This is a genomic window from Shewanella sp. DW31, from assembly GCF_015767295.1.
Classification (GTDB): domain Bacteria; phylum Pseudomonadota; class Gammaproteobacteria; order Enterobacterales; family Shewanellaceae; genus Shewanella; species Shewanella oncorhynchi.
On the sequence record NZ_JADWMP020000032.1, the window covers coordinates 1 to 44977 of the forward strand.

Annotated in this window: 42 protein-coding genes and 1 pseudogene; 15 read left to right on the top strand and 28 right to left on the bottom strand. The window is 47.0% G+C overall.

Annotation, left to right across the window (positions count from 1 at the left end):
* Positions 1–1901 (bottom strand): InlB B-repeat-containing protein (locus GWI56_RS20085; RefSeq protein ID WP_198573872.1); only part of this gene is annotated, 1901 nt, incomplete at its 3' end.
* Between the two features lie 312 nt (positions 1902–2213).
* A pseudogene (locus GWI56_RS20090) lies at positions 2214–2585 on the bottom strand (transposase); the annotation flags it as partial.
* Positions 2586–2717: 132 nt separating this feature from the next.
* On the opposite strand from GWI56_RS20090, the gene GWI56_RS20095 reads away from it, so the two are divergent.
* Entirely contained in the window at positions 2718–2987 is a 270-nt protein-coding gene (locus GWI56_RS20095) for a Plug domain-containing protein (RefSeq protein WP_347339157.1), read from the top strand.
* Here GWI56_RS20095 and GWI56_RS20100 read toward each other — a convergent pair.
* Positions 2959–3387, bottom strand: a complete 429-nt coding sequence (locus GWI56_RS20100) for a hypothetical protein (RefSeq protein ID WP_168826872.1) — start codon at positions 3385–3387, stop codon at positions 2959–2961. The two genes, GWI56_RS20095 and GWI56_RS20100, sit on opposite strands and share 29 nt — an antisense overlap.
* Positions 3388–3768: 381 nt before the next feature.
* Here GWI56_RS20100 and mtnC point away from each other — a divergent pair, with 381 nt between their 5' ends.
* Entirely contained in the window at positions 3769–4449 is a 681-nt protein-coding gene (gene mtnC / locus GWI56_RS20105; RefSeq protein ID WP_105253037.1) for an acireductone synthase, read from the top strand.
* 89 nt (positions 4450–4538) lie between these two features.
* Here the strand turns inward: mtnC and GWI56_RS20110 are convergent, their stop codons facing one another.
* The 6 genes from GWI56_RS20110 to GWI56_RS20135 form a co-directional block, all read right to left on the bottom strand.
* A complete protein-coding gene (locus tag GWI56_RS20110; protein ID WP_198573873.1) occupies positions 4539–5630 on the bottom strand; it encodes a hypothetical protein in 1092 nt (363 codons plus the stop codon).
* 269 nt (positions 5631–5899) lie between these two features.
* Positions 5900–6286 carry a carboxymuconolactone decarboxylase family protein gene (locus GWI56_RS20115; protein WP_198573874.1) on the bottom strand — a complete coding sequence of 129 codons (387 nt, stop codon included), beginning with the start codon at positions 6284–6286 and terminating at the stop codon, positions 5900–5902.
* Between the two features lie 209 nt (positions 6287–6495).
* Positions 6496–6852 carry a MerR family transcriptional regulator gene (locus GWI56_RS20120; RefSeq protein ID WP_198573875.1) on the bottom strand — a complete coding sequence of 119 codons (357 nt, stop codon included), beginning with the start codon at positions 6850–6852 and terminating at the stop codon, positions 6496–6498.
* Positions 6853–6855: 3 nt separating this feature from the next.
* Positions 6856–7251 (bottom strand): GFA family protein, encoded by a 396-nt coding sequence (locus tag GWI56_RS20125; protein ID WP_198573876.1) that lies wholly within the window; start codon positions 7249–7251, stop codon positions 6856–6858.
* A 25-nt stretch (positions 7252–7276) separates the two neighbouring features.
* On the bottom strand, positions 7277–7855 hold the full coding sequence (locus GWI56_RS20130) for an NAD(P)H-dependent oxidoreductase (RefSeq protein WP_198573877.1): 579 nt from the start codon (positions 7853–7855) through the stop codon (positions 7277–7279).
* A gap of 67 nt (positions 7856–7922) precedes the next feature.
* Complete coding sequence (locus tag GWI56_RS20135) at positions 7923–8282, bottom strand: MerR family transcriptional regulator (protein WP_113941227.1); 360 nt, start codon at positions 8280–8282, stop codon at positions 7923–7925.
* 194 nt (positions 8283–8476) lie between these two features.
* Between GWI56_RS20135 and GWI56_RS20140 the strand changes: the two genes are divergently transcribed.
* The 3 genes from GWI56_RS20140 (at position 8477) to GWI56_RS20150 (ending at position 10116) form a co-directional block, all read left to right on the top strand.
* A complete protein-coding gene (locus tag GWI56_RS20140; RefSeq protein WP_173248526.1) occupies positions 8477–8905 on the top strand; it encodes a thioesterase family protein in 429 nt (142 codons plus the stop codon).
* Between the two features lie 69 nt (positions 8906–8974).
* Positions 8975–9241, top strand: a complete 267-nt coding sequence (locus GWI56_RS20145) for a GNAT family N-acetyltransferase (protein WP_198573878.1) — start codon at positions 8975–8977, stop codon at positions 9239–9241.
* Positions 9242–9333: 92 nt separating this feature from the next.
* Complete coding sequence (locus tag GWI56_RS20150; RefSeq protein WP_198573879.1) at positions 9334–10116, top strand: hypothetical protein; 783 nt, start codon at positions 9334–9336, stop codon at positions 10114–10116.
* A gap of 73 nt (positions 10117–10189) precedes the next feature.
* Here GWI56_RS20150 and GWI56_RS20155 read toward each other — a convergent pair whose 3' ends face one another.
* From GWI56_RS20155 to GWI56_RS20185, 7 genes are all read right to left on the bottom strand, one after another.
* Positions 10190–10738: an HPP family protein gene (locus tag GWI56_RS20155; protein WP_198573880.1), complete on the bottom strand. Its 549-nt coding sequence runs from the start codon at positions 10736–10738 to the stop codon at positions 10190–10192.
* 123 nt (positions 10739–10861) lie between these two features.
* Positions 10862–11272 carry a thioesterase family protein gene (locus GWI56_RS20160; protein WP_168826862.1) on the bottom strand — a complete coding sequence of 137 codons (411 nt, stop codon included), beginning with the start codon at positions 11270–11272 and terminating at the stop codon, positions 10862–10864.
* A gap of 125 nt (positions 11273–11397) precedes the next feature.
* A complete protein-coding gene (locus tag GWI56_RS20165) occupies positions 11398–13854 on the bottom strand; it encodes a hypothetical protein (protein ID WP_198573881.1) in 2457 nt (818 codons plus the stop codon).
* 142 nt (positions 13855–13996) lie between these two features.
* A complete protein-coding gene (locus GWI56_RS20170; protein ID WP_198573882.1) occupies positions 13997–15805 on the bottom strand; it encodes a long-chain fatty acid--CoA ligase in 1809 nt (602 codons plus the stop codon).
* 192 nt (positions 15806–15997) lie between these two features.
* Positions 15998–17314: an ABC transporter permease gene (locus GWI56_RS20175; RefSeq protein WP_198573883.1), complete on the bottom strand. Its 1317-nt coding sequence runs from the start codon at positions 17312–17314 to the stop codon at positions 15998–16000.
* Positions 17311–18174: an ABC transporter ATP-binding protein gene (locus GWI56_RS20180; RefSeq protein WP_198573884.1), complete on the bottom strand. Its 864-nt coding sequence runs from the start codon at positions 18172–18174 to the stop codon at positions 17311–17313. The genes GWI56_RS20175 and GWI56_RS20180 overlap by 4 nt, the downstream gene beginning before the upstream one ends.
* Before the next feature lie 42 nt (positions 18175–18216).
* Complete coding sequence (locus GWI56_RS20185; RefSeq protein ID WP_168826852.1) at positions 18217–18588, bottom strand: GntR family transcriptional regulator; 372 nt, start codon at positions 18586–18588, stop codon at positions 18217–18219.
* 93 nt (positions 18589–18681) lie between these two features.
* Here GWI56_RS20185 and GWI56_RS20190 point away from each other — a divergent pair, with 93 nt between their 5' ends.
* The 4 genes from GWI56_RS20190 to GWI56_RS20205 all read left to right on the top strand — a co-directional run bounded on the left by GWI56_RS20190 (position 18682) and on the right by GWI56_RS20205 (position 22618).
* Complete coding sequence (locus GWI56_RS20190) at positions 18682–20322, top strand: alpha/beta fold hydrolase (RefSeq protein WP_198573885.1); 1641 nt, start codon at positions 18682–18684, stop codon at positions 20320–20322.
* Between the two features lie 3 nt (positions 20323–20325).
* Complete coding sequence (locus GWI56_RS20195; RefSeq protein ID WP_198573886.1) at positions 20326–21060, top strand: ATP-binding cassette domain-containing protein; 735 nt, start codon at positions 20326–20328, stop codon at positions 21058–21060.
* Between the two features lie 82 nt (positions 21061–21142).
* Positions 21143–22291 carry an ABC transporter permease gene (locus GWI56_RS20200; protein WP_198573887.1) on the top strand — a complete coding sequence of 383 codons (1149 nt, stop codon included), beginning with the start codon at positions 21143–21145 and terminating at the stop codon, positions 22289–22291.
* Positions 22292–22369: 78 nt separating this feature from the next.
* Positions 22370–22618: a hypothetical protein gene (locus GWI56_RS20205; RefSeq protein ID WP_198573888.1), complete on the top strand. Its 249-nt coding sequence runs from the start codon at positions 22370–22372 to the stop codon at positions 22616–22618.
* Positions 22619–22691: 73 nt separating this feature from the next.
* Here the strand turns inward: GWI56_RS20205 and mog are convergent, their stop codons facing one another.
* The 4 genes from mog to GWI56_RS20225 form a co-directional block, all read right to left on the bottom strand.
* Entirely contained in the window at positions 22692–23225 is a 534-nt protein-coding gene (gene mog, locus GWI56_RS20210; RefSeq protein ID WP_106648670.1) for a molybdopterin adenylyltransferase, read from the bottom strand.
* A gap of 252 nt (positions 23226–23477) precedes the next feature.
* Positions 23478–24437 (bottom strand): carbohydrate kinase, encoded by a 960-nt coding sequence (locus tag GWI56_RS20215; RefSeq protein ID WP_198573889.1) that lies wholly within the window; start codon positions 24435–24437, stop codon positions 23478–23480.
* A gap of 119 nt (positions 24438–24556) precedes the next feature.
* Positions 24557–26953, bottom strand: a complete 2397-nt coding sequence (locus GWI56_RS20220; RefSeq protein WP_198573890.1) for a TonB-dependent receptor — start codon at positions 26951–26953, stop codon at positions 24557–24559.
* A 278-nt stretch (positions 26954–27231) separates the two neighbouring features.
* Positions 27232–28452 carry an MFS transporter gene (locus GWI56_RS20225; protein WP_198573891.1) on the bottom strand — a complete coding sequence of 407 codons (1221 nt, stop codon included), beginning with the start codon at positions 28450–28452 and terminating at the stop codon, positions 27232–27234.
* Between the two features lie 260 nt (positions 28453–28712).
* On the opposite strand from GWI56_RS20225, the gene gtfA reads away from it, so the two are divergent.
* Positions 28713–30191 (top strand): sucrose phosphorylase, encoded by a 1479-nt coding sequence (gene gtfA, locus GWI56_RS20230; RefSeq protein WP_198573892.1) that lies wholly within the window; start codon positions 28713–28715, stop codon positions 30189–30191.
* 114 nt (positions 30192–30305) lie between these two features.
* Here the strand turns inward: gtfA and GWI56_RS20235 are convergent, their stop codons facing one another.
* The 7 genes from GWI56_RS20235 to GWI56_RS20265 all read right to left on the bottom strand — a co-directional run bounded on the left by GWI56_RS20235 (position 30306) and on the right by GWI56_RS20265 (position 38161).
* The gene (locus tag GWI56_RS20235) at positions 30306–31337 is read right to left on the bottom strand and encodes a LacI family DNA-binding transcriptional regulator (RefSeq protein WP_198573893.1); all 1032 of its coding nucleotides are present in this window, start codon (positions 31335–31337) and stop codon (positions 30306–30308) included.
* A 92-nt stretch (positions 31338–31429) separates the two neighbouring features.
* Entirely contained in the window at positions 31430–32893 is a 1464-nt protein-coding gene (locus tag GWI56_RS20240; protein WP_198573894.1) for an MFS transporter, read from the bottom strand.
* A gap of 45 nt (positions 32894–32938) precedes the next feature.
* Entirely contained in the window at positions 32939–33403 is a 465-nt protein-coding gene (locus GWI56_RS20245; protein WP_105250911.1) for an NlpC/P60 family protein, read from the bottom strand.
* A gap of 135 nt (positions 33404–33538) precedes the next feature.
* Positions 33539–34276 carry a sulfite exporter TauE/SafE family protein gene (locus tag GWI56_RS20250; protein WP_198573895.1) on the bottom strand — a complete coding sequence of 246 codons (738 nt, stop codon included), beginning with the start codon at positions 34274–34276 and terminating at the stop codon, positions 33539–33541.
* A 134-nt stretch (positions 34277–34410) separates the two neighbouring features.
* Positions 34411–35655 carry an MFS transporter gene (locus tag GWI56_RS20255; protein WP_198573896.1) on the bottom strand — a complete coding sequence of 415 codons (1245 nt, stop codon included), beginning with the start codon at positions 35653–35655 and terminating at the stop codon, positions 34411–34413.
* Positions 35656–35762: 107 nt separating this feature from the next.
* Positions 35763–36494, bottom strand: coding sequence for a LytTR family DNA-binding domain-containing protein (locus GWI56_RS20260; protein ID WP_105250908.1), 732 nt, complete (start codon positions 36492–36494; stop codon positions 35763–35765).
* Positions 36488–38161 carry a sensor histidine kinase gene (locus tag GWI56_RS20265; RefSeq protein ID WP_347339156.1) on the bottom strand — a complete coding sequence of 558 codons (1674 nt, stop codon included), beginning with the start codon at positions 38159–38161 and terminating at the stop codon, positions 36488–36490. The genes GWI56_RS20260 and GWI56_RS20265 overlap by 7 nt, the downstream gene beginning before the upstream one ends.
* A 585-nt stretch (positions 38162–38746) precedes the next feature.
* Between GWI56_RS20265 and GWI56_RS20270 the strand changes: the two genes are divergently transcribed.
* The 5 genes from GWI56_RS20270 (at position 38747) to GWI56_RS20290 (ending at position 43799) form a co-directional block, all read left to right on the top strand.
* Positions 38747–39670, top strand: a complete 924-nt coding sequence (locus GWI56_RS20270) for a pirin family protein (protein ID WP_198573897.1) — start codon at positions 38747–38749, stop codon at positions 39668–39670.
* A gap of 298 nt (positions 39671–39968) precedes the next feature.
* On the top strand, positions 39969–41015 hold the full coding sequence (locus GWI56_RS20275; protein ID WP_198573898.1) for an ATP-binding protein: 1047 nt from the start codon (positions 39969–39971) through the stop codon (positions 41013–41015).
* The gene (locus tag GWI56_RS20280; protein WP_131524531.1) at positions 41016–41699 is read left to right on the top strand and encodes a response regulator transcription factor; all 684 of its coding nucleotides are present in this window, start codon (positions 41016–41018) and stop codon (positions 41697–41699) included.
* 32 nt (positions 41700–41731) lie between these two features.
* On the top strand, positions 41732–42433 hold the full coding sequence (locus GWI56_RS20285; RefSeq protein ID WP_105250904.1) for a TrkA family potassium uptake protein: 702 nt from the start codon (positions 41732–41734) through the stop codon (positions 42431–42433).
* A gap of 1 nt (position 42434) precedes the next feature.
* Positions 42435–43799, top strand: coding sequence for a TrkH family potassium uptake protein (locus tag GWI56_RS20290; RefSeq protein WP_131524530.1), 1365 nt, complete (start codon positions 42435–42437; stop codon positions 43797–43799).
* 408 nt (positions 43800–44207) lie between these two features.
* Here the strand turns inward: GWI56_RS20290 and GWI56_RS20295 are convergent, their stop codons facing one another.
* Complete coding sequence (locus GWI56_RS20295) at positions 44208–44588, bottom strand: DUF2511 domain-containing protein (protein WP_011845975.1); 381 nt, start codon at positions 44586–44588, stop codon at positions 44208–44210.
* Positions 44589–44977 lie beyond the last annotated feature (389 nt).

Sequence of the window (44977 nt, forward strand, 5' to 3'; positions counted from 1 at the left end):
TTCTGACTGTATTGCGCTGTCACTGTTAAAGCTGAAGTGATATTAGCAAAACTGACATCCCAACCGGTGAAGGTATAACCTTCCCGCGCTGGCACAGCTGGTGCTGTCGCCGCTTGACCATGAGTAATTTGCTGGGTCGATAACGACTGACCTTCGGCATCGACAAAGCTTACGACATACACACTCTGGCTGTATTGCGCCGTCACTGTTAAAGCTGAAGTGATATTAGCAAAACTGACATCCCAACCAGTGAAGGTATACCCTTCCCGCGTCGGCACAGCTGGCGCTATCGCCGCTTGCCCATGGATGATTTGTTGGGTCGATAATGGCTGACCATCGGCATCGACAAAGCTGACAGCATAGATATTCTGGCTATATTGCGCTTTCACTGTTATCGCCGCAGTGACCTTGGCAAAACTCACATCCCAACCACTGAAGGTAAAACCTTCCCGCACCGGTGCTGTTGGTGCTGTTGCCGCCCGACCATGAGTAATTTGCTGGGTCGATAACAACTGACCGTCGGCATCAACAAAGCTGACGACATACACATTTTGGCTGTATTGCGCTGTAACTGTTAAAGCTGAAGTGATATTAACAAAACTGGCATCCCAACCGGTGAAGGTATACCCTTCCCGCGTCGGCACAGCTGGCGCTGTTGCCGCCCGGCCATGAGTAATTTGCTGAGTTGATAATGGCTGACCATCGGCATCGACAAAGCTGACCGCATAGATATTCTGGCTATATTGCGCTTTCACTGTTATCGCCGCAGTGACCTTGACAAAACTCACATCCCAACCACTGAAGGTAAAACCTTCTCGCACCGGAGCCGCAGGCGCTGTCGCCGCTTGGCCATGAGTGATTTGCTGGGTCGATAATGGCTTGCCATCGGCATCGATAAAACTGACCTGGTAAACAGGAGCCTTCACTTGAATAGAAAATGCTGCTAATGACGCACTCAACAAACCATCACTGACACTGATTCGGATATTGGGATAGTCACCAATATGATCAAAATCTGGACTGCCGGATAGGACGCCAGTGGCTGTATCAAAGGTCGCCCAAACGGGTTTATTGGCAATTGAAAATGTTAGCCTGTCTCCCTGAGCATCGAATGCTGTTGGAGTAAAACTATACAAACTGCCTGCAAACACCATTGTTGCTGGCTGACCTGAAAGACTCGGCGCGGTATTGACTGGTTTTGGAATAATGCTAAAACCTTTTAGGTAAACCTCGGCACCCTGACTCAATTTAATGGATAATCGGCCAGTATAACCATGCAAAGAACTTAAACTGAGTCCATTAGTCCCCGGCTCAATCGTAAAATTTTCATGAAAAATTTCAGTATTATCTTTGTTCAGAGAGGTAACAGTAGCAACGAGCTGCTGATTTGCTTTGTTAACTAAGATAATATTTTTCGGGATAAATGTGGCGCTAAAATTTGTGATAATGAATTCAGTGGTGTTAAGGGTATTCGAATGACCCATTAAGCCTTGCGCATTCACTGCACAAGCACTCCAGACTCCCGAGTTGGCCACAACATACACACCTGATAGATATGGATAAAAATTACTTGCCGAGCAATAACCGTTCACTGATGCCGGACCTATGAAAAAATAACTATCAGGCAGCAGCATGATGAGTGTGCTTTCTTTGCTGATGTTATAGTCCGACAAGGTGTGGGCATCTGCCAATTGAGTTTGCTTAAAAAACAAAGCATAACTGTCCGGCGGATAACCTTCTTTATCTTCAATTTTAGCTTTGACGTTTTCAGTGGTGTCAGAACCTTCCACATCTAGCGTAATAGTTTTGCCAGCCGGCGTTTCAACAAAAATTTGCATCGCCCAGCCGGGCCATGCGGTCAGGGCAATACACAAAATAGCTAACTGCAAGAGGCGAATCATATCTGCTCCATAGCAAAGTAATAATCAGTGGTGAGTCATTCACCAGAACACAAAATCGCCGGCTGCTAATCAATCCGGCTACCTAAGCTGGGGCGGCAACATAACCCACCGAACCACCACATTCAAGCAACAAATGTCACTTGACTGCAAAAAGGCTGACAAGGTCTGCTTCAAATGGATAATGATGGGCTAAATAGTGCTATTTAACTGAAAAATGGTGATTTTTAGTCAGAGTCACCCAGCCCATTGTCTGGTTGGCTGTGTAGAAAGGTAAAGCCGATGACTAAGTTTGAAGTCAGCCACTTTGAGCGGCTGGCAGCAAGGCGCAAAGTGCCGTCGTCACTTTTACTAAGTGTTCGCAATGATTATCTGAATTCTGGGGTAAGTTGTTGCAAGGTTTCCTCTGGGCCATGAAACAACTTGCCAAACTCTGTAGTGAGCTTAAGCCAGTTGTCTTGCGGGATATTCGATTTTGTGAGTAACTTAGCACTCGATCCACTGATTAAACCGCGTTTATCTGCTCGAATAATTCGCCCTGTATCCACCAATTCGAGATAATCATTTAACGCAAACGCAATACCATTGGGTTGGTTGTAGCGTTCATTACCAGCTCTCTTTAAAAATCATAGGCAAGAGGTTTTTGGGCTGTTCCCCCTTGATAGCGGACTATATTCTCCCCTCTATTATGTTTTGCTTCCCTTTTTATCCTTCTATGCAATTGCCGAAGATGTCCATAAAAAGACCGAAGAAGCTACTAAACTATAGGTCATACAAGTTATTGGAACTAAACTCGATTTAAAACACAAAGCACTTGAAATCCCTAGGTCTATTACTGTTATTACTGATAAATATATCGAAGATACCCAAGTGTTGGAGCTGACCGATATATTAATGCAAACCCCAAACATCAGTGTAAATAATAACAATAGGCCTCTTATCGGAAATATTGGTATTCGAGGGTTTGGAAATAATACTAATTGGATTGAGCAGCCATTAAACGAAAGTGAGGCCATTGAAAACAACTTTAATGGCCTTATTTTTTGGTCTTCTCAATTTTTTAGCTCAACCTCGCCTCGAAGCGCTTAGCTCTGCGTTGGAGCAACCAAAAAAGGCTTAACACCCCAAATGAAGCGGCTAAAGTGGTCAACGTTAGAGCAAAACCTTTGAATGAAAACAGGTTTAAAGTAAAACCATCTAACACTAGTACCGCCAAGCCAAGCGGCATTTGGATAAGCACAGCGGTAAACCAATCGAAGGGAAGTTTAGGAAAGATCCTGTGGTAAGCATAAAGCACTAAACCTGCAAGCAATATCAGCAAACTCGCATCATGAGCCGCTAACAAAAGATACTCCACACTGTTATGCGAGATGTGAGGCACCGCACTCAACATGTCCAACATATAACCCGCGCTCGCGACTAATGAGAAACTGATAAAACTCAATAAAGCTAATAAGATACCAAAGCCAAGTGCGGGTAAATATTTCATGTAAGGTCTCTCTATTCGCAGGTGAAATATGCTATCTCGTCTCCCGAAAACCACAGCATGCAAGGTATAAAGGAGTAAAGAGACATTAACTACAATAGCAGCCTAAATTTCCCTTAGCTATTAAGACCATAGTCTTATGTCTACCACAAACTTATGCGCAATAAACGAGATGAAATCCAGTAACAAGTTAGTGTTTTCTCGGATAATCAGTGGATAAGCTTTTAAAATTACTAGATTAATCAAATTTCAATCTTATCGCTTAGTGATATCACCCACAACTTGCCCATGTGTTTGGGTGAAATAGACTAGCCAATTTCACCAATAACGCTTAGGATCGGAGTTGCATTTTTTAGCCAACATATTGTGGAGTATCAAAACATTATGGGTATCAGAGCCATAGTCGTAGACACAGCAGGCACCACGACAGACCTAAACTTTATCCAAGATGTACTATTCCCCTATTCTGTCAAAGCCTTGCCAGACTTTTTAGAACAGAACCAACACAATGTATTGGTTGAAAACTGTATTTGTGACACTAAAGATATCGCCCTAGAGCCTGAGGCTGACTTAGCGCGTGTAACTGAGATCCTGCAACAGTGGGTCAACGAAGACCGTAAAGCCACGCCACTTAAAACCTTACAAGGGTTAATTTGGAAGCAAGGCTATGCCCATGGCGAATTTAAGGGCCATATCTTCCCGGACTTTATTGAAGCGGTGAAACGTTTTAGCGCACAAAACCTGCGTATTTACAGCTTTTCATCCGGCTCAGTCGACGCGCAAAAACTGTTGTTCGGCCACAGTGACGGCGGCGATTTAACTGAAATGTTTAACGGCCATTTCGACACCCGTACGGGCAACAAATTAGATAAGCAGGCTTACTGCAATATCCTCAACACTATCAGCTTAAGCCCCAAACAAGTGCTGTTTGTGTCTGATGTTATTGAAGAATTAAAGGCTGCCGACGCTGCGGGCATGATGACCTGCCAAATGGTTCGCGACAGCAAGCAACGCACAGGCGAGTTCCGCAAAATCAGCAGCTTCGATGAGCTGCTGATTGAATAACGTGATGGTTGAATAACACGATAGTCAGCTCAAGCTGATTTAGCCGATAAAACGAAAGCGACCTTGTGGTCGCTTTTTTATTAATTGGCTCAATTGCCCTTCACCGCCAGCGGAAACGCGGCCGAGATACATTTTTCCACCTCAAAACGATAACCATAATCCGCATTCTTATCGGGTGTGATCAACAAAATCTCGTAATCATTTAATTCAATCACATTCGACTCGGCAGGCTTTTTACAACGCGAGCGGCCATTGGCTTCAAGTGAAAATGCGAACGTAGCTAGCCATTGCCGCACTAAGTACTGATATTGAGTTCGCACTGAGGCGTAGGCCTTTTTGCGCTCTTCCTCTTCCAGCTCGCCGTCATCATTACTATTCTCAGCCTTGCTTGATTTATCGCTTTCAGAGTCAAGAGCAGTCTGAGTTAGCTCTACAATCGGTACAGTCAACACATCGGTCGCATCCGGCAACCGTCCCGATTTAGGCTCGCGAGGAGCATGCTTAGCGGCTTCTTGGGGAGAGGTAATAAAGTTGCCAAACGAGGTTTCAATGCGCGTCTCTAAATCAATTAACAGGCTCAAGTGATACAAAACCACAGTCGCTAGCACGATACGGATCAAAAAAGTCGTTTTACGGAATGAAGTATGCGAGGTAAGCCGTAACGATTTGATACCTAAAGGTTTAAGCAAAAAGATCAATATTAAATAGATAGGAATAATCAACTGCAATGCCAGCAGCACAATCGCGCTTACCATCAAAAACCAAGCGGGCATATAGAGTAGAATCGCTAAGTTATGGGTGTAATTGAGATCGCTTGCTGACACCCCAACGACTTCGTTGACTATCGCGCCAGACCAGCCTAAAGCAAAGTTGGCAATCATCGCATAAAACAGCAACAACACAGCTTTGCCCGCCAAACTGTGCCAAACCCGCTCGAACACAGGCCAAAACTCGATGGCCATAGCGATTACGGCAATCACAGCGACCAACCCCATTAACTCGCTACTAAAAGCCAATATCAAAGCAATAAGATACAGCTTTTGTGCAAAGGATAACTTAGCCACCCCTAGGATAAGACAGCGCCAGAACTTGCCCAAACCTAAACGGATTTCACTCAGTGATGGTAAGCTGAGCTTTCGCAAGTATTGGCGAGCCGAACCAATGTAACCGATTAAATTCATTATTATTTTACATTCCATTGAAATAGTAAGACGGGCAACATTTGCCACTGTAATGTGCAAAGCACAGTGTTGGCAACTGTGCCACTCAATCTCGGTATATTGGTCACTTTGGCTATCTCTAGCCAAAGTCGAACGTTCTGTTTAGAGTCGAATGAAAGCCTTACAACACCCCATCGCCCGTTTAAATCCAACTAAAATGAACTTGAGAGAGGAAATCAAAGCGGCCTTATGGTCACTTTTGCAAATCGATAAACCTGACTCAGGACTAACTAAACGATGCTTAACTCCCGCTCAGAAAATACGGTTTTAGCGACAAACATGCCATTAAGTGCAGCAGGAAAGCCAGCATAAACCGACATTTGCAATATCACCTCAACAATTTCCTGCGGCGTACAACCCACATTCAATGCGCCATTAATATGTACGTTTAACTGTGGCTGGCAATGCCCTAGCGCCGTGAGTGCGGCAACTGTCACTAGCTCCCGCGTCTTAAGGTCGAGCCCTTCACGCTGATAAATATCCCCAAAAGGATATTCAATAATGTACTTGCCTAAGTCAGGGCAAATATCGGCAAGACTGCGGATGACTTTCTCCCCCGCCTCACCGTCGATTTCAGTCAGTTTAGCGAGGCCCTGCACATATCTTTGATTACTCATTTTTAGCTCCTGTTGGATTAAATCACAGCAAGCAGCCTAAACCTTAGAGTTAACTCTAAGTCAATGGTTCATTGATGGATGACACAGGCAAGGCGGATCAGTAAAACTGGCCCTCTGTTTTGCCCGCCGACTAGAGACACAAGCAAGCAAATAGAAAAGTAAATAATATTAGCTTTTTAGCATTTAACCACAAATGTTAGCGACTGAGCTTAGCCACTAAAATGAGTTTGGTAATAGTGAATTTTTTGCTTAAGGGCAGCCAAATGCTCCTGCTCTTGGCGAATACGCTCAGCCAATTGTGTTGCATGTTGCTCGAGCAACTGCTGTCGCTGGCCAGCGGTTGCATCGCCTTGGGCACGCAACTCGGCATAGGTCAATATCTGCTTTAACGGCATGCCCGTTTCTTTTAAGCGATTGATAAACCCAATCCATTCCGCTTCTTTCGCCGCATAATCACGATGCCCGCTGCCATTTCGAACGACAGACTGCAGTAGGCCAATTTTCTCGTAATATCTGAGCGTATGCGCCGACAGCCCTGTGAGTGCAGCAAACTGACCTATATTCATAATCTAACGATCCGCAGGATGATTAACGCCATCATTCGTGGGCACATTTTCGAGATCGAATGGGTTAACCCCTTCGAGGCAACCAATGTTGTAACCATACTCATGGGGATTGGAACGCCGCTGGTGATGGGTGTAAATACCGCAGATAGAGCAGAAGTAGTGTTTGGCAGTTTTGGTATTGAATTCATAGAGTTTCAGCACATCCTCACCCTTGAGGATCTTAATCCCCGCCAGCGGCACAGAACCAACCATTGCGCCCTTACGACGACAGATAGAGCAATCGCAACGGCGTGGATTTTCGATGCCATTAGGCAATGACAACTCCAATACCACGGCACAGCAATGGCAAGACGCTCTGTGTTTTGGCTGAATAAGAGTATTGCCCACTTGTTTAATCACACCCCACTCCTTGTTTCGCTCGATTCTATAAACCTAAATTCCCCAGCCGCTGCACCAACGCCCGCCATTGTTGCAATTGCGGCTCCTTAGCACTCATCACTGGCCCCAACATATTGGACTTAGCCCGCTTAAAACCACTAAAAACTAAGGTGGCGGTATCAAGCTGTTTCAGCGCGGGAGCGCCTTGAAACCACTTGTAATACCAAGGCGGCGTGTCCATAGTCATGATAATTCGCGAAGTTTTATGGCGCAGCAACTTAGCGGGTATCAATTTACCTTTCTCATATTGAAATGCAAACCCAGATAAAAATGTCCTATCGATTAAGCCTTTAAACTTAGCAGGAATACCGCCCCACCAAATCGGTGTGATAATCACCACATGCTCCGCCCACTGGATATTCGCTTGAAACGCTAGCAAATCGGCTTCGAGTGGCTGAGGTTGACGATAACCATAGGTCAGATTCGGGTCAAAATTCAGCTCAGCTAGTTTGACGATTCTAACTGAGTGTTTATCTGCCGCCGCTTTGGCATAGGTTTGAGCCAGATGCTCACAAAAACTCTGCGCCTTAGGATTACCACAGATCACTAAAATCTTTTTTGCCACGATGAAACGCCATAACAGTCAATGTGGCAAATAGCATAAACTCTGCCCCTAAGGGGAGAGTCAAGACCTAAGGTAACAGCTGCGATTCACAGGAGGTGAGCCCATCAATACAGGCATCTAACTGAGTGACTTTATGTTCTAACTCACTTATCTGGCGTAAAAAATCCGCTTTAATACCCAACAAAAAAGCCTGCACTGTGGCTAACTGAGCATGCTTATCGCCTTGTTCGAGTAAATCTTTTAGTTGGACAAGCTTAATACCGAGGGCTTTGGCCTCTTTGATCAGCAACAACAGCCTAATATCCGCCGCACTATAAATACGATAACGCCCCTGACGTGCGGGAGTGTCGATGAGCCCCCACGCCTCATACAAGCGAATCGCTTTTATCGACAGCCCAGTTTGCTTTGCCGCTTGTCCAATATACATAGCTCAACCTAACCCTTTAAAGACATTACTCATATCTGCATTGCTTGCCATTATCATCCACAGTATCAGCTTAGGCCAAGACTTGTCGCAGCAATCTTATGCTGCTAGTCTGGCCGCTTAAACGAGCGTTTTAACTTGGGATTTTTATCATGGGATTTAAACAACAGTTGCAAGAAGGTGTACAAGAACAGGCAATGGAAAAGTTTCTCGCACAGCACCCCATAGTCACAGAAATCCCCGTTGCATGGGGTGAAATGGATGCCCTACAACACGTAAATAATGTGGTGTATTTCCGCTATTTTGAAACGGCACGTATCGACTTTTTCAATCGCCTCTTCCCGCTAGATACTCTGTATAAATCCGGTATTGGCCCCGTAATCAGCGAAAATCAGGCTCGCTATAAACGCCCAGTGACTTTCCCCGATACTTTATTGGTAAGTGTCAGCATTAGCGATATTCACAGCGATAGATTTACCATGCATTATCAGGCATTTAGTAAACAGCAGCAGGCAGTAACCACCTTAGGCACTTCAGTCGCCGTAATGTTTAACTTTAAAACGGGCAAAAAAGCCGAGTTACCGGCAGAACTGCTGGCGATTCTCAAACAGCACGAAGTCGCTTAAGCTTTAAGCTATCCGAGCCCATAGATAAATTGCCAGCACACTTTAGGCCATACCTTGAGGGAAGCATGTATGTCAGATAACGAAAATATCGAGATAGCCATTGAACATCAACAGGATAGACAGCGTTTTATTATCCCTGTCGACGGCTATGAAGCCGTGTTGGAATACCGATTATCAGGCAAGGATATCGATTTTAGCCGCACCTTTGTCCCCAACGAACTGCGCGGTAAAGGCCTTGCCGAACGCTTAGTGCGCCACGGCTTAAAGTGGGCTAAAGGCCAAGACTTTACTATCCAAGCCAGCTGCTGGTATGTGCAGAAGTTTTTGAAAAACTAGCAGAACAGATATAGAAACATCTTTGAATGGATACTTCATTAATATTAAAATAGTCATCACATATAAGCAGAGTTATAGGATATTTATAAAAAATGGATAGTAAGGTGCTAAAGGAAAATACTGAAAAAAATAATTTCAGAGAATACATGTCAGACTCAAATACACTGCTTAGTTTTATACTTACCTTACTGGCTGTTTTAGTGCCAACATTTAGAGGCTCAGACTTCTTAAGACAGCTATTTCAACTTAACGTTGATGGATTATTACTCTATCAAGCTATCTTTGCATTTTTAGCTCTCATGTCAGCATTTTCAATTCTTTTTATCGTCAACAGACTTGTTTCCAAAGTAAAAGATCGAAAAACATGGAGAAAATATGGATATTACACATTTGTTTTTTTGATGTTGGGAGCTTTGTCCTTAAGCCTAAGAGAATTTTATGCTCCATCATCGTCGCTAAGCAGTTACTTTCTTGAAAAAGAAGAACGTATTAGCTATAGCATGGTACAAGTAGAAGCTGGATTAGAAATAGAGCTAGATTATTGTTCAAGATCTGGCTCTCAAGTGATATGTAGTCTGTTTGTAAGAAATGTTTCAGACGAAGATCTAGAAATTGGCGGAGTTAATAACACTAAAATTTATGATCAAGAAAACACTAGAGCTGAGCTAGAAAGAGTACATATAGCAAATGAGTTTATTAGATCATCAAGAAGTATTCCTTTGACAAAAAAATCAGCTACATCACTAAAGCTATTTTTCAAATATCCTACAGAATCAAATCCAGTCATGATAAAAAAGTTAAATTTCAAGTTAGATTATTCTGATGGTACAAGAATTATAGCATTTAGAAATATAGCTATAACTAGCGGTATTTAATCTGAAATATAAACATAAATAGATGAGCGCAATAACAGTTGCGCTCATCTACTTGGGATAATGTTAACTTTCGCTAAATCCAATAAACAGGGTAATGGCGCTTGGGATCGGTGGAGAGGTTATTGACCACCAGCGCGACCAGTAAGAGTAATACTGAGCCGAGGAACACTGGCATTAACGCGTAAAGAAAGCCGAGTTGATGCACGTTTTCACCGCCAATCACGGCAATCAATGCCGTTGCGCCGCCCGGAGGATGAAGAGTGCGAGTCAGGTACATGAATGCGATAGACAGGGATACCGCTAAGGCGCTCGACAGCACCACATAATCGCCACACACTTGGTACACTGCGACCCCAATTAAGGCCGATAACACACTGCCACCAATCAAGTTACGCGGCTGAGAAAACTCCGCCAGCGGTGCACCGTACACTAGCACAGCCGACGCGCCGAACGAGCCAATGACAAACATAGTGTCGACGAGGTTTTCACTCATATAATTTGCGAGACTCGCAACCAAGTAAATGCCACAGAAAGCCCCCACCCATGACCACACAATCTTTTTAAGTGGTTGTCTTGGTGGACAAATGTCCTTCGATCGCATGCGGGTAAAATAGAATCTCATGGTTAATCCGAACCGATAAAAATTAAGCAATACAGATAAGTGATCTGCATCACAGTTAACGGGTCGACAAATTAACCCTTCAGCAGCGCAATTGCAATTACGCTGACCGAAAGAGTAAGCAGACTAAGCGCTTTCACCATTCAGATTAGCGAGCATTTCGCGGATATCTTCAGGAATCGGGCGGCTTTTTTCACTGCTGTAATCGTAATGTACGAGTGTGGTTTTTACTTCGGCGGTCTTGTTACCCGCTTGCCAACAGGTTTGGGTCAGCTCGAAGCTGCTATTACCGATACGGCTGACATAGGTTTTTACTGTGACACTCTTGCCATAGTAAGTCGGCGCGATAAATGCCACGGTAAACCCCGCGACGATTAAGTTCCACTGATGTAAATCCAGCTCAGGATTAAAAATCTCAAAGATTGGCGTGCGCGCCGCTTCACACCATACGGGGATAACAGTGTTGTTGATATGACCTAGGCCGTCGGTTTCAGTAAATCTTGGATTGATTTCGAGACTGTATTCTGTGGCTGACATGCAAACTTCCTTTTTATTATTTTATGAATGGAAGAGCGTGGTGATTATCGCAATGAAACCACACCACCAAACTCATCCATTATCCTAAGCCAAACAGGTTCTAGCCACTAGCCCAAACCAGCATTTTAAAACTGGCAACTCGCCGTTTCTGGGGTTTGCTTGCCGTTAGCATCGTACTTTTTAAGGCATCCAGCCTTACCCATATCATACATTTTCTCGTATTCTAACTTGCCATTTTTATAAGACTTATACACCCCATGAGTTTTTGAGTTCTCTAAGTGATAAATCTTACGGCCCTTAGTGATATGTGAGTAATCGGCAAAACCCGGCTCTTCGGAATAGATGACACCGTTAATGTAGCGCTTGTGGATCACATGCTGCTCATCGATACGCAGCATTTCATTCGCTATCTTGCCATTCATGTCGTAACACACTTTATCAACGGCATAATTGCTATCGAGATCTTCAATACAACTCACGGCACCATTATCAAAGTACTCGCGCTGTATACCGCAGCGCGCAATGGCGTTATCCCAGAAATAAGGTTCACCGTTCCAGGTTTCGCCTTCTTGCTGGCAGTAGTTCCACAGGCTTCTTAATTGCCCATTGGGATAGAAACTGTAATGGGGGCCAGAGACACGGTTATTCACTTGGTGACCATATCGGGAGAGTGAGTAACCACCATCAGTGGAATAACTGATACTTGGGCCGTATTCCTTACCCGCTTTGTACGTTTTTAAATTTAATAAACGGCCATTGGAATCAAACTGATATTCTTTATCTACAGCGCCATTGGTGTAATAAGCCAATTTATACAAGGTGCCGCTGCTATAATATTCACGCTGTTCACCGTGTTTTATCGATGAAGAGGCTTCATTTTTGCCATTGATCACCCCTTCACAATCATCTGAGTAGGGATTTTCACGCATAATACATTCATCGTGCGAAGGCTTAAGCGTCACCGCTTCATTAAATTGATAACTCGTGAGTTCAGTCAGTTCACCGTTCTGGGGATTAAAGCGCATTTGCTGACCATCAAACTCTCCTTGGCGGTAGTTAGCGATATCCACCACGACATTCGGACTTGAATACCAAATACTCTGACCATTAAGGCGGCCTTGTTCATAATGGCGGACATTAAACATCAGATTATTTTTGTCGAATGATTTAGACTCTCCTTGACGTAAGCCATTGACATAGTTCACTTCGGTACGAGTCCCATCTTCGGCTTTAAATACCCAAGGGCCAGTGCGTTTTCCTGCAAGATAGGCGCCTTCACCTACTTGATCACGGAAATGTCCGCTCGTCACTTTATCGACCCAAGCGCCTTGCTTCACACCCTTTTGATACTGGCCTTTGCTACCATCAGCCTCAAGCCACTCGCCATCTTTTACGCCATTGAGATAAATGCCTTTTGCCACTAATCGCTTATCGCCTTCTGCACTGGAGTCATAATCGGGCTCATAGACTTCGTAGGGGCCGTCGAGCACATCCTGATTGTAATGGGCAAAACCAAAGTTATCGGCCTCATCGAACATCGACTGTGCAATCCATTTACCTTGCTTTTTACCGTCAAGATATTCGCCTTCCCAATAAATGGCTTGGTTCTCTGTCTCCATCCACTTACCGACTTTTTTGCCCTGTTTGTAGTTACCAGAGTAAACCACGTTACCATTGCGACCATCGTAGGCTGCATACGGGCCATCGAGCACACCTTGGGCATAATGACTTTCACTGGCAAGCCCTGCCCAAGTGCTTCCCATGCCCATACTCATAAAATCGTAGGATGGGCCTGTTTTAGGGATCACGGCACCACCACTTTTAAGCCAATCAAAGTCATCGGCCTCAAAGGCCACGCTCACCAATACAAAACTGCCGTCTTCTTCGCTATAACCACTGCGATCAAAGGTGGTCACTAAGCTATATTGGCGCTCAATCCCTTGGGCATCTTTATCTTTACGAGTCAGTGGATAACGTAATTTATATTCGACGGCGGTCTTCACATCGACGGGTGAACCTTCGGAATTACGATAACCCACTAAGGTCGGCTTGAGCTTAGTAGAACCATCGACAATCGCTTTAATGGCGGGATCTTCAATCGCGTCAACATCATAGGTCATACGGTATTGTTGCGGCGGAATTTGGCTTAACACTTTACGAACGCTACCCACGGTAAACGAGGTTAAGGTTGGTGCCACGTCATCGAGCACAACCTGTAGACGGGGGAGTTTTGTGAGATCATCCCCTTCAAAACCATAGCCCCGTAAATGCTGACCATCGGCATCTTTAAGCATGACAACCACTTCTTTGGTGCCACCTTTATCAAAATCGAGGTAAAAAACCGCAACCACTTCAGCAGAACCATAATCATCAAGACGCACGCCAGGCGCATCGCCATAGAGCATTTCGCCCCACACTTTATGATCTTTTTGATAGAAATTGAGCCATTGCCCGTTAGGCAAGTCCACTGGGCCATGGACGATTTTGTCGTAATCCTCAGCGTCAGCTGCAGGAATGACAGTTAAAGAAGATAACAACACCGCACTCACTGCAGCGAATAAACTACGAATCGAAAGTTCCATTTAACTACACCTTTTATACCGACGCCTCGCGCCTCATGCGCACCAGTAAACGGGGCGAATTTTAAGCGAAGAAAAGCACTTCAGGAAGTAGTAGATAAAAAAAAGGCCGCTTCCGCGGCCTTTAGCAACAACAACTTAACAATTAGTTGTTGTACATAGCATTTATTTCATGGGCGTATTTATGGTAAATCATCTTGCGGCGCAGCTTGAGCGTTGGGGTGATTAAACCCGCTTCCATCGAAAATGCTTCAGGCAACAGAGTGAACTTTTTAATCTGTTCAAAACCGGCCAACTCATGCTGTAACTGCTTTAAGCGTTGCTCAAAATGCTCAACCACATGACTATGGCGCAGCAATTCTAAAGGTGACTCATACTTCAGCCCTTTGTCCTTCGCCCACGCTTCCAGTGACTCAAACGCTGGCACAATCAAAGCGGTCACATAGTTACGCGCATCGGCAATAATCGCCACTTGCTCGATAAAAGGACAACAGCCTACGGCGCCTTCAACCCTTTGCGGCGCGATATATTTACCGTTGGAGGTCTTCATCAATTCTTTAATACGATCGGTAATAAATAAATTGCCGTTCGCATCGAAACGCCCTGCATCGCCGGTTTTTAACCAACCATCCTCAAACGCAGCGGCGGTATCTTCAGGACGATTGTAATAGCCGCGCATCACAGTCGCGCCGCGGACTAAAATCTCATCGTCCTTACCTAACTTAATTTCGGTTTCCAGCAAAGGTTGTCCATTGGAACCTGGCACTCGATTACCTAAGGTATTGCAGGTCACAGTCGCGTTAGTTTCTGTCATACCGTACCCACAAAGTACCGGAATATTAATCGCATGGAAGAAACTACCGACATTCACATCTAAGGCTGCGCCACCGCAAGGCATAAACTTCAAACGGCCACCGAGCACGGCTTGCAGCTTGCTATACACCAGCTTGTGCGCCAAACGCCATTGCAGCGACAACCACAATCCGCCCTTAGCACGACCTTGGCCTACTTCGAACTGACGTTGGCCAACGCGCATCGCCCAAGCAAACAACTTCTTACGACCGTCGGCTGATTTGGCGACTTTATCTTGTACGGCGCTATACACTTTTTCGAGGAAACGCGGCACCACACACAAGGTATGTGGACGCACGGCGCTAATCGCCTCTTTCACTCTTTGGGTATTTTGCAGATAGACGTTATGGCCGCCACGGCACAAGACGTAGAAACTCCAACTGCGCTCAAATACATGGCTCAATGGCAAAAATGCCAAAGACACATCGCCAGAATGGAAGGCCAATTTTTGATCGTGCTGGCGTATGGTAGACGCCATATTACGGTAATCCAGCATCACGCCTTTAGGATCGCCCGTCGTGCCGGAGGTATAAATTAAGGTCAGTAAATCATCGAGATTTGCAGCTTGTAAACGCTGATTAAGCTCGGCTTCTTGCTCAATGTTTAACTGAGTGTCACCCGCCAGTAGGGTATCTAGATGCCAATGCTGATTGGCCTTATCGGCAGCGAGTGTCACGCTGGCATCGAATACAATCACATGCTCTAGGCTTGGGCATAAGGCTTGCAACTCACACGCCATGGCGTATTGCTTAGCATCGTCGACAAAAATCACTTTAGCTGTGGCGTCGTTAACGATAAAGCTCGCCTGTTCGACGGTACTGGTGGGATAAATTGGCACCACAACGGCGCGAGTTTTGAGAGTGCCGACATCGGCACAAGTCCACTGCGGGCAGTTTTGCGCCAGAATAACGCAACGGTCTTGCACTTGTACGCCAAGTTCGATCAACACTTGTGCAATTTTACTGCTGATTTGGTCGAAGGCTTGCCAACTCACCTGATACCAAGGAGCGGCCATTTCAAAACCTTCCAGCGCTACTGCGTCTTTTAAAGACTCACTCTGCTGCTGTAGTAGTCGAATAACATGATATTGATCGAGAGACATAAGAGACTCACCTTTTTAGCTTACAAGTGTACCGCTTTTGCAGCATTCTACCTGAAGGCCAAATAAAAACTAAGAGTTTTTGCTCTAATGTTGTGCAAATGTCGTCCAAATCACGCTGTAAATAGCCTTTAGCGGCGTACCAGTCTTAGTTTCACTTACTTGCCAGAGCGAATAAAATTTAATCTCGAAACGTCAACATGCCCTCATAACATCGCCCTTCCAGAGGGTTTTCTTGCCCCAAATCAGCACCGCTTGCCCAAGCGGTATTAAGAGTAGATCCCATAACAACCAATTAGTTAAATTGCCGCCATCACGTAAAGACGTAAGGCTGATGGACACCCACAGGGAATGCCCCGCGACGACCATCATAGTGAGCGTGATATGCAAAACTCGGCGACACATACAGCCAAAACCTAACGTCAAGGCGTAGGCCCAATAAGTGCTGAGCACCAGATGACCCACTAACTGCATATTCAGATCACCATTAAGCCAGCCCAACAGCAGACTACACGTCAGCATAATGCCGACGACCACATTCAGGAGTCTTTGCTGTCCACGGCAAAATGCCGCTATGAGTCCTTTTCGCCCGTCAAAACCTGGCATCAACAATAAGGTTTCTGTCGAGCGCGAGCGTTGCACTCGGCTCCAATGCACCAGCGAACAACTAATCACGCTGAACTGCGCCAAAAACAATAATACAGGGATATTCAAATGAAATTGATGCGACAACAGCCCAAGCACTAAGCAGACTACGGGCAATAGCAGCAGTAAAATCGTCAACATAGGGCCGATAAAAAAATTGGTGGGATGCAAATAACGCTCAAAGCGACTCAATCTGCGCATGGATTGCAGATTCGGCAGCCAAAACCAGCCCATTTCGAGACCATTGAGATATACCGTCCTCGCCTCAGCACGCCAAGGTAAAACACCGCATGCACGCGCAATCAGCATACCTAAAATCAGCAGGGCAATAGCACTTAGCCAAAGAGGAATGTGTTCTGCAATCAATGGGATAAATGGCATTAAGACAAAGAGCAAAAACGAAGCATAAAACCACTGAGTGCTGAGTAAACAAAGCCAAATAAAAGTTAAACTCATCACCAAAGCCAGCACTAAGCTCGCTAGGCTAGCCGTCAAACCTAAAGCCAAACAGAACAAGACACCTATGCCAAAAACGCTGACTAAAACAGTGACACTTTGAATGTAGATATGGCGACGATAATGGGGAATTAACTGTGCACATTCATTCGCCATCAGACGTATGAGTTGCCATGCAACCGCCGCCAAACTTGAGATAATCCCCATAGAAAACAACAGTTCAGCACTGTCATTTTTACCATAAACTGCGGCGATACAAGCTAAGATCACCCCCAGTATAGCCGTACCTAAAAAGCTCACACTGCCGATATCAAAACACCAAAAGCGCAGCATGCCCTTGAAAGGATTCATTCGCTGACTCGTTCTTTTGCCCTTCGCGACTTGTATCTGCTTATGGTGCGCCGCACTCATCTGTGTAGCTCCATAAACAGTTGCTCCAAGTTTAAGGCTTCATTCTTTAACACGCCTGATATTTCAGTGTGATACCCACCTAAGTCCACCAGCACAGAATCCCCGTGTCGGCTCAGCACTGTGATTAACTCGGGCAAAACCGTTTCAGGCGCGAGAGTGAGTAAGCGCACTTCTTCACGCAGGGCATCGATTTCCTTAAACAGCACTAACTCTCCCTGTTTAATCAGTGCCACATGGCTGGCAACTCGCTCTAGATCTGAGGTGATATGGGATGAAAACAGTACGGCAGAACCAGATTCGAGGGCGAGATCGAACAAATCGACCATAAACTTGCGCCGGACTATAGGGTCGAGGCTGGCAACGGGTTCATCGAAGATTAACAACTCAGGGCGATAGGCCATCGCCATAATTAACGCTAGCGATTGCCTTTGCCCAACCGATAAACGCTGCACCTGTTGGGTCACATCTAACTCGAAACGTACCAACCAATCTTGCTCTAATTGCATGTCCCAATTGGGATAAAAGCTGCGGTGTAAATCGAGGGCGCGTTCAATGGTAAAACCTTCATAACCAAAAGGTTGCTGCGGTACATAACCTAAACGCTCCTTTGCCTTTGAAGTTAAGTTTTCGGGCGTTTCGCCTAAGGTAACAATACTGCCAGAATCCGGTGTGAGCACACCCAAGGCGCAGCGCATTAGGGTCGATTTACCCGCCCCATTTTGCCCCAATAACCCCACTACCATACCCGCCGACAAAGTTAACGATAAATCCTTAAGCGCCCACTTTTCACCCGCGCCTTTACCACGAAAGATTTTATTCACTCGGTTAAATTCAAGTATTGGCGTGCGCTCTTGGTCCATCGAATTTCATCCTTTTTATGCTATTTATCGGTACATTACTTTCTAATCTTGCCAGCGCTCATTTAGCAGTTGCAGCAACTCGGGCAAGCTGACACCTAACTGCTTTGCCTGCGACAACAGGGCATCGAGCTGGGGTTCGAGCAGACTAATACCCGATGCCATAGTCTCAGTTCGCAACGCAACTTTTGTCGCTTGGCCGCGGCGACGTTCGAGCCAACCTTGGTCAACCAGCTGTTGAATGGCGCGGGAAACTGTCATGGGATTTACCGCTAAATGCTCGGCAATCTGGCGCACTGAGGGTAATACGTCTTCCACTTGCAGTTGACCGCCCACAATTAAACGCACGACTTGTTCGTGTAATTGTTTGTAAATGGGTTCACCACTGCTGGGGTTGACATTTAAAAGTTCTAACATTAGCCTTTACACACTGTATTAATACATTGATACACCGATACACCGGTATTTAAATTAACACACTCGTCCTGAAATGCAAAAAGGAAAGCGCGCATGATACATAGCATGACACACAGGAAGTTAAGCAACACAGTTCAACGCCTTGTGCCAACTCAGCCACGCCATGGTGCGACTAGTGCCACATGGCACACGCGTACTTTGAGAATGAGCGCCCTCATACTGGCAATGGCAAGTACGGCGACGTGGGCGAGTGATGTTAAAAGCCAAGAGACACAAGCGACGGCAGATATAGCTAGGAACATGGCGAATGACACCGACACTTGTTATGTGGAAGGCGTATCCGATCGCCTAAACTGCGGTTTTGTGACTGTGCCAGAAAACCCTAACAAACCCGATGGCAAACAGATCCAAGTGCATTACGTTGTTTTGCCTGCGGTGAAAAATGCCAACCATGAAGAAGCCTTGCTGGCGATTGCAGGCGGCCCAGGACAATCGGCCATAGAGAACGCGGCAGGTTTCGATGCCATGCTGAGCAAAGTTCGCCAACAGCGGGATATTTTACTGATCGATCAAAGGGGCACTGGCCGTTCGAATGTACTGGCCTGCGATGAAGGAGCTCAATCTCCACTGTCCTTCGATGACGATAATGTCGATACCTTAGCCGAAACGCAAAAATGCTTAGCCAAAATTGATGCCGACGTGACTCAATACGGCAGCCTCAATGCGATTAAAGACTTCGAAGCCGTACGTGCGCACTTAGGCTATAAAAAACTGCATATTTACGGCATCTCCTACGGCACTCGCATGGCGCAACTTTACATGCGTTTATATCCAGATCACTTAGCCACAGTGACCTTAGACGGCATAGTGCCCATGCAGCAAAGCGTATTGGAAATTGGCTCGGCGATTGATCGTGGCTTCGACTTATTGTTTAAGGATTGCCAAGCAACCGCCGCCTGTAACAGTCAATTCCCCGAGTTACAAGCGGACTTTGAGCGAGTCGACGCTAAGCTCGCCACAGGCCCTGTGATGGAAAACGTTTACGATCCCGTCACGGGCGAAAAAACCATGTTAACCATGACGCGCGGTAAATTCTCTGGCTCGATCCGCATGGCACTGTATCAAGCCAATGTGCGCGCCCTCTTGCCCCATGCGATTCATCAAGCATCGAAAAACAACTTCCAACCTATACTCGGCCTCTATGCCCTCACTATCGACAATGCTGGCATGGCGATGGGCATGCACGCATCCGTTGTGTGTGGCGAAGATATGCACCGCATTACTCCAACCATGCGCGAGCAGGCCAAAAAATCCTTTATGGGCAGAACCATGCTCGAAGGCTTAGAGGCGACTTGTTCAGTATGGAAAGTCCCTGCGGTCGATAACAGCTTTAGCGAGCCCATTAACAGTAACATTCCGACCTTGTTGTTATCCGGCGAAATCGACCCCGCCACCCCACCAAGCTGGGGCGAGTTAGCCATGGAAAAACTCACCAATGCCAAGCACTTTGTCGCTCCTTATGCGACCCACGGTGTGGCCTATCAATCCTGCGCCAATAACCTGATTGCCGATCTCGTTCGCTCGGGCTCAGTCAACGATCTCGACGGCGAATGTTTGAACAAAGATGTGCGCCGCAGCTTTTATTTAAATGCCAGCTCGGTAGAACCGCTTAATGCGACCAGCACAAAAACCACGACAACAGATGACCACGCCAGCACTGGAGCTAAGGAATAAGCCATGATTAAAGTATCCCATCTTTCCAAGCGCATCGGTGACGTGCAGGCGCTGAATGACTTAAGTTTCGTCGCACAAAACGGCCAAATCACAGGACTACTCGGCCCGAACGGGGCAGGTAAAACGACCTGTTTACGCACTATCTTTGGCCTGCTGAAACCCGATAACGGCAAGGCTGAAATCGAAGGCATAGATGTCGCCATCGACCCTATTGGCGCTAAACAGCAAGTCGGGCTATTCCCCGACCCTTTTGGTCTGTACGAACGCTTAACACCACGGGAATACATTCGCTATTTTGCCGAGCTAAGCGGCTTATCATCCAAGGACGCCAAAGAAGCCACCAGCCAAGTGATTGCAAAATTGCGCCTCGAAGACATTAGCGATCGCCGCTGCAAAGGCTTCTCCCAAGGACAAAGAATGAAAACCGCCCTCGCACAGGCAATCGTCCACAGCCCGAGCAATATTATCCTCGACGAGCCGACCCGTGGGCTGGATGTGATGAGCACTCGCCTATTGCGTGACATTCTTATCGATCTTAAAAATCAAGGACATTGCGTGCTGTTCTCGAGCCATGTGATGCAGGAAGTCGCCGCACTGTGTGACCAAGTGATCGTTATGGCCCAAGGTAGAGTCGTCGCCATTGGCAGCCCCACCGAACTGTGCACCCAAACGGGTAAAGACTCGCTCGAAGAAGCCTTTATTCAACTTATCGGCACGGATGAAGGGATAGCGGCATGATGACTCAAACTAACAAGAATGCAGGCAGCATCAATGATGTACAAGCTCAGATAGATAAGATCATGGATAAGGGAATGACAGCATGAATAAAATAATCGCTATGGTTCGTAAAGAACTCATCGATGCCGCCCGCGATAAGCGCTCTGTGATGGCGGGTCTGTACTACGCCATAGGCACGCCGCTGATCATGTGCGGCCTATTTATGGTGTTAATTGGCCAATTAACCAGCCCCGATGATTTGAAAATCACCATTAAAAATCCCGATAAAGCACCGGATTTAGTAAGATTTTTATCGAATAAGGGCATCACTCAAGGCGCAGCCGATGGCTCTGACGCCAAAGACCTTAAAGCAATAGAACTGATCATCAGCACCGACTATGCCGCGCAAATGAACCAAGGCAAAAGCGCCGAAATCACTATCGTGGCCGATAACTCTGAGGAGAAACTGCAGAACTCGATTCGTAGACTCGAGAAACAACTGCAGGCCTACAGCGCTGAAATGGGCAGTTTACGTTTAATCGCCCGCGGTATTGACCCCCGCGTGGTGCAACCGCTTAAAGTGAATGTGCAAGACAAAGCCACTACAGACTCTAAAGGTGGGATGATCTTAGGTATCGCCATTTTCACTATGATCTACTCGGTATTTATCTCGGGGATGAACCTAGCTATCGACACCAGTGCCGGTGAGCGCGAACGTAACTCCTTGGCCCTGCTACTGAGCCATCCGCTGACCACTCGCCAATTAGTACTGTCAAAAATTATTGCGGTGAGCTTGTTCGCTCTGCTCGGTTTAGTGCTGATCTTGCTGGTGTCTAAAATCGCCTACGCCTTCGTGCCATGGCAGGAATTAGGCTTTAGCGTCAACATCACCACAGAATTTATGCTGCTGATGTTAGTGGTCGGCATCCCCGTCGCGTTAATGGCCGCTTGTCTGCAACTGTTTGTGTCTTTTATGGCGAAAACCTTTAAGGAAGCTCAGTCCTATCTGACTATGGTGCTGTTTGTGCCCTTAGCCCTGTCGATGGCCGCAAGTTACAACATAGCGCCAGATATGCTGCAGTGGTTGCCCGTCTCGGGTCAGCAACAGGCATTAATGGACTTTATCAAAGGTAAAGACTTGCCCATGTTGCAGTTACTGGTTTCGACCTTAGGCACACTCGCCATTGCGATATTGCTCGCCTTTGGCATGGAAAGGTCGCTCAAGAGTGAAAAAGTGATCTTCGGTTTATAGGGCGCTTCGATTGATAAACTTGGGACGATAACCAAGTCGTTCCCAAGTTGAAAACCTCAGTAGCTACGGGAGTTTGTTATGGAAAACGAATTTGTCTTAATGGTGATTATGGTCACCTTCATTATTGGCCTCAGCGCCACTGAAATGTTTAAACACTATCTAAAGGCGCGCCAACTTAGAGTGGGCACCGCAGACGATAGGCACCTTGAGGACAAAGTGACTCAACTCAGCCTACAAAACCAAACACTAATTGAGCGAATACAAGTGCTTGAAAAAATAGTGACAGAGCCAGAGTACGAGCTAAAGCAACAGATTAATCAGTTATGAACCCTAAGCTCCTCAAACAACAAAGCCACTGGATTTTCAGTGGCTTTATTTTTTTACAGGCTCGATAGCAAGATTACTTAGCCTTAGGCCTGAATGGTTTGATAACCGACTCATTGCACTCTAAATACGGGCCTTCCATCAAGTCGATACAGTAAGGAATGGCGGGGAACACGGCATCTAAACATTCGCGAATCGATTTTGGCTTGCCGGGCAAGTTCACAATCAATGAATCACCACGTAACCCTGCGGTTTGGCGCGATAAAATGGCGGTAGGCACAAATTTTAATGACTCAGCGCGCATCAACTCACCGAAGCCTGGCATCATGCGATCGCAGACGGCTTCTGTCGCTTCTGGGGTGACATCGCGTTTCGCAGGTCCTGTGCCGCCCGTAGTGACAATCAAACAGCAATCCTGCTCGTCGGCCATCTTGATCAGCGTCGCTTCAATCACATCCTGCTCATCGGGGATCACTTGATAAATCGGCTCCCACTCGCTGGTGAGATAGTCGTTGAGCGTGTCGATAATCGCCTTGCCTGAGATATCTTCATAAATTCCCGCGCTGGCGCGATCGCTGACCGTCACAATACCGATTTTTGCTTTGCTCATAGGAAATCCCCAATGATGTTGAAATGAAACATGCCGAAGTGAAAATTGTCGACATCAAACATGGAAGAAGCCGCTACAGCTTCGACCTTAAGCCGCAGCTAAAATAGCATAAATGCTCGGAAAAGGGGGCGACTAAAACGTGATGGGGTTCGCGCTATGCTATTGAAAAGTGGCGGGCAGAAAATCTACACGAGAAGAATCCAAGGAAACTCAACAGGCTCGCCTTGGATATTATCGTTAATATAGCAAGGATTAGCTGACCTGCGCTAACGTAGGTAAGGAAGGAAATGCGCCTTTTTGCCCGCAGGTAATCGCGCCGCAGCGAGTGGCAAAAACCACCGCCGCCTCTAAGTGTTCTTTGCTTTCGAGCCTTTGTTTCAAGGTTAAATGGCCTAAATCGTATTGCAGATCTAAACCTAAGGCGAACAGAAATCCTGAGATAAAACTGTCGCCCGCCGCCGTAGTATCGACGGCTGAGATTTGGGGGACGGGTACGCTAAACCTTTGCTGCCCTGTGATGCATTGCACTGGATTGGCACCATCGGTGACCAAAATCACCTCAACCCCTTGGGCGAGGCAAAACTGCAGATAATCTTCAAAACTCTTATCCCGCGCTAACGCTAAGTAGTCCGCTTCTTCGCGGCTCATTTTCAGCACTTGGGTGTAACGGAAACACTGCTCAACCCGCTCGGCCAACAAGGACGTGTCCTGCCACAGGGATAAACGCAGGTTCACATCGAAACTCACTAAGGTCGCGAACGCATTGGCACAACGCGCACCATAAAGGCTAGTGTTAAAGATGGCAGTTTCAGTAAAGGTATTAGAGCAAAGGTGAAAGATATCAATCCCCTGCCATGGAATATGGTCGAAATGCTGATTGCTGTAGCGCATATCGGCGGTGCCATTTCGATTGAACTCAAAGGTGCGTTCACCCTGTTCATCTAAATTGACCAGTACAGTCGCGGTAGCGGCGCCCGACACTTCGGCCAAATAATCGGTCGCCACACCCTGCTCCGCTAAGGCTTGCTTTAACATGACACCGTAATGGTCGGCGCTGATGCCACCGGCAAAATAACTCTGACCGCCGAGTTTAGCGTAACCTACGGCCACATTGGCGGGCGCGCCACCGGCAATCGGCTGATGATGTTTGCCTGTGGCATCGGTTGGCAGCAAGTCTACTAACACCTCACCGAAACTGAGTAATACCGTCATTTCCACTCCAACTTTGTATTCTATATTCTGCATTCTATATCAGGCAAAAAGCCCACTTTCATGGGCTGTTTTGGGCTTAGCATTTTTTCTGTAAAAACAGTTTCTGTACCAACATCCGCTTAGAACTCGTATTTCAGCGTCGCACTCGTGGTGCGGCCATTAATAGTACGGGCACGGATGATATTGTTATCAGGGATTGAGCCTTCTTCCGCCTCAGTAATACCCGTGACATTAAACAAGTTGTTGACGTTTAAGGACACACTCATGGCTTCGGTCAGATTGTAAGTCGCGAAAGTATTCACTTGGTTGTAGCCATCGAAGCTTAAGTCGTTATTATCTTGAGCATAAGAATCCGTGGTACCGATTAAGTTAACGCCCACAGAACCTTGGTCAAAGTTGTAACGGCCCATCAAGGAGTAGATAAAGTCAGCCTGTCTTCTCGGGGTATTACCCACCACTTCTGGCGTCAATGCATCTTTAGCAATCTCAGCATCGGTCCAGGTTAGGTTGCCTCTAAAGTCGAAGTCACCGATAAAATAGGCCGACTCGATTTCGATACCTTTGGCTTTGTACTTACGGTCGAAGAAACGTTGGCTGGTAGCTTCAAAGTTTTGCTCTTCGGTTTCAGAGTAGAACGCCGTCGCAAACACCGACAAATCATCATAACGGTACTTAACCCCTAACTCGTACTGATCGACGATATCAACCGCATCTTCCTTCGCCACTGAACCATCGGCACGCACTTTACCAAACAATAGACGGTCGGCATTGGCGCGGCCACCGTGGCTCAACCGACCGAAGGCAGCTAAGTCACTGGCAAATTGATAGTTAGCACCTAATGAGTAAGAGGTGTAACTCCAATCGTAATTTACTGGCTGAGGGTTCGCATTATCAATAGAAGACACGCTCTGCTCAGGGATTGAAATCACCCCATCGAGATTCATATCCACTTGCGATTGCACGCTACCTGCGTAGTTACCGCTCGCATCACCACTGTCATAACGCACACTGGCATCAAGCGATAAGTCACCAAAACTCGAGGCTAACGCGAGGTAAGGCGCTTTAATGGTGTAGTCGGTATCGTAATTACGTTGGCAACAATTTCCCCAGTAAGGTACGCCATAACCATAGAGGCCATTGTCAGAATAGGCCGTACCATCGGCGGCAACCACATCTAATAGCGCGGCATTATCGCCTTTGACTTCCATCAAATAAGAGTTCCACATCCAACTCATGCCGATGTTTTGGGTGGCGTTGTAATAGCCTAAGGTCACGCTGGTATCGTCGAAGGTTTTAGTCAATTTAAAATCGTTTACGATTGAGCCAAAGTCATTCATCTGCACATCAAAGGTATTGATACGCATGGCTAAACCGTCCATCTGACTACCCGCATTAGGTCCATTGGCGTAAATCAACTTAGCGCCAGTGCCTGCAATACTGGTGGCAATGTCGCTACCGTTGGCCACTTCGGCTGGGAATGGCGCGATGAAGTTACCGCTCACATCGGAGAAACGGAAACGGTTTTCTACCTGCCAATCGTTACCTAAATCGAATGAGGCTTCTAAGCCGACAGAATTAACCACTGGATTCATGCCATCGCGCATATCGCCACGGCGACGTTCGCCATCGGCACCTAAGCTCAAGGTTGATTGGAAATACGCGGATTGAATCGCATCGGATTTCGCATCAAAACCTGGGATTGAACTGCCATCCGAGTACATAGGCATAGGTAAGTAACCAATGCTTTTATCGTCTAAATGTTTGAAATACAGGCGAACATAACCCTTATCAAATTCTTTGGTTAAGTTCGCTTTGATCTGGCCGCCTTTGTTGGCGTTATAGCCAGCGTCGCGTGGGCCTTCACCGGTGCGCACAAAACCACCCACATGGAAACGCAAGCTGTCGTTGATGCTAGTGCCGTATTCAAAATCGGTACGGAAAGTGTCGTAATCCAACCCTAAAGTGGTAGCCACACTGCCCGAATCCGAAGTACCGGTTTTACTGATCACGTTGATAATGCCGCCAGGGGCATTACTGGCCGCAGTCGATGCAGAGCCGCCACGGATAGATTCAATGGTTTGCACTGTTGAATCTAAGCGTAAAAAGATGTCTGCGTTACCAAAGGCGATATCGCCAAACTGTAGGATTGGCAAACCATCTTCTTGAATTTGCAGGAACTTAGCACCACCAGACGCCACAGGTAAACCACGCACAGCTATGTTAGCGTTACCTTCACCGCCAGTAGACTCGACCTTCATCCCCGGAATAATACGGAATGCTTCGGCCGATGAACGCGGCGTACTCACTTCAAGCTCAGCCAGTGACACACTACTGACTGACACACTCGAATCCATAACACGAGTGCCACGGGCAACCCCAGTAACAGTAATTCTTTCTAAACCTAACGCGTCTTTCTTAGCTTCTTCCTGTTGTGGTACGTCGGCTGCCCAAAGGTGAGAACTCACCAACACGGCCAATGTACTTAACAAGAATTTCTGTGATGTGCTTTTTATCATTTTTATGTCCCCACCCATATTTGAGATGCAGCCCTATCTCCCCATGGCTACATCTACCGAATTGTGATTAATCGAAGAACCATCTTAGTGATTGTTCAAGGTCATATTGAACTGAACCCCGAATCAACTTAATCGATTAAGTTAACAAGTTAGCAACTTAATAACAAAAAGCAAGTGTGTTTTTTGCACAATTTTGGTTCGCACTCTGGGTGTACCATATCAACATATTGATTAATTGAAGAAATGTGACAGAAAAATATTTTCTGTCACAGCCCAAATTAGTGCGCATCGAAAGTTAACACATGACGAGCAGGATCTTTAACGAGATTAAATCCGCTCAGGAGGCATAACAAAATGGCAAAACCAGTGGCGAGGTAGAAGCCATATTTAACATGGCCGAAAATATCGCCCACGAACCCCATCAACAAGGGCCCTACGGCAGCGGACACGGCAGTAAAAAACAGAATCACCCCAGCCACAGAGCCATGCTGATCCACAGGGAAACAGCTAATCCCCTTAGAGTTAAGCGTGGGATACATCATCGACATAAACAGCCCAGACAAGGGCAGCAAGACAACAGCCGCTTCAATGCCGTAGATCATAGACCCAAGATAACAAGCACTTATCGCGAAGCTAAACCAGAACATTACTTGCTGCCACGGGAAGCGATCGAGCACCCAACCCCCTAAAAAGCGCCCACCCGCACGCAGGGTAAAAAAGATCGTCAGGGCATAGGCGGCCAATGTGGTGTAATCACCTTGATAGCTTTGCAGCAAGGTCGGCATCCACACGTAAATCGCCACTTCGGTGGCAACATATAAACCTATCGCGAGTGAGAACCCTAATGCATAAGGGTTTTTCATCATCTTAAAGGTGCTGGCAAGGTTAATGGCATCCGTCGAGGAACGTTTGATTTGCGGATAATCCGCTCGGTAAGCTAACCAACACAGCACTAAACAGAAGCAACCCGCGCCAAAATACAGATACTTCCAAGAGACGCCGCTGATCAGTAAATAACTAACGATGGCCGGCCCTATCATGGCACCGACACCAAAGTAGCCCTCTACCGTATTCATAGTGCTCGAATGCTGTTTTGAGGAAGTCGAGATATCGCCAATAAGCCCCAGCGCGCCGGTTTTAAAGACGCCAATCGCCGTGCCGACAAAGGCGAGTAGGAACAAGAAATAGTAAAACGATTCCCCCAGCGCGAACATGAAGCAGGCGAGCGCGAATAACAATAACCCCAATAGAATGGTTAACTTACGCCCTATCTTATCCGCCAAGAAGCCTAAAAACAGTCCACTCACCGCGATAAAAATCATCGGCATATAGTGAAAGGCACTGGCCTGCGACATGGACAAACCAAACTGGGATATCAACTCTGGAATAATGACACCCACGGCATCAGAGGTCATAGCGAACATGAAAAACATTAAATATGTGAGTACCCGAATACGGGTATGATTGCGGTTATCGCAACCTTTTGAATCACTTACCATACCATTTCACCTTATCGTTATTATACCTACTCGCTCTCAGCAGCTCAGTGACAGCATGCTGAAAGGGTTTCGGCTTTTGTGTACAGCAGTGAGCCAGCCTCCCCCAAAACTTGAGACTAACTCAAAAATCCAACAAACCACTTGAATAATGTTTCATATTGGTTAAATATACAACTTAATCGATTAAGTTTAGTTGTGCAATCAATTAACGATTGCCATAAACCTTTACTCTAAAAAGACAACTCAAGCGTGGGCAAAGTATGAAAAACCAAGTGCAACTGATCACCTATGTCGACAGAATTACGAATGCAGGGCTCAAGGAGCTCAAAGCACTGCTCGATGACGAGCTGCAAGGTCTATTCGGCGGCGTACATCTTTTGCCTTTCTATTTCCCCATTGACGGCAGCGATGCGGGCTTCGATCCGATAGACCATGTGCAAGTCGATTCACGCTTAGGCAATTGGGATGACGTTAAACGCATTGGTGATGATTACGACATCATGGCCGACCTTATCGTTAACCACATGTCCGCCGAGTCGCCCGAATTTAAAGACGTACTCAAACACGGCAAACAATCGGCTTACTGGGATTTATTTTTAACCAAAGACAAGGTATTTCCTGAAGGGTTAAGCGCGCAAGATCAAGCCGCTATCTATCGTCCACGCCCGGGCAGTTGCTTCAGCACTTACACCTTAGCCGATGGCTCGACCGAAGAGTTTTGGACCACCTTTACCCGCAATCAAATCGATATCGACGTTCATTCCGCCGCGGGTAAAGATTATTTAAACCGAGTGCTGGCGCGTTTCGACCACAGTAAAGTGAATCTGATCCGTTTAGATGCGGCGGGCTATGCGATTAAAAAGCCCGGCACTAGCTGCTTTATGATTGAAGAGTCCTTCGAGTTCGTGGATAAATTAGCTAAGCAGGCCAATGCGTTAGGTATGACAACGCTGGCCGAAATTCATTCGCACCACATGACTCAGGTCGAGATCGCCAAGCGGGTCGATATGGTGTACGACTTCGCCCTGCCACCACTCATCTTGCACACGCTATTTAGCCAAGATTGCCAAGCCTTGACCCATTGGCTGGAAATGGCGCCGCGCAACTGCATTACCGTACTCGACACCCACGACGGCATCGGCATTATCGACGTCGGCCCTATGGATGGCTTGCGCGGATTATTGACCGAAAATCAAATCGATAATCTGGTTGAAACCATACATGGCAACAGTAAGGGCGAGAGTCTTCAAGCCACAGGCGCGGCCGCCAGTAACGTCGATTTATATCAAATCAACTGCACCTATTACGATGCGCTCGGCCAGAATGACTTAGATTATTTGATGGCGCGGGCGATTCAGTTTTTCGCACCGGGTATTCCGCAGGTGTATTACGCGGGTCTGCTGGCGATTCCAAATGATATGGAACTGCTCAACAACACCCATGTCGGTCGCGATATTAATCGTCCTTACTTGAACCGTGAAAAAGTGCAACAAGCGTTACAGAAACCTGTAGTTAAGGCGCTGACTCAACTGATTAAACTGCGTAATAGCAGCCCAGCCTTCGATGGCCGATTTACGATGGCATCAGCAGAACGCACGTTAACCTTATCTTGGACAGCGGCCGATTCGCAGGCGAGCCTCACCCTCGATTTTGCCAATAAAGAGGGTCAAATCATCCTCTTAGATAAGCAAGGTAAAAAGACAGAAATATCGTTATCAAAACTGCTGGCTCAAGCATAAGCTTGCGTTCCTGTTCGGGCTTGAGCTTGGGTTTAAGTTCAAGCTAAGCGGCATATTTTTGAGATAGCAAAAAGGCGCATTCAATGCGCCTTTTTTAGTTAAAAGATGTAGAGACTAGCAGCTCTTACCGAGGCGTAATTCATAGCCCAAAACTTCCGCATGCACAGCATCACTAACAAACATTTGTGCCGCTTTTCGGCCCTTTTGCTCAGAGTATTGATAGACAGTCGTTAACGGCGGGTTTGAACGTGTGCCTTCGTCTATGCCATCAAACCCTACTACGCGCACATCTTCGGGAACACTCAGCCCCATGGCCTGCGCCTCACCGAGCACACTCAAGGCGATTAAATCACTCATGCATAAAAACACATTCGGCCGCGGAGTCGAGTTCAGCGCTTCTTTTGCCGCAATTTGCGCATATTCCGCATTGCTCTCGGGGATATTCCAAATGCGATCATTGCCAAGCGTTACACCCATTTCTTCAATCGCTTGCAAGTAACCCTGCAACCTTTGATGAGCAATAGACATATCGATTTCGAGCAGATTTAAATCATAAACCCGGCACGTTAAGTGGGTATCGAGCAAACGTAACCCTAAAATGGCCACATTGTCTGCGGGCGATTGCAATGCCAGTTTCGCCACTTCATAGGCGGCTAACTTATTGTCTATGCTCACTGATGCATTGCGGTGGATATCAAAATCGACCGTGACGACCTTTTTCTTTACCTGCTTTAACTGCTCGGCCAACAGGGCATTGCGCGGACGACCATAACAAATAAAACCATCCACAAAATCGGCTACCGCATTTACACTGTCTGAACTGCCCGAAAACAGCAGCAAATTGAGTTTTTCTTGCTCCAAGACAGAGGCTACGCCCTTCATAAATTTACTGGCGACGGGATCGGACACCATGTATTCCACGCTATCCGACAGCACCAAGGCGACAGTATCGAACTTGCCCTTACGTAGGGATTGAGCCGCTTTATTTGGTCCGAAATAACCCAACTTAGTGCAAGCCGCTAAAATTTCATTACGACGTTTTTCCGATAATTGATCGGGGCGATTAAACGCGTTAGACACAGTGGCATTAGAGACACCCAACTCGTTGGCTATGCTCTTTAGGGTCCAGTGTTTTGTTATTGTCATGCTTATGTCCTGGAATCGAATAAGGCCACAAAAATACGGCTCAGCGCAAATAGTACACGGCTTAAATGGGTCGTGCACCTGCAAATCTAGGCTTACTGCGCAGTTTCGCTATCATGATCTTTTAATGCCGTCGCAGGGGATAAAAAACCGACTATCGCGGCGCACAATGCCACACCCGCAGCGGCCATAAATCCATATTGGAAGGCGTGATGCACCACCTCTGTCGGCAGAGTTTTAATGGTGGCGATGCCAAGCTCTGAACCCTTGAGTGGCAGCAGACTATAAAGCAGCACACTAAATAACGCAGTGCCAATAGCGGCGCCCATAGAACGACATAGCGACACCATAGCCGTGATCTGGCTGAGTCGCGCCTTGCCCGACACGCTCTGCACCACGAGCTGCACACTCGGCATCACAGTCCCTAGCCCTATTCCGACCAATACACCTAAGCCGCCGATCACATTGGCATTGGGCGGAACAAAACTAATCAATAACAAGCCGATAAAAGCTAAGCTCATACCAAAGGTCGGCAACCACTTAGGCGCGACATCTTTGCTTAACAGTCGGCCTGCTATCGTCGAGCCTGTGACGATACCGAAGGTCATAGGCAAGAGCAGTAAACCGGTTTTAGCGGGATTAGTGTGTAAGCCCACCTGCAGATAAATCGGCAGGAAGAAGATCATCGCAAACAAACAGGCCGCAAACAGCGCCGCCGTTAGCAGTGGCATATACACGGCCTTCTTCACCAGTAAATCTAACGGCAGAAACGGACTCGCCAATCGCCGTTCCCACAATAACAAGCCTAAAATGCCAACTACCACAAAGACGGCAAAACCTAAGCTGGTCGCAGAAAGCCAAGCAAACTCTTGCCCCGCCATAGATAACCAATACAACAGCGCAGTGATAATTGCCGGAAACAAGACCACGCCCACTAAATCAAACTTGCCTTGGCGAACGGGTTTAACGCTGCGCTTATGTAAGCCATTGAGCCGCCATACGGCCAGCATAGCCAGTGGAATATTCGCCCAAAACAGCCAATGCCACGAATAGGCATGCACCACAATCCCGCCAATCACAGGGCCGCCGACACTCGCGAGGGTAAACATAGCGGCAAAATAGCCTTGGAAACGCGCCCGCTGCCGAATGGGCACTAACTCACCAATTAAGGATTGGGACAAACTCATCAAACCGCCACCGCCCATGCCCTGCAAGATACGTCCGGCGATCATGTGGTCCATAGTGCCTGCACTCGCCGAAACGATAGAGCCCAGTGCAAAAATCACTAAGGCGATCATCAGGATTTTCGCGCGACCGAAGTTATCTCCTAACCAGCCATAAATCGGCACAGAAGCGGCCATCGCCAGCATATAGCCGATAGTGATCCACGAGGCTTGGCGCAGACCGCCAAGATCTTCAACTATGGCTGGCGTCGCCGTCGCGAGTAAGGTTTGATCAACCGCGGCCAAAAACATGGGCAAGAATACGGCGGAGAAAATGGCGAGAAAAACAGAAGTAGGTAAAGGGTCACTCTGGGATAACGCAGGCTCTAAGGACATATTGTCTCCGCTAACTCATAAGCCCAAGTGCATAAAGAAGATATGTTAAATCCGCCGTGCATTCCAATACTTAGACGCCCAATAACTGTTGTGCAGGCTCGAAATCTTCACCCCTTGGCTAGTGGAAACGTGGAGAAAATTATCGCCTCCTACATAAATGCCGACATGGTGTGTGCTCCAGCCCGTCTTGAAAAATACCAAGTCCCCCTTGCGCAGTTGATTTCTCGGCACGGGTTTACCTAAGGCTTGTTGCTCTTCGACTGTGCGCGGTAAGGTCATACCCAACATCTTCTGATAGGCGACAGACACAAAGGCCGAGCAATCTATGCCACGCTTAGTGCCACCACCAAGGCGATAAGGTACTCCACGCCACTCAGAATGCAGTTCGGAGATATTGCTATCATTCCAAACCGTGGCGGGTTCAACTTGCTTTACCACAGGCTTAGGTTCTGGCGCGCTAGCACAAGCGCCAAGGCCTAAGGCTAAGATAACTATCAGTAATCGTTTCATAGCTTCAAACTCATTGCAGGCAGGTTTCACAGTAACGTAATTTTGAGTTTTTATCAGGTAAATTCAGGCGGCTGGGGATCAAAACGCCCCAACACCCGCGTACTCTAGCAGACTAATATAACCTAAAGCTTAAAACTATAACGACGTCCACAATAAACGCACACCCACCAGCACCATTAAAATCAATATGATGCGTTTAAATAACCTATCGTCAATTTTATCTTGAATGAACAAACCTAACTTTACCCCTAACCATGCAAGCGGTACCAACAGCAGAGAAACGATAATATTCTCTTGGTTAATCTGCCCAAGCAAACTGTAAGGAACAAGTTTAACCAGATTCACCACCGCAAAAAACACCACGGCAGTGGCTAAAAACTCTGCCTTGGCCAAGCGCAACGGCAACAAATAAGCATTGAGTGGCGGCCCGCCCGCATGGGCAACAAAGCTCGTAAATCCGGCGGTTAAGCCACACAAGCGCCCAACCAGAGGTGAAGGTGATGCTTGAGTTTTATCCCCAAGGATCAAACCATACAAACCAAAACCTAAGGACACACAGCCTAGAATCGCCCGTAAGTAATCTTCGTTTAATCGTTCGAACAACAGATAAGCGATAAAAATTCCCACAATCGCCGCGGGTAAGAGGATCCATAAATGACGCGGATTATGTTGCCCCCACCAAGAACGTACACTTAAAAAATCCATATAAATCAGCAGTGGTAACATGACTGCCGCCGCTGTAGCAGGGCTAATGGCCAGCGCCAATAGCGGGACAGTTAAGCCGCCCACGCCACCCGCAAAACCGGATTTAGAAATCCCAGTAATCAATACTGCAGGTATCGCCACCAACCAAAAAAGAGGGTCCGTTAACATCAACACATCCTGAATAACGCTTTATGGCTATCAAGTTACCTGTTGTTGAAGTGATAAAAAAGCAAAAAATCCGCAGCCATTTAGCTGCGGATTTTTGTTTTAGCTTTTGGCTAGGCCGGACTAAGAGTTTGTGCTTACGCCGATTCTGCCGTCATGTTCACTAAGCGCGGTGTGCTCTTAGTCGCTTTCTTGGCTGACACTGGGGTTTTAGGCTCTGGCATACGAATGGTTAATGACATGACTAACGCCACTACCAGCAACACTAAAATCACGTTGAAGGTTGCAATAAAGCCACCAAATAACGAGGCGACAATCGAACCGATAATGCTGCCGACACCAAAACCTAAGTAGATAACGCCATAGTTTTTAGTCAGGTTATTCAGGCCGAAGAAGTCGCTCACCAGTGATGGATAGACAGTAATAGTGCCACCAAAGCTAAAGGCAACGCAGGCGACCGCGACGAAGAACAGGTTAGCATTCAAAGGAATGAACAACAGTAACACCATACCGACTAAGGTGATGATCTGCGCCAGCGAAATAACCCGAATGCGGGGGATTTTGTCCGACAGAATACCCAGCACTAAACGACCACTGAGGTTCGCCATAGCAATCACAGCAACAGCATTGGCGGCGACCAGTACAGGCAAGTCGACCATCTTCTCGCCGATATCTTTAGCCACACCAATCACATACAAACCACTCATACAGGCAGACAGGAACATCAGCGCCAGCATCCAGTATTGCGGCTTACGCATGGCTTCTGCGAGGGTGAAGTCGCGGCTTTCGGCCTGCTGACTTGCGGCTGATTGTGCAGGCGCATCTTTCATCAACATACCGCCACATAACACCAGCGCCATGGCGATCAGGCCCCACAGTTGGAAGGTGGTTTCAAGGCCAGTGTTTTCGAGTAACAGCACGTTAATGTATTTAAATCCGAGGCTACCTAGACCATAAGCGCCAATCGCTAACGCCGAAATCAGCCCTTTGCGTTCGGGGAACCACTTCACGCAGTTAGACAAGGTCATCAAGTAGCCAGTGCCATCGGCAAAGCCCACTAAAATCCCTGCGCACAGGTAAAGCATCATCAAGTTGCTGGCTTGGGCAGTGAGTAAGAATCCAACGCCGAGTAGCAGGCCTGCGCCTAAGGTGACATTACGTACGCCAAAACGTTCCTGTAATTTGCCCGCCATGGAAGATGCCACGGCCAAAGACAAACTCAGCAAACCAAACACAAACGCCACTTGGCTGACGGGTTCGTCGAGCTTAACGGCCAACTGCGCATTGAACAGGCTCCAAGTGTAAACTGAGCCGAGTGCAAACTGGGTGATAATAGTACCAACTAAGGTCAGGTACCGAGTACGGTTCATCTCTTTAGTCATGATGCATCTCGCTTTAGGGGATCAGGAATTGAGTCCACTATAAGAGAGATGCGATTCGCGCCGATCAATTAAGGCATGAAATACAGATCTGCAGGAATGAATGACAATTACAGCCTCATCAGCTGTCGAAAAGCCTTAATATTACTACGGCTAACGGGCACCTCGAACGACAAATCATGCAACCTAATCAGGTAAGTACTATTGAACCAAGGCACGATTTCGCGGATCTTGTTGATATTGACGCAATAGGAACGGTGACAGCGAAAAAAACCTTCAGCAGGCAAACGACTCACAAACTCACTGATGGTCATCTGCATCACATAACGGTCGGTGCGGGTGTACACATAGGTGAGTTTTTCATCTGCCTCGGCATAATAAATTTGCTCGCAGGGCGTGACGATAATCCGCTCACCTTTGACTAAATTCACGGTTCGACTAGTGTTACTCGCGGCCTCATGTTGCGGCTTTGGTGCTTGCCGCCCCACCTGTTCAATCTTCTGCAATAAGCTGATGATCCGCGGTTCATTGTAGGGCTTGAGAATATAATCGAAGGCTTCGAGCTCAAACGCTTCTACTGCAAATTCTTTATAGGCAGTAACAAACACCACATGGGGAGGATGGGTCGATTTATGCAGATTCTTCGCCAACAAGAGGCCATCAATGGACGGTATTTGGATATCCAAAAACACCACATCGACCTCGTGATCCTGCAAATATTTAAAGGCCTCTAAGCCATCCTCGAAGCTAGCCACTATGTCTATCTCACTGTGGCTCTTCACTAAATACTCTAGCTCCTCACGGGCGAGATATTCATCTTCAACTATGATGGCTTTTAACATACTTGCGCCTCATTTTCCGGTAAGTAAAAACTGACTTCAGTCCCCGGTTCGAGCCGTTTAAGCTGCAAACCTTCGCCGTACAATAACTTCACTCTCTGGTGCACATTCATCAGCCCAATACTGCTGCTTTCTACAAGGCCAGCAGCTACGCCATCAATCACCTCTTGGCGGATCCCATAGCCAGTATCGCGCACGGCGACGCGAATGCCTGCATCGAGTTTTTTCACTTCTATGGTCACTCTGCCCGGTGCACTGCGCGGCTGAATGCCGTGCAAAATCGCGTTTTCCACCAGCGGCTGTAACAAGAGGCAAGGTACACAAAAATGCACATCGTCGACATCGAAGATCACTTCAAGCTTGTCGCCAAAGCGCGCCTGCTCGATCGCCACATAATCACGGACTTGTTTCACTTCTTCTTGGATATCAATCAGCTCATCGCCTTTAGCCAAGTTATAGCGCAGATAATCGGCCAGATTAGCAATCAACTCCCGCGCCTGCTGTGGCCGAATACGGATCAAAGAAGAAATCGCATTGAGGGCATTAAATAAAAAGTGCGGGTTAATCTTGCTCTGCAACGCCGTAAACTCCGCCTTGCGGGTCATCTCTTGCAGTTGCTCGATACGCGACACTTCCATCTGGGTCGAAATCAGCTGCGACAAACCCACGGCCATCTCCCGCAACGAGCTAGTGATACGATAGGTATTGCGATAGTAAATCTTCAGCGTGCCACTCACAGTGCCGTTTTCGCGCAGCGGGATTATGATGACCGAATGAAAATCCGATAAATGATATTGGCGTAAGTCATTGTTAATAATGTTTTGATCTTGCTCTATCGCCCTTTGAGTCATTTCGCTAATCGCTTGATGACCATCGACCTCGTAGTAATCTTTGCCAACGCCCATATAGGCTAATACATCGCGAGTATCGGTAATCGCCACGGCATCGGCATGGATTTCATTGCGGATCACAGCGCAAACTTGCTCTAAGGCATGGCGGTCAATCTTGCGGAAAAAGGGTAAGGTTTTATTGGCAATATCCAGCGCGAGCTTGGCCTGCTTAGCGGCAATCAACTCTTTCTCATCGTCGAGATCCTGCACTAACTTGATAATCAGTCCGATACACACAGTACCCGCAATCATGGGATAGGCAATATGACTCACTATCTCAACGCCCACCTCGTGTGGCTCTGTCAGCAACCAAATCAACAACATGGTCAGCGTTTCGCACAACATGCCCGCCGCAATGCCATAAATCCACAACTTAGATTTGGGACATTTGTAATAAATCCACGTCGCCATAAGGCCAGCAATAATGCTAGCGATTAAACACGGGATAGAAGTATCACCATCCATATCAATAAGATATCTATGCAGCCCCGACAGCACGCCCGCAGGAATACCCACCCAAGGGCCAAATAGAATCCCGCCAGAAATAATCGCAATAATCCGCACGTTGACCAACGCGCCTTCAACCTCAATGCCGGTATAAGTACTAAATACCGCAAATAAGCAAAATATCGCCGCCACAGAAACCAACTCTGCGGGGGTATGATTACGCTTTTGGAATAAACGCTGAAACGGTCGAGTGCGAGTTAAAAAGAACAAGGTCATCAGCATCAAGGCCGCCCGTTCAAATACCGCCAGTAACATCATTTGATTTTCGAGCACGCTTTCTCCTTGATCTATCACGCTGAATCACAGCCCAACGTTATATTTACCAATGATATATTTATGAGTGTTAAGCCTGTACGCTGAATGGATTAGGGTGAAGACAGGCTTTGCCGCCAACACAAGCTCCCATAAAAGATAGACTCGATTTTGCAGATCCAACGTAAGACATGGATGATAAAAATCACCGAGCCCCAAACTTGTCAAACACTCGTATTTAGGCTCGAGTAAAACATCAAACGCTAATGCCCACATAAATACAGGCTTGCTAAAGTAAAGGACAGATAAAAGTCCCATTCACGCGGGCTCAGTCACACATTCGTACTTGAATTAGGCTATCAAAGTGTATCGAAGGAGAATTTGAAGATCCTAAAACACGTTAAGTTAACCACTAAAAAGTGCAATTGCCCTCTATCAGGTCACTGCCACAATTTGCAAAATCGACCGGAATACCCGAAGCTAAAACCTTCGGCTCGAATGCAAGATGAGATCTGCCCCCATGCGAGATTCTAGGTTCACACTTAGCTGCGCTGAACCGAGCCAAACTGAACTGAGCATGCCCTAGTAATGGAATAAGGAGCGAACATGAGTGAACTACAAGCACAGTTTTATGGTGGCCCTAAGGAATGTCCTATTGAAAATGGCCGCATTCAAGCTCAACGGATTGCCCCCAAAATCAGTGATGTCGGCGGCATACCTGTCGCACGGGCTATTCCACAAAAAGAGCGCCGCCTTATCGGCCCTTGGTGCTTTCTCGACCATATTGGCCCAATCACCGACGGCCCGCAGTTAAACGTCGGCCAACATCCACACATTGGGTTGCAAACCTTTACTTGGATGCTCGAAGGCGAAATCATGCACAGGGACAGCCTCGGCAGTGCTCAAGTGATCCGCCCAAAACAAGTTAACCTGATGACAGCCGGACACGGCATAGCCCACACCGAAGAGTCGATAGCGGGCCATCACACTATGCACGCAGCCCAACTATGGATAGCCTTACCACTAGAGCACAAAGATACCACTCCGAGATTCGATCACTACCCAGAGCTACCGACTTGGCACGAGTCAGGCGTCGAATTCACCCTACTGATTGGCAGTTGGCATCATAAACAGGCGCCCACATTACACTTCTCACCTATCGTTGCCATAGATCTGTTTGCCGCCCATGACGCTGAACTCACTCTGAATCTCGACCCTAGTTTCGAATATGCCCTCATGCCACTGGAAGGCCGCTTCCAAATCGAGGATGACAGTTTTGATAATAACCACCTCGCCTACCTTGGCATGCTACGCGAAACCATCACCATAAAACTCGAGGCGGGTTGTCGCATACTGCTGATTGGCGGCGCGCCACTGGCTGATCCTGTCAGCATTTGGTGGAACTTTGTCGGCCATAGCAAAGATGAAATAGTCAAAGCACAGGCAGATTGGGAAGCCGAAGATCCCCGCTTCGCCGCCGTTACTGGCTATAGTGGCAAACGCTTAGTGCCCCCACCAATACCTTGGTGATGCTTAGCTCAATGACGGGCAACTCAATGACAGGCAGGTAAATAATTCAGGGTTAGTGGTTGGATAGGCACTTTGGCATCTTACGTAATGGCCTGCGCCTAGGTTAAGGCTTACAACATAAGTGTATGCGGTAAGCCTTATCATTTACCCAAAGTGTGATGTGAACAAGCTCGATTTGCCTAAGCTAAGTGCAAGCTAAGCCACTCACAAGGTTACAAATTTTACGACATTTTTACGCGCTATCTTAAAATGCCTTTGCTAAAGTACAGGCACTTTCTTTATATGCGTCTTTCTATTCATGACTTCATCCATAGCGGCTCCCATGACACAATACTGGCGTTCGCACCCGACTTTATTTACCTTCATAGTGCTAGTGACGGCCATTTTCAGCAGCGCCTTTATCGATCACTTTTCAAACTCGACTATCGCCGTACTGCTGATTTTACAATTGGCCGTAGTGGCCGTAGCCCTACAATGCAACGCAAACTTGGCCTATTTTGCAGCAGTGTTTGAGGCGACCAGCTTTAATTTTCTATTTACCACACCACGTTATTCACTCCAGATGTTTAATCTTGAGGACATTCTCAATCTCAGTGTGTTTCTGCTTGTCGCCCTCACTACCAGCAAATTAGCCGAACACTATCGACGTCAACAAGATGCTCTCGAACAAGCTCAGTTACGCAACAGTATTTTGCTGTCGGTTTCCCACGATTTACGCACCCCACTCGCCACTATCATTGGCACGCTCACCACCTTAAAGGAATACATGCCTAAGCTCAGCCCAGACCAAAAGGATGAGCTGATTGATAGCGCGGCGGCCGAAAGCCATCGCCTGCACCAATATATCGAAAACCTGCTGCAAGCCACTAAGTTACAACACGGCGCACTCAAGTTTAGCTTGAGTGAAGACGCCATAATGAATGTATTGCACCAAGCTATTGCCCGTTTTCCAGCCACGCAGCCGCGCATTATCATCAAGAGTGACGCCGATCTACCGTCACTCTTGATATGCAGCTCATTGATTGAGCAAGCTATTTTTAATGTATTGGATAATGCGCTGCGCTATTCGCCTTCTGATAAGCAAGTCATAGTAAAGGCGTATCAGCAGGGCGATGCGTTACTGTTAGATATCCAAGATGAGGGTCTTGGCATAGAACCCGCTCAAGCGCAGGCAATTTTTGAACTCTTTTATCGCCAACATCCCTCAACCGATAGCGGCTCGGGCCTTGGGCTTGCTGTTGCTAAGGGCATAATTACCGCCCATGGTGGCCAGATCAGCGCCGAACCTGTCGCTCATGGCAGCCTTATTCGTATCGCATTGCCGATAAAAAAGGGAGAGGAATAAATGGCTTATAAGGTGCTGGTTGTCGATGACGAAGCGCAAATCCACACTTTTATGCGGATATCTTTAGAAGCGGAAGGATTCGAATATCATGGCGCCGCCTCGATTGCCTCTGCCCTCGCCCAATATCATGCGCAGCAGCCACATGTGTTAGTGCTCGATCTTGGCCTACCCGATGGTGATGGCATCAGCTTGCTGCAAACCCTACGTCAGAGTGACAAAGTGCCAGTGCTTATCTTAACCGCCCGCGATCAAGAGGAAGAAAAAATTCGTCTTTTGGAAGCAGGCGCCAATGACTATCTCAGCAAGCCATTTGGGATCAGGGAGTTAATCGCGCGCATCAAGGTTTTAGTCCGCGATTTAGTCGATGAACCGCCATTAAGTGATTTACTGCAGTTTGGCGCACTTAAGTTGCAAAAAAGTACCCACCAGCTTTGGCTCGATCAGCAAGAAATCGCCTTAACCAAAAAGGAGTTTGCCCTGATGGAGACCTTAATGTCTCACCCTGGTCAGCTCGTTAAACAAACTGAATTACTGCGGGATATTTGGGGTAAAACCCATCAAGAAGACAGTCATTATCTGCGGATCTTAGTCAGTCAGTTACGTAAAAAACTCAATGACAGCAGCGAGCAACAGCTCATTAAGACAGAAGCGGGCCTAGGTTATCGCTTAACAAACAATAGATAAGCATTTGTTATAAAATAGAAAAGGATATTTTAATGGCACATTTTACCGTTATTGGCTTAGGGAGATTTGGTGTCGCCGCTAGCCTAGAATTGATCCACTTAGGCCACACGGTCACTGGCGTGGATAGTGACCCTAAAATGGTGGAAAAATACGTAGAAGACTTAACCGAAGCGGTTATTTGTGATTGTTCCGACGAAGCCGCACTTCGTGAGCTAGACCTCGCAAACAGTGAAGCCGTACTGGTCGCAATTGGCGAAGATATGCAATCAAGTTTGCTGTGCACCTTGGCGCTCAAGAATCTAGGCGTAGAAGTCATTTGGGTCAAGGCCAGCACTAAAGCCCATCACACTATCGTCTCTAAACTCGGCGTCGCCCGCATCATACATCCAGAGGAAGAAATGGGCATACGTGTCGCCCAGTCACTCAACTATCCTATGGTGAACAATTTCCTGCCGATTGGTGATGGTCTCTATGTGGTCGAAATCCATATCAAGCCTCACCTTGATCAAACTACTGTCAGCCAACTCCTCGGCGCTGCACAGGATGATGTTAAAGATGATGCAAAAAGCAATGTGATACGCAATCCTAAAGGCAAAGTCGCCGCCATTATGGTTAAGCGGGATCTGACGGTTTTCAGCAAAATTGATAGTCAATTTATCCTGCAAACGAATGACGCCTTACTGCTCTGCGGTAGCCGTACTGAGCTCAAATACCTAGCGCCAAGGTTGGTGTAACTTGGTTCAATGGCATCCCTCCATCATGGCGATTGAGCATAAACCCAAATCGAGTAAAAAGCTGTTAGGCGCACCGCCCTTTATCCTAAGCGTGAGCTTTGCATTGTTGATCATCTTAGGCACTTGCTTACTCAAACTGCCGATAGCAACCGAATCGTCTATTACGTGGCTACAAAGTCTGTTCACGGCCACCTCGGCAGTAACAGTGACAGGGCTGGTTGTTGTCGATACTGGCACTGTTTTTACGCCCTTTGGGCAAATCGTCATAGCGCTGTTAATTCAATGCGGTGGACTTGGGCTGATGACCTTCGCCATTGTCACCTTGATCGCCATTGGCGGCAGAATTGGTTTTTTACACCAAACAGTCGCAAAAGAGGCTTTTAATCAAACAGATACATCGACTCTAGTGTCAACGGCAAAATCAGTGTTAGTGTTTTCTCTACTGGTTGAAGCCGTAGGCATGGCCATTCTTTCAGTGTACTGGAGTCAGGAACTCGGTTGGCAAACCAGCTTATTCCACGGTTTTTTCTACACCATCAGCGCCTTTAACAACGCAGGTTTTGCCCTCAGTGCCGACAGCCTAATGCCCTATGTTGCCGATCCTGTCATTAATCTCACCATCACGGGCCTGCTCATCATAGGTGGCCTTGGATTCTCGGTGTGGATAGATCTTCGTAGGAACAAACGTTGGTCAAAACTCAGCGTTTACAGCCGCATGATGATCACAGGCACTATGATTATCAACGCCGTCGCAGTGATTGCGATTTACTTTATTGAGTACAACAACCCCAATACCTTGGCGCCCTTAAGCGAACTCGGTAAATGGTTAGCCTCATGGTTTCAAGCCGTTACACCGCGCACCGCAGGCTTTAATACCCTAGCAATTGACCAACTCGAAGATGGTACAACGCTACTCATGCTGGTATTGATGTTTATCGGCGGCGGCTCATTAAGTACCGCCAGCGGCATTAAAGTCGTCACCTTTATGGTGCTGATTTTGGCCACTTATGGTTATTTACGCCGCGACGAAGCCATCTATGTGTTTAAACGGGAAATCCCCAAAGACACTGTCAGCAAAGCCTTGGCGCTAACCATGATCTCCATTGGCGTCACTTGGCTAGCCATCTTCGCACTGGTATTAAGTGAAAACGCACCGTTAATTGATATCGTCTTTGAGGCCGTATCGGCACTGGGCACAGTCGGTTTGTCCCGCGGTTTGACAGGCAACTTAACCACTCTAGGCCAAGCCATCATCATTTTTATAATGTTCATGGGTCGCCTAGGCCCACTCGTACTCGCCTACTTCCTCGCCAGCCCAAGGACCAAGAAACTGCGCTACGCAGAAACCAAATTAGCAATTGGGTAAGGATTGATTGATGGGTGGGTTACACACCAAATTTACTGATCATCAAATAGGAATGATGTTGAGCAAGCGAGGTAATTGAGTTGGCTCTGAAAGCGCTGAATTATAGGCGAGCCATGGTATTTGCTCGACGACACGCAGCTAGTCCATCCGTGGATGCTCGACCGCCCCGTCCATGGGGCGGACGGTCGTCTCGCTAATCACCATGGCTCTCCTGTTTAACATCGGTGTAGCCTATTTGTTTTAAAGAAGATATGTGACTCGTTTTTGGACAAAAGCGTGATAGATTCCTAACTCTAATTTTTGAGTTTCGGATTAAAATTTCTATAAATTAACGCCGTGCGCATGCGCGCGAACTTGTGAGCGCCGCAGGCCCCGAGTGCCGCACCTTGTTAGGACGGGCAAATTTCATTACTTGCATAATTTAAGGCCGCTATCCAAAACTGGACTAATACTAATTTTGGTTGGCGATCCCATTGATTTTATAACTTCATCAACAGCAGTATTTTCTGCCTTAGCAATTTCGGCTGCCATTTCAAAAAATGCGGGGTCATCTTTCCAGATTGCATTAATTTCAGAGTAACCTTGAGTTTTAGCCACACCATTTACAGCATATGTTTTTCCATTAGAATGAAAAATAACAGCATTATTTTTGCATTCTACATGCCCTGATGAAACGGTTAATGGCCACTTTTCTCCATATTGCTCTTTCGTTAATTCCAGTCCTGGCTTAGAGCAACCGGAAAGAAATAGAACAAGGCTTACGGAGAAAACATTTAAAAGCTTAAGCATGATATTTCCTTATATAGTCCTAACGTCTTAGTATTTATGCGCTGCGCTGTTTGCAGGGCATAAATCGCTTGTTGGACTTGGCCGCTGCCACATCCGTGTAAATGGGTATGAATGATGCTATAGGAATTTGCTTTTTTGCGGTAGCGGTTTTTTATACGGTTTGATGGGTAATCACTTGATATCGTTTTAGCTTTCTCATTTTTCGCGCTTATTTTTTGCTGATGAATCGCGATCTAACGACTCAAAACTCCAAGGAATACACCTCCCCTCGGAGTTGCCGCAGGGCGAATAGACAAATTGCGTGAGTTCGGTCATGGATAATGGAATGGACCCATCCACTTTTAATCGGCCTCGCAATGGGCCACGATGTAGTCGCTAAAACTCATCAG

Excerpts from the sequence above, each read along its gene's own strand:
- GWI56_RS20160 (WP_168826862.1), bottom strand. The coding sequence starts at position 11,272 with ATGTCAGCCACAGAATACAGTCTCGAAATCAATCCAAGATTTACTGAA.
- GWI56_RS20250 (WP_198573895.1), bottom strand. The coding sequence starts at position 34,276 with ATGTTAACGGACCCTCTTTTTTGGTTGGTGGCGATACCTGCAGTATTG.
- GWI56_RS20225 (WP_198573891.1), bottom strand. The coding sequence starts at position 28,452 with ATGGTAAGTGATTCAAAAGGTTGCGATAACCGCAATCATACCCGTATT.
- GWI56_RS20195 (WP_198573886.1), top strand. The coding sequence starts at position 20,326 with ATGATTAAAGTATCCCATCTTTCCAAGCGCATCGGTGACGTGCAGGCG.
- GWI56_RS20140 (WP_173248526.1), top strand. The coding sequence starts at position 8,477 with ATGGAAAAGTTTCTCGCACAGCACCCCATAGTCACAGAAATCCCCGTT.
- GWI56_RS20200 (WP_198573887.1), top strand. The coding sequence starts at position 21,143 with ATGAATAAAATAATCGCTATGGTTCGTAAAGAACTCATCGATGCCGCC.
- GWI56_RS20145 (WP_198573878.1), top strand. The coding sequence starts at position 8,975 with ATGTCAGATAACGAAAATATCGAGATAGCCATTGAACATCAACAGGAT.
- GWI56_RS20260 (WP_105250908.1), bottom strand. The coding sequence starts at position 36,494 with ATGTTAAAAGCCATCATAGTTGAAGATGAATATCTCGCCCGTGAGGAG.
- GWI56_RS20120 (WP_198573875.1), bottom strand. The coding sequence starts at position 6,852 with ATGAATATAGGTCAGTTTGCTGCACTCACAGGGCTGTCGGCGCATACG.
- GWI56_RS20115 (WP_198573874.1), bottom strand. The coding sequence starts at position 6,286 with ATGAGTAATCAAAGATATGTGCAGGGCCTCGCTAAACTGACTGAAATC.
- GWI56_RS20185 (WP_168826852.1), bottom strand. The coding sequence starts at position 18,588 with ATGTTAGAACTTTTAAATGTCAACCCCAGCAGTGGTGAACCCATTTAC.
- GWI56_RS20220 (WP_198573890.1), bottom strand. The coding sequence starts at position 26,953 with ATGATAAAAAGCACATCACAGAAATTCTTGTTAAGTACATTGGCCGTG.
- GWI56_RS20240 (WP_198573894.1), bottom strand. The coding sequence starts at position 32,893 with ATGTCCTTAGAGCCTGCGTTATCCCAGAGTGACCCTTTACCTACTTCT.
- GWI56_RS20280 (WP_131524531.1), top strand. The coding sequence starts at position 41,016 with ATGGCTTATAAGGTGCTGGTTGTCGATGACGAAGCGCAAATCCACACT.
- mtnC (WP_105253037.1), top strand. The coding sequence starts at position 3,769 with ATGGGTATCAGAGCCATAGTCGTAGACACAGCAGGCACCACGACAGAC.
- GWI56_RS20170 (WP_198573882.1), bottom strand. The coding sequence starts at position 15,805 with ATGTCTCTCGATCAATATCATGTTATTCGACTACTACAGCAGCAGAGT.
- gtfA (WP_198573892.1), top strand. The coding sequence starts at position 28,713 with ATGAAAAACCAAGTGCAACTGATCACCTATGTCGACAGAATTACGAAT.
- GWI56_RS20100 (WP_168826872.1), bottom strand. The coding sequence starts at position 3,387 with ATGAAATATTTACCCGCACTTGGCTTTGGTATCTTATTAGCTTTATTG.
- GWI56_RS20235 (WP_198573893.1), bottom strand. The coding sequence starts at position 31,337 with ATGACAATAACAAAACACTGGACCCTAAAGAGCATAGCCAACGAGTTG.
- GWI56_RS20190 (WP_198573885.1), top strand. The coding sequence starts at position 18,682 with ATGATACATAGCATGACACACAGGAAGTTAAGCAACACAGTTCAACGC.
- GWI56_RS20110 (WP_198573873.1), bottom strand. The coding sequence starts at position 5,630 with ATGAATTTAATCGGTTACATTGGTTCGGCTCGCCAATACTTGCGAAAG.
- GWI56_RS20150 (WP_198573879.1), top strand. The coding sequence starts at position 9,334 with ATGGATAGTAAGGTGCTAAAGGAAAATACTGAAAAAAATAATTTCAGA.
- GWI56_RS20175 (WP_198573883.1), bottom strand. The coding sequence starts at position 17,314 with ATGAGTGCGGCGCACCATAAGCAGATACAAGTCGCGAAGGGCAAAAGA.
- GWI56_RS20295 (WP_011845975.1), bottom strand. The coding sequence starts at position 44,588 with ATGCTTAAGCTTTTAAATGTTTTCTCCGTAAGCCTTGTTCTATTTCTT.
- GWI56_RS20270 (WP_198573897.1), top strand. The coding sequence starts at position 38,747 with ATGAGTGAACTACAAGCACAGTTTTATGGTGGCCCTAAGGAATGTCCT.
- mog (WP_106648670.1), bottom strand. The coding sequence starts at position 23,225 with ATGAGCAAAGCAAAAATCGGTATTGTGACGGTCAGCGATCGCGCCAGC.
- GWI56_RS20215 (WP_198573889.1), bottom strand. The coding sequence starts at position 24,437 with ATGACGGTATTACTCAGTTTCGGTGAGGTGTTAGTAGACTTGCTGCCA.
- GWI56_RS20245 (WP_105250911.1), bottom strand. The coding sequence starts at position 33,403 with ATGAAACGATTACTGATAGTTATCTTAGCCTTAGGCCTTGGCGCTTGT.
- GWI56_RS20205 (WP_198573888.1), top strand. The coding sequence starts at position 22,370 with ATGGAAAACGAATTTGTCTTAATGGTGATTATGGTCACCTTCATTATT.
- GWI56_RS20180 (WP_198573884.1), bottom strand. The coding sequence starts at position 18,174 with ATGGACCAAGAGCGCACGCCAATACTTGAATTTAACCGAGTGAATAAA.
- GWI56_RS20155 (WP_198573880.1), bottom strand. The coding sequence starts at position 10,738 with ATGAGATTCTATTTTACCCGCATGCGATCGAAGGACATTTGTCCACCA.
- GWI56_RS20275 (WP_198573898.1), top strand. The coding sequence starts at position 39,969 with ATGACTTCATCCATAGCGGCTCCCATGACACAATACTGGCGTTCGCAC.
- GWI56_RS20255 (WP_198573896.1), bottom strand. The coding sequence starts at position 35,655 with ATGACTAAAGAGATGAACCGTACTCGGTACCTGACCTTAGTTGGTACT.
- GWI56_RS20285 (WP_105250904.1), top strand. The coding sequence starts at position 41,732 with ATGGCACATTTTACCGTTATTGGCTTAGGGAGATTTGGTGTCGCCGCT.
- GWI56_RS20135 (WP_113941227.1), bottom strand. The coding sequence starts at position 8,282 with ATGTATATTGGACAAGCGGCAAAGCAAACTGGGCTGTCGATAAAAGCG.
- GWI56_RS20165 (WP_198573881.1), bottom strand. The coding sequence starts at position 13,854 with ATGGAACTTTCGATTCGTAGTTTATTCGCTGCAGTGAGTGCGGTGTTG.